Annotated in this window: 44 protein-coding genes and 1 pseudogene (2 of these 45 only partly in view); 20 read left to right on the forward strand and 25 right to left on the reverse strand. The window is 55.1% G+C overall.

The annotated features are described in order from the left end of the window. Window positions 1-684: the 5' portion of a PfkB family carbohydrate kinase gene (locus tag MKleb_RS13390; protein WP_025106328.1), read on the reverse strand. The gene continues 189 nt to the left of window position 1, outside the view; only the first 684 of its 873 coding nucleotides appear in the window; it begins with the start codon at window positions 682-684; the stop codon falls past the left edge of the window. Window positions 685-710: 26 nt separating this feature from the next. On the opposite strand from MKleb_RS13390, the gene MKleb_RS13395 reads away from it, so the two are divergent. The 4 genes from MKleb_RS13395 to lysM all read left to right on the forward strand — a co-directional run bounded on the left by MKleb_RS13395 (window position 711) and on the right by lysM (window position 3,553). After that, window positions 711-1,556 carry a BtpA/SgcQ family protein gene (locus tag MKleb_RS13395; RefSeq protein WP_025106329.1) on the forward strand — a complete coding sequence of 282 codons (846 nt, stop codon included), beginning with the start codon at window positions 711-713 and terminating at the stop codon, window positions 1,554-1,556. After that, window positions 1,556-2,200, forward strand: coding sequence for a TenA family protein (locus MKleb_RS13400; RefSeq protein WP_025106330.1), 645 nt, complete (start codon window positions 1,556-1,558; stop codon window positions 2,198-2,200). Before MKleb_RS13395 ends, MKleb_RS13400 begins: the two co-directional genes overlap by 1 nt. Window positions 2,201-2,297: 97 nt before the next feature. After that, window positions 2,298-2,858 carry a nucleotidyltransferase family protein gene (locus MKleb_RS13405; protein ID WP_025106331.1) on the forward strand — a complete coding sequence of 187 codons (561 nt, stop codon included), beginning with the start codon at window positions 2,298-2,300 and terminating at the stop codon, window positions 2,856-2,858. 245 nt (window positions 2,859-3,103) lie between these two features. Then, complete coding sequence (lysM, locus tag MKleb_RS13410; protein WP_025106332.1) at window positions 3,104-3,553, forward strand: peptidoglycan-binding protein LysM; 450 nt, start codon at window positions 3,104-3,106, stop codon at window positions 3,551-3,553. Window positions 3,554-3,721: 168 nt separating this feature from the next. On the opposite strand, the gene fyuA is transcribed toward lysM, so the two are convergent. The 7 genes from fyuA to ybtA form a co-directional block, all read right to left on the reverse strand. Further along, on the reverse strand, window positions 3,722-5,743 hold the full coding sequence (gene fyuA / locus MKleb_RS13415; protein WP_025106333.1) for a siderophore yersiniabactin receptor FyuA: 2,022 nt from the start codon (window positions 5,741-5,743) through the stop codon (window positions 3,722-3,724). 129 nt (window positions 5,744-5,872) lie between these two features. Continuing rightward, a complete protein-coding gene (gene ybtE, locus MKleb_RS13420) occupies window positions 5,873-7,450 on the reverse strand; it encodes a yersiniabactin biosynthesis salycil-AMP ligase YbtE (protein ID WP_025106334.1) in 1,578 nt (525 codons plus the stop codon). A 3-nt stretch (window positions 7,451-7,453) separates the two neighbouring features. Continuing rightward, the gene (locus MKleb_RS13425) at window positions 7,454-8,257 is read right to left on the reverse strand and encodes a thioesterase II family protein (protein ID WP_025106335.1); all 804 of its coding nucleotides are present in this window, start codon (window positions 8,255-8,257) and stop codon (window positions 7,454-7,456) included. Then, window positions 8,254-9,351: a Gfo/Idh/MocA family oxidoreductase gene (locus MKleb_RS13430; protein ID WP_025106336.1), complete on the reverse strand. Its 1,098-nt coding sequence runs from the start codon at window positions 9,349-9,351 to the stop codon at window positions 8,254-8,256. The genes MKleb_RS13425 and MKleb_RS13430 overlap by 4 nt, the downstream gene beginning before the upstream one ends. Then, window positions 9,348-18,824, reverse strand: a complete 9,477-nt coding sequence (irp1, locus tag MKleb_RS13435; RefSeq protein WP_217076731.1) for a yersiniabactin polyketide synthase HMWP1 — start codon at window positions 18,822-18,824, stop codon at window positions 9,348-9,350. The genes MKleb_RS13430 and irp1 overlap by 4 nt, the downstream gene beginning before the upstream one ends. 85 nt (window positions 18,825-18,909) lie before the next feature. Then, entirely contained in the window at window positions 18,910-25,008 is a 6,099-nt protein-coding gene (locus tag MKleb_RS13440; RefSeq protein WP_217076732.1) for a non-ribosomal peptide synthetase, read from the reverse strand. A 183-nt stretch (window positions 25,009-25,191) separates the two neighbouring features. After that, the gene (gene ybtA, locus MKleb_RS13445; protein ID WP_025106339.1) at window positions 25,192-26,151 is read right to left on the reverse strand and encodes a yersiniabactin transcriptional regulator YbtA; all 960 of its coding nucleotides are present in this window, start codon (window positions 26,149-26,151) and stop codon (window positions 25,192-25,194) included. 256 nt (window positions 26,152-26,407) lie between these two features. Here ybtA and ybtP point away from each other — a divergent pair, with 256 nt between their 5' ends. Genes ybtP through MKleb_RS13465 form a run of 4 tightly spaced genes read left to right on the forward strand, consistent with a single transcriptional unit; the run spans window position 26,408 to window position 32,520 of the window. Beyond that, window positions 26,408-28,120: a yersiniabactin ABC transporter ATP-binding/permease protein YbtP gene (gene ybtP, locus MKleb_RS13450; protein WP_025106340.1), complete on the forward strand. Its 1,713-nt coding sequence runs from the start codon at window positions 26,408-26,410 to the stop codon at window positions 28,118-28,120. Beyond that, window positions 28,107-29,909, forward strand: a complete 1,803-nt coding sequence (ybtQ, locus tag MKleb_RS13455; protein ID WP_025106341.1) for a yersiniabactin ABC transporter ATP-binding/permease protein YbtQ — start codon at window positions 28,107-28,109, stop codon at window positions 29,907-29,909. Before ybtP ends, ybtQ begins: the two co-directional genes overlap by 14 nt. Then, window positions 29,902-31,182, forward strand: a complete 1,281-nt coding sequence (gene ybtX / locus MKleb_RS13460) for an MFS transporter (protein ID WP_217076734.1) — start codon at window positions 29,902-29,904, stop codon at window positions 31,180-31,182. The genes ybtQ and ybtX overlap by 8 nt, the downstream gene beginning before the upstream one ends. A 27-nt stretch (window positions 31,183-31,209) precedes the next feature. Next, entirely contained in the window at window positions 31,210-32,520 is a 1,311-nt protein-coding gene (locus MKleb_RS13465) for a salicylate synthase (protein WP_217076736.1), read from the forward strand. Window positions 32,521-32,649: 129 nt separating this feature from the next. On the opposite strand, the gene MKleb_RS13470 is transcribed toward MKleb_RS13465, so the two are convergent. The 3 genes and pseudogenes from MKleb_RS13470 to MKleb_RS13480 all read right to left on the reverse strand — a co-directional run. Beyond that, entirely contained in the window at window positions 32,650-33,129 is a 480-nt protein-coding gene (locus MKleb_RS13470; protein ID WP_071998075.1) for an Hcp family type VI secretion system effector, read from the reverse strand. 239 nt (window positions 33,130-33,368) lie between these two features. After that, the gene (locus MKleb_RS13475) at window positions 33,369-34,061 is read right to left on the reverse strand and encodes a hypothetical protein (protein WP_025106344.1); all 693 of its coding nucleotides are present in this window, start codon (window positions 34,059-34,061) and stop codon (window positions 33,369-33,371) included. A 44-nt stretch (window positions 34,062-34,105) separates the two neighbouring features. Then, window positions 34,106-34,413, reverse strand: a pseudogene (locus MKleb_RS13480) (helix-turn-helix domain-containing protein); the annotation flags it as partial. A gap of 401 nt (window positions 34,414-34,814) precedes the next feature. On the opposite strand from MKleb_RS13480, the gene MKleb_RS13485 reads away from it, so the two are divergent. Both MKleb_RS13485 and MKleb_RS13490 read left to right on the forward strand, forming a co-directional pair. Continuing rightward, window positions 34,815-36,098, forward strand: coding sequence for an HAAAP family serine/threonine permease (locus MKleb_RS13485; RefSeq protein WP_014229376.1), 1,284 nt, complete (start codon window positions 34,815-34,817; stop codon window positions 36,096-36,098). A gap of 63 nt (window positions 36,099-36,161) precedes the next feature. After that, on the forward strand, window positions 36,162-37,529 hold the full coding sequence (locus tag MKleb_RS13490) for an L-serine ammonia-lyase (RefSeq protein ID WP_014229375.1): 1,368 nt from the start codon (window positions 36,162-36,164) through the stop codon (window positions 37,527-37,529). 73 nt (window positions 37,530-37,602) lie between these two features. Here the strand turns inward: MKleb_RS13490 and MKleb_RS13495 are convergent, their stop codons facing one another. After that, window positions 37,603-38,043 carry a helix-turn-helix domain-containing protein gene (locus MKleb_RS13495; RefSeq protein ID WP_009652280.1) on the reverse strand — a complete coding sequence of 147 codons (441 nt, stop codon included), beginning with the start codon at window positions 38,041-38,043 and terminating at the stop codon, window positions 37,603-37,605. 329 nt (window positions 38,044-38,372) lie between these two features. Between MKleb_RS13495 and MKleb_RS13500 the strand changes: the two genes are divergently transcribed. From MKleb_RS13500 to MKleb_RS13545, 10 genes are all read left to right on the forward strand, one after another. Continuing rightward, the gene (locus tag MKleb_RS13500; RefSeq protein WP_025106346.1) at window positions 38,373-39,230 is read left to right on the forward strand and encodes a MurR/RpiR family transcriptional regulator; all 858 of its coding nucleotides are present in this window, start codon (window positions 38,373-38,375) and stop codon (window positions 39,228-39,230) included. Between the two features lie 132 nt (window positions 39,231-39,362). After that, window positions 39,363-40,706 carry an aspartate aminotransferase family protein gene (locus MKleb_RS13505; RefSeq protein ID WP_014229371.1) on the forward strand — a complete coding sequence of 448 codons (1,344 nt, stop codon included), beginning with the start codon at window positions 39,363-39,365 and terminating at the stop codon, window positions 40,704-40,706. After that, the gene (locus tag MKleb_RS13510; RefSeq protein ID WP_014229370.1) at window positions 40,703-41,254 is read left to right on the forward strand and encodes a carboxymuconolactone decarboxylase family protein; all 552 of its coding nucleotides are present in this window, start codon (window positions 40,703-40,705) and stop codon (window positions 41,252-41,254) included. Before MKleb_RS13505 ends, MKleb_RS13510 begins: the two co-directional genes overlap by 4 nt. 132 nt (window positions 41,255-41,386) lie before the next feature. Continuing rightward, window positions 41,387-42,139 carry a glutamine ABC transporter substrate-binding protein GlnH gene (glnH, locus tag MKleb_RS13515; RefSeq protein ID WP_044112285.1) on the forward strand — a complete coding sequence of 251 codons (753 nt, stop codon included), beginning with the start codon at window positions 41,387-41,389 and terminating at the stop codon, window positions 42,137-42,139. Between the two features lie 52 nt (window positions 42,140-42,191). After that, on the forward strand, window positions 42,192-42,848 hold the full coding sequence (glnP, locus tag MKleb_RS13520; RefSeq protein WP_001008622.1) for a glutamine ABC transporter permease GlnP: 657 nt from the start codon (window positions 42,192-42,194) through the stop codon (window positions 42,846-42,848). 2 nt (window positions 42,849-42,850) lie between these two features. Continuing rightward, the gene (gene glnQ / locus MKleb_RS13525; protein WP_163586260.1) at window positions 42,851-43,573 is read left to right on the forward strand and encodes a glutamine ABC transporter ATP-binding protein GlnQ; all 723 of its coding nucleotides are present in this window, start codon (window positions 42,851-42,853) and stop codon (window positions 43,571-43,573) included. 19 nt (window positions 43,574-43,592) lie between these two features. Beyond that, window positions 43,593-44,615 carry an acyl-CoA--6-aminopenicillanic acid acyl-transferase gene (locus MKleb_RS13530; RefSeq protein WP_049083570.1) on the forward strand — a complete coding sequence of 341 codons (1,023 nt, stop codon included), beginning with the start codon at window positions 43,593-43,595 and terminating at the stop codon, window positions 44,613-44,615. Between the two features lie 736 nt (window positions 44,616-45,351). Beyond that, window positions 45,352-46,049 (forward strand): IS1 family transposase gene (locus MKleb_RS13535; protein ID WP_223274117.1). Its coding sequence is split into 2 segments (ribosomal slippage): window positions 45,352-45,601 and window positions 45,601-46,049, totalling 699 coding nucleotides; the frame shifts between segments, so codons are not numbered across the junction. A 151-nt stretch (window positions 46,050-46,200) separates the two neighbouring features. After that, window positions 46,201-46,989 (forward strand): type II secretion system protein GspD, encoded by a 789-nt coding sequence (locus MKleb_RS13540; RefSeq protein WP_217075922.1) that lies wholly within the window; start codon window positions 46,201-46,203, stop codon window positions 46,987-46,989. 337 nt (window positions 46,990-47,326) lie between these two features. Then, on the forward strand, window positions 47,327-47,557 hold the full coding sequence (locus MKleb_RS13545) for a hypothetical protein (RefSeq protein ID WP_163586227.1): 231 nt from the start codon (window positions 47,327-47,329) through the stop codon (window positions 47,555-47,557). A 366-nt stretch (window positions 47,558-47,923) separates the two neighbouring features. Here MKleb_RS13545 and MKleb_RS13550 read toward each other — a convergent pair whose 3' ends face one another. The 13 genes from MKleb_RS13550 to MKleb_RS13610 form a co-directional block, all read right to left on the reverse strand. Next, on the reverse strand, window positions 47,924-48,628 hold the full coding sequence (locus MKleb_RS13550; RefSeq protein ID WP_088552389.1) for a toll/interleukin-1 receptor domain-containing protein: 705 nt from the start codon (window positions 48,626-48,628) through the stop codon (window positions 47,924-47,926). A 164-nt stretch (window positions 48,629-48,792) separates the two neighbouring features. Further along, window positions 48,793-50,139, reverse strand: coding sequence for an ISNCY family transposase (locus tag MKleb_RS13555; RefSeq protein WP_217075923.1), 1,347 nt, complete (start codon window positions 50,137-50,139; stop codon window positions 48,793-48,795). 333 nt (window positions 50,140-50,472) lie between these two features. After that, window positions 50,473-51,006, reverse strand: coding sequence for a DUF2514 family protein (locus MKleb_RS13560; RefSeq protein WP_064353086.1), 534 nt, complete (start codon window positions 51,004-51,006; stop codon window positions 50,473-50,475). Continuing rightward, window positions 51,003-51,503 carry a lysozyme gene (locus MKleb_RS13565; protein ID WP_064351536.1) on the reverse strand — a complete coding sequence of 167 codons (501 nt, stop codon included), beginning with the start codon at window positions 51,501-51,503 and terminating at the stop codon, window positions 51,003-51,005. The genes MKleb_RS13560 and MKleb_RS13565 overlap by 4 nt, the downstream gene beginning before the upstream one ends. A gap of 19 nt (window positions 51,504-51,522) precedes the next feature. After that, window positions 51,523-51,801, reverse strand: coding sequence for an HP1 family phage holin (locus tag MKleb_RS13570; protein WP_077266277.1), 279 nt, complete (start codon window positions 51,799-51,801; stop codon window positions 51,523-51,525). Next, window positions 51,802-52,140 (reverse strand): phage baseplate plug family protein, encoded by a 339-nt coding sequence (locus MKleb_RS13575; RefSeq protein ID WP_217075924.1) that lies wholly within the window; start codon window positions 52,138-52,140, stop codon window positions 51,802-51,804. Continuing rightward, window positions 52,141-52,737 (reverse strand): phage baseplate protein, encoded by a 597-nt coding sequence (locus MKleb_RS13580; protein WP_217075925.1) that lies wholly within the window; start codon window positions 52,735-52,737, stop codon window positions 52,141-52,143. A gap of 81 nt (window positions 52,738-52,818) precedes the next feature. Then, entirely contained in the window at window positions 52,819-53,085 is a 267-nt protein-coding gene (locus MKleb_RS13585) for a DUF4282 domain-containing protein (RefSeq protein ID WP_016808969.1), read from the reverse strand. Window positions 53,086-53,095: 10 nt separating this feature from the next. Beyond that, window positions 53,096-55,027, reverse strand: a complete 1,932-nt coding sequence (locus MKleb_RS13590; RefSeq protein ID WP_154988341.1) for a tape measure protein — start codon at window positions 55,025-55,027, stop codon at window positions 53,096-53,098. A gap of 127 nt (window positions 55,028-55,154) precedes the next feature. Further along, the gene (locus tag MKleb_RS13595; protein WP_004113073.1) at window positions 55,155-55,640 is read right to left on the reverse strand and encodes a phage tail assembly chaperone; all 486 of its coding nucleotides are present in this window, start codon (window positions 55,638-55,640) and stop codon (window positions 55,155-55,157) included. Beyond that, window positions 55,640-56,062 carry a phage protein gene (locus MKleb_RS13600; protein WP_016808972.1) on the reverse strand — a complete coding sequence of 141 codons (423 nt, stop codon included), beginning with the start codon at window positions 56,060-56,062 and terminating at the stop codon, window positions 55,640-55,642. Before MKleb_RS13600 ends, MKleb_RS13595 begins: the two co-directional genes overlap by 1 nt. Before the next feature lie 2 nt (window positions 56,063-56,064). Beyond that, complete coding sequence (locus MKleb_RS13605; RefSeq protein WP_217075927.1) at window positions 56,065-57,423, reverse strand: DUF3383 family protein; 1,359 nt, start codon at window positions 57,421-57,423, stop codon at window positions 56,065-56,067. After that, on the reverse strand, window positions 57,424-57,671 hold the final stretch of the coding sequence (locus MKleb_RS13610) for a phage neck terminator protein (RefSeq protein WP_064411792.1). Its footprint extends 538 nt past the window's final position; the window shows 248 of its 786 coding nt (coding positions 539-786); its start codon lies off the right edge, out of view; the stop codon is at window positions 57,424-57,426. It lies immediately after the preceding gene.

A 57,671-nucleotide genomic window follows, 5' to 3' on the forward strand; every position in this document is an offset into this window, starting at 1 on the left:
GGTGGTGTCTAGCGCCTCGGCGGGGACGGCGGGGCAAAACTGGCGCTGACCCGCCTGAACCAGCCAGGCGCCTGCCGCGCCCTGGGTTACCACTAAGGTTTTCACGCCGTAAGGCTTAAGCTGCTCGGCCTCGGATTCATTGACCACCGCGATGTCGATGAGCGGCCACAGATGGCAAAAGTCAGGATTGACAGGCGAGGGGTTGAATACCGTTGTCATACCGCGGGCTTTGGCGAACTGGAACAGCGCCCGGGTTTTATCCAGGGAGAAATTGCCCTGCTGTAGCAGAATATCGCCCGCGGCGGCCTCCGCCATATGCGGAATAATATCATCAAGGCTGAACGTATCGGCTGCGGCCGTCGTGGTAATGATGGCATTGTCGCCATCAGCGCTATTTAAAATAATCGAGGTGTCGCTATGTTGATTGAAATGGCCGTCGGGTAGTAGCGTCAGTGGTTCATTTTTTATCTGCTGACGGATCCACTCGCCGTTGCTGTCATTTCCCGTGGCGGCAATTAATCGCGTGTCGATTCCGCAGCGGGATAATATAATCGCCTGATTCGCGCCTTTACCGCCGATATCCTGCGAAACTTTAATGCCGTGAATGGACGCGCCTTTTTTCGGTATATCCGGAATGGACCAGGTTTCATCTACGGTAATATTACCAGTAACGTAAACACGCATAGTGTTCCCTTAACAGGATGGATAAGATGGTTTCTATCTCAGCAGAAAAAACGAATGCAATACAAGCTATTTTTTCACGTAATAAAGTTGTTATTGGTGTTATTCATTGCGATCCTTTTCCCGGCACGCCGAAATATCGAGAGAAATCAGTCTCCGGTATTGTTGAACGTGCGCTTCGCGATGCCGAAAATTATATTTCGGGCGGCGTTCACGGCCTGATTATTGAAAACCATGGTGATATTCCTTTTTCCAAACCTGAGGATATCGGTCATGAAACCTCTGCGCTGATGGCGGTGATTACCGAGAAAGTTCGCGAGCGTTTTGGTGTGCCGCTGGGCATTAATGTCCTGGCGAACGCGGCGATCCCGGCGATGGCGATCGCCCTGGCGGGCGGGGCCGATTTCGTCCGCGTAAACCAGTGGGCCAACGCCTATATCGCCAACGAAGGATTTATTGAAGGAGCGGCCGCTAAGGCGCTGCGCTACCGCAGCATGCTGCGCGCTGAACATATTCGCGTCTTTGCCGATAGCCACGTCAAGCACGGTAGCCACGCCATCGTTGCCGATCGTTCGATTCAGGAGCTCACGCGCGACGTGGATTTCTTCGAGGCCGACGCGGTAATTGCGACCGGCCAGCGCACGGGCGATAGCGCAACGATGGAGGAAATTGACGAGATCCGCGCGGCGACGGAGCTACCGCTGCTGGTGGGCTCCGGGGTGACGCCCGCCAACGTGAGTCAGATCCTCGGGCGGACCCAGGGGGTCATTGTGGCCAGTACGATGAAGGTCGATGGCGTCTGGTGGAACGATGTTGAGCTGGCCCGGGTGAAGCATTTTATGTCGGTCGCTCAGGCCGCGCTGGAGGATGCGTAATGGAAGCGTTTAGCGAACGCCTGCTGCGTGAACATCAACCGGCGTGGCAGGCGATGCAGCAGCACCGTTTTGTGACTGATATCGAACAGGATCGTCTGCCGACAGCCGTCTTTAACCGCTATCTGGTGTTTGAGGGCAACTTTGTCGCGACGGCAATCGCGATTTTTGCTCTCGGGGTTAGCAAGGCGCCGGGTATTCATCAGCAGCGCTGGCTTATTGGCGTCCTGAATGCCCTGGTTGACACGCAGATTGCATGGTTTGAACAGGTGTTATCAGAACGGCGGATAACTCCCGCTGATTATCCGGACGATCTGCCCGGCGTGCAGCGCTTTCGCGACGGCATGCTGCGGACGGCCCGGCAGGGAAGCTATGAGCAGATCGTTACCCTGATGTTCGGTGCGGAGTGGATGTATTATTTCTGGTGCCGACGGGCGAGCGAACATCGCCAGAGCGATGCTGACGTGCGTCGCTGGGTGGAAATGCACGCGGAGGACGAATTTTATCAGCAGGCGCTCTGGCTGAAGAACGAACTCGACCGCTGCGCCATGGCGCTGAGTGAAAGCGAAAAGCAGGCGCTGTCGGCGCTTTACGGTGATGTGCTGCAGTGGGAAATTGATTTCCATCACGCTGCGTACGAGGAGTAGTCGTGCGCTAAACAAAGGGGTCGCCGAAGCGGCGCCCCCTGAACATTGATACTATGATTGGACGCATACTCAGGTTAATCACCGTTTCAGGGAAATCATGAACTATCAGGATGAATTGCAGAGATTATTGTTAAACGACCCGATAAGAATGAACGCGCTTTACGCCGTTCAGGCGCTGGAACTCAGCGATGGCTGGATTGGCGCCGGCTTTGTCAGAGATGCGGTCTGGGATCATCTGCACGGCTACGGGCAAAGGCCAGTTTCGGGTGATGTGGATGTTGTCTGGTTCGACGCGAAAAGCGGCAGCGCCGCCGACGATAGGGCGCTGGAAGAGAGGCTGAGCCAGCAATCATCCGCCTTTAACTGGTCGGTGAAGAATCAGGCCAGAATGCATCAACGTAACGGTAATAAACCTTATCACTCCACGGAGAATGCGTTGCTGTACTGGCCTGAAACGGCGACGGCTATCGCGGTCAGAATGGGACGTTCAGGGCTTATTGAGGTTATCGCGCCCTACGGGCTGGACGATCTGTTTGCACTCCGTCTGCGGCCCACGCCGGTATTTGCGCAGCATAAGCTGGCTATTTTCAGCCAGCGCGTCGCGGAAAAACGCTGGCTGAAGCGCTATCCAGGCCTGCAGCTGATTGTCCCGACCTGAGCCGTTTTCGCCATCACTGCGGGTTAACGCCTGATTTTATGTCATGCCCGCTGGGCAGAGTACCGATTTTCCTGCCGTATCCGGGCAAATATCCTGCACGTTGACGCTTATTGATTATACTTTGATGGCAGGTTGTGCTGCTTCAGGCGGTTGCCGCTCTGGGGTAGCAGAACCGACATCCTGGAAATGGGCTTAACCGGTCTGATGAATATTTGATCGTGAAACAGTAATGGAGGTATGGAACGATGGGATTATTAAATTTTGTCAAAGAAGCGGGCGAGAAAATATGGGACGCCGTCTCCGGCGGCAGCAAGGAAGATAAGGCCGACAAGCTGAAAAAACATATTGATGGTCTTAATCTGCCCGGTGCCGAAAAGGTCAATATTGATGTTGCGGACGACGGCACCGCGACGGTTACCGGCGATGTCGGTTCGCAAGAAGATAAGGAAAAAATTCTGGTGGCGGTAGGTAACGTCACCGGCGTTGGTCAGGTTAATGACAGCGTGAAGGTGACGCAAAGCGGGGCGGAAAGTCGTTATTATACGGTGAAATCCGGCGACACCCTGAGCGCCATCTCTAAAGCGATGTATGGCTCTGCTAATGACTACCAACGTATTTTTGAAGCCAACAAACCGATGCTGACGCACCCCGATAAAATCTATCCGGGTCAGGTGCTGATTATTCCGGCGAAGTAAGCGCTGAATTCCTTCGGCAGCAGCAGGCCGATGGAATTATCTTCAAGGCCGGCCAGTGACAATATAGGTTTTGTTGCTGGCTGGGGTTGTCCCAGGCGTTTTCCTGACGTCAACGAGTTAAATTCGGTGATGACAGGGATGCGATTATTGCATCCCTGTATCGTTGGATCAGAAGAAATCAATTCGCGTATTGATACCGACGGTGCGGCCCATATTAACCTGCGCGACGGCGCTGCTGCCGTTCATATATCCATAGGTACGGTAACGACGGTCGAACAGGTTATCGACATAGACGGAAATATTCATCCGTTCCGTCGCCTGCCAGCCAATGCTGCTGTCCAGGGTGGCGTAGGCGCCTTGCCGCAGCTGGTTGTCGCCATCGAAATAGTGCGGCCCCACCAGATTAACCGCCAGCCGGGGCATCAGTGCGCCATAGCGCGTATCAATCACGCCATTCACGCTGCTTCCCGCGCCGTAACGCGGTACGAACGGCACCCGGTTGCCGTGGTACAGCTCGCTGTCGTTGGTGAATTCGGAACGGATCATGTTGCCATTGATATCCCATGACCAGCCGGGGGCAAACCGCCATTTCGCTTCCAGCTCAACGCCGGTGGCGTCGGCTCTCCCCGCATTGCTTAAGGTCTGCATTCCGACCGGGCCAGAGTAGAGCTGCATATCTTTGGTGTGGGTATAAAAGGTGGCGGCTTGCAGCGTGACATCGGCGGTGTCGTAACGGGTGCCAATTTCATAGTTGATGGATTTTTCCGCGTTGAACGGTTTGGCATCAAGACCTGCGGTAGGCACGATATTATATCCGGAAGGTTTATATCCCTGGGCGACGCGGGTATATACTCGCCAGTCGTCGGTCAGCAGATAGCCTGCGGAGAGCTGTCCGAGCACCCGGTCGTCATTGCTTTTACCCTGGTCGCCAAATGGGTTTCCCAGCATGCTGCCGTGATACTGCGTGCTGGCTTTATCATGCGAGAAACGCACACCGCCGCCGATGTCAAAACGTTCGGTTAAATGCCAGGTCAGATCGCTGTAGGCGGCAAGGGTTTCAGCGGTGGTATAGCCGGTGCTGCTTAAATAGGGCATCGTCGGCATATCGTAGGCGGAATTTAGCTTTTCGCGGGTGTTCTGCCGGTACAACCCAAATACCATATCCACGGTACGCGTATCGCCGAGGGTGGCGGCGCGTAGCTCCTGTACATCCTGGTTCCAGCGCTGGGGCATATTGACGATCAACGAGCCGGAAGGGAAGGTCCGGGAATAATTCTGCTGCTGCCAGGCGCCGATCAGATTGAACACCCAGTCATCGGTAGTGTATTTACCGCTTAGCGTCTGGCTGTCAGTACAGCGCCGTAGGTACGGGTCCGGTGAACCCTCGCCGAGAGATAGCGTACGGCTCTTGAGATCATTCCATGCCACGTAGGCATCCTGTGTAGCGCGAGTGCATTCGCGCGAGGCGGAAAACCCCATTTCCCAGGGCTGGTCGTCCGGCGCCAGACGCAGTTTCACATTCCCGATACTGGCGCGGGTACCGCCTAAATCATCGCTACCGGTCGAGGGGTTAATCATCTCGCCGTCATCAACCTGGCGTAAAAGGGTCACGCTGCCGTATAACAGGCCATCCTGAATCGGGCCGCTCAGGTTGAGTTTGCTTCGATAACTGTCACGACTGCTGACGCCGCCTTCAATATAGCCGCGCGGCGTGCTGTCCGGCTGCTGGGTGACGATGTTAATGATCCCGCCCTGGGCGCTTTTGCCATACAAGGTGCCCTGCGGTCCTCGCAGCAGCTCCACGCTTTGCACATCGGTCAGCGCCTGGATGGTGTTGGTCGAAAGCTGCGGGACGCCATCGACATACAGGGTAACGGCGGGGTTATAAAAGTCCTGGGCCGAAGAGATGCCGCGTAGGGAGATCGTTGAAAAAAGCATGTTGCCGCTATTTTCAATATTCAGCCCAGGCAACACTCTGGGGAGTTTGTCACTGGCGGTAACGCCCGCGTCGCTTAACTCCGTCGCGCTGATAACGGTAGAAGAGACATTATTGGCTGATGCCGAGCGGGAAGACTGTTTGCTGGCGGTGACCACCAACGTGCTTTCGTCTTGCTGTGAGGTTTGGCTATGAACAGCGGCCGGGAGTAAAAATCCCCCCAGAACCAGAGGATAAAACCGTGTCATTTTCATTGTTATGAATCCCTGAAAAACGGCGAGACGCCAAAATACCGATAATGGTGAATTGAAAATGATAACTATTTCTAATTGCACTGCTACCCGAAACGGGTTTATTTCCACCTGTTTCGGGTAGCGGGGCGCTTATTGGGCTGAATGGCGATAACGCTCAATGGCGAGCGCCGTCAGGCGCTTTTTATCTACCTTGCCGACGGCGGTGAGCGGCCAGTGGGTCAGAAACTCAATTTGATCGGGAATCTTCCACGCGCTGATCCCCATTCGGACCAGCTTTTGACGCAGCTGTTGATAGTCAGAGGGAGTGCGTTGCGCGATGATAAACGCGCATATCCGCTCGCCAAGCAGCTTGTCCGGCGCGGCGACCACGGCGCAATCCTTTACGTCTTCCAGACGCATCAGCACCGATTCCACTTCCGCAGCGGCTATTTTCTCTCCGGCGCGGTTGATCTGCTCTTTTATACGCCCCTCAACGTACAGATTTCCCGCCTCATCGAGCCTGACATTGTCGCCCGTACGGTAAAATCCTTGCGCGGTAAAGGCCCGCGCATTGTGCTCGGGAGCGCGATAATAGCCCGTAATAGTATAAGGACCGCGCGTTAATAACTGTCCCGTTTCGCCGGGCGCAACGTCGTTCTCCTCTTCGTCAACGACGTGAATTTCATCCAGGGGAGACATAGGGCGCCCCTGGCTGTGGAGAACGGTGGCCAGAGGATCGTCCAACCGGGTAAAGCAGAGCAGGCCTTCCGCCATACCGAATACCTGTTGCAGGGGACAATCAAACGTCGAGATAACCTGCTCAGCAAGCGTTGGGTCAAGCCGGGCGCCGCCCACCTGAATGACGCGTAGCGAAGAGAGATCGCTGTCTTCCCACTCTCTGGCCTGCACCCAGAGCTGCGCCAGCGCCGGTACCAGGGCGACGTGGGTCACGCCTTGTTCAGCGATTAAAGGCATCACCTCATCGCAGCTGGCGCTGTCGGTCAATACCACCTTTCCGCCGCAGGCAAGGGTTCCCAGAATACCGGGGCAGGCCAGCGGAAAGTTATGCGCCACGGGGAGGACGGCGAGATACACGCTCTGTGGCTTAAGGCCGCACAGTTCGGCGGAGGCGCTGAAGTTATAGCTATAGTCAGCGTGCCGTCGCGGGATAAGCTTTGGCGTCCCGGTGGTGCCGCCTGAGAGCAGCAGCAGCGCGGTGCCGGCAGCATCGGGCTGCGGCCACGCCTGCCGTTCGCCGCGCAGCGAGAAGAGCGGCGTAAAATCGTCGCCTTCGGTCTCACCTGCGACCAGAACTTGCCGCAGGCAGGCGTGTTTGCGCGCCATCTGGCGGGCCAGGTCCGCGTGGCTTTCTCCGTGAATCACATAAGCGGCCGGTTGCGCCAGCGCGATCAGCGCGTCAATATCCAGCGCCCGCTGCGAGGGCATCGCCAGAACAGGGATAACGCCCAGTCTTAACAGCGCGAACAGCAGGATCACAAATGCGTTGCCGTTGGGGAGCTGGATAAGCACATGTTCTCCCGGACGCAAACCCAGCGAGTCTAACCCTGCAGCAAGCTCATCGACCCGAAGATCGAGCGCGCTGTAGGTCAGCGAGCCTTTGGCATCAACGACAGCAGTTCGCGAGGGATAGCGAGCCGCCCAGTGGCGCAGCTGTTCAGCAATGGGGAAGGGATACTGTTTTATTAGAGAATCAAAAGAAGAGTGCATGCGTCACCTTTCTGAAGTGCAGGACCGATTTTGCAAAGCGGTCGTCGCAGAAAATACGTGGGGAAAATGGTGAATAATCTGCGTAAAAAAGGCCCTGGATTGTTGCAGCAGATAAAAATGGTCGCCGTCAATCACCACCTCGCCTGCGATATGGTTCAGCCACGGACGCCAGGCCTCCATCTCCGGCCAGGAGGCTTCACGATCGCGGCTGCCGCACACGAGCAGCGCAGGCGTGCGCAGCGGCGGAAAATCGTCGAGCGAGTCGTAGTGATAGTGCTCAGTAGCGTAAAAATCAGCGCGCAGAAGAGGAAGAAATAGCGACAGTAGCTCCTTGTTTTCCTGTAGTTCAGGCGAACATCCGCCGATATCGATCAGTTCAGCGATAAAGTCGGCATCATCGCGGTCGCTGAGCCTGCGCCGGGAATGCAGATGAGGGGCATGGCAGCCGGAAATAATCAGCCCTTGCGGGGGAAGCCCCCGTTGTTCCAGAAGCCGGCAGGTTTCAAACGCCACCTGCGCGCCCATGCTGTGCCCGGCAAGTAAAAGCGGGGCGTCAGGCGATACGCTCTCTTCCAGTTCGTCCGCCAGCAGCGACGCCAGTTGCGTAATGCTGCTGAGCGGCGCCAGATGGCGCAGGCGATCGCGCCCCGGCCAGGTCACCAGGGAAAGCGCGATCTCCGCCATGGGGTGGTCTCGCCAGCGGCGAAACGCGCTACTGCTGCCGCCCGCGAAGGGGCACATCACCAGATGCGCCGTACTGGCGTTGCGGGCGGGCCATAACGGTATACACATGGTAGATTGCATCACCGGGACTCCTCATCGTGGCGGTAGAAAGCCGTTAACCGGTCGTGACGTGGCGGCTTCAGGTGTCGGATCTCGGCATTGCCGGTCGCGCGTAAAATCTGCTGCCATAGGTACGACACCGCCAGCTGATGAGCGGAGTGGCAGGCCGCCGGCAGATTTCCACCCGCCAGATGGCAGCGCAGCTGCTGTAGCAACCTGCCGACCCCCTCCGGTCCGGCGGTTTCACAGCAATCACGCCAGCTCAGGGGAGCCGCGCTGCGCGTCTGACCCGGCGGGTCGCGCAGGATCTCCGGCCTGCGGTAGAGACTACGAACATTCGCCTGATGTTCTGCGACAAACAGGCTGGATGACCAGACTACGGGGCCGTAGCTTGCCTCCAGCGAAAGATGACCTTCCGGCCAGCCCAGCAGCAAACGGTGCATAATCAGGCTGTGCATATCAGGATCGTCAGGATCGAGATAGCGCTGAAGTAGCAGACAGGCTTCTCCCGCCGGCCAGAAAAGTCTCAGACAGTGAAAGTCGCTAAAGCTACCGACCACTTCGCACGCCACGCTGGCGGCATCAACCTCTAGCGCCAGCAACAACAAATCCAGCGTGGAGTAGAGCAACTGTCGGCTGGTGGTAGCGTGAGCAACCGACGGCGCCTGATCCAGGCTGCGACGTAACCGCTGCGCATCCCCGAGCCAGGCGCGACCCGCACGCGCGTGCGGATAAAACGTGTTGACCCAATAGCAGCGGCCCCGTTCCTGCGCCAGCGCTTGTAAAGAACGGACGTCATCCGGGTGGAGGGGATGCTCCTGAATCACGTGCACGCCGCGGGTCAAAAAGTGCCGGGCAAGCTGGGTTCCGCTCCCGCCGGCGACGGTTGAGCGCACGACGATACAGGCGATATCCGGCATCTCGGCGATCTGTTCCGGCGAGGTATACAGCGGGATTCCAAACGCATAGGCCAGCTCTCTCGATCGCGCGCTTCCCTGGGACAGAAGACCAACCAGTTCCAACCCCTCCTGGGGCTGCATAAAGGCGTTGAGGTACATTTCGCCAAATTTAGCGCCCACAATCAGTACGCGTAGCTTAGGGGCGGCGGACGACATCATAACGTGTTCTCCGGTTGCGTTGAGGTTGCGCCGAGCCAGCGCTTGATATGCTGCGCACAGGTCTGAACGTGGGGGGGCTCCAGCATGATTTGCCAATGGCTGGCTTTAATCGCATAGCTGTCGGCGCGGTCTATCCAGGTTTGCCATTCGGTTTCCGCTGGCGTCCAGCGCGCGGGTCTCATCGCGGCATGCACGATGAGACAGGGGAGCGGAACGGTTTCGTCCGGCGTATGCTCGGTCAGTAAGCGCAGCAGATGCGCGATGTTGTCGATCCACGCTTCCGCCGCCTGTAGCGTCAGGTTTTGCGCCATTATTCCCGCTGTTCTGGCAAGGTCGATAAAATAGGCAAGCTGGCGGTCGGGCGTCAGCCGATCGAAATGTTCCGGCAGCGCCAGCGGCGTATCTCCTTCGGCTAACAGCCGCAGCAGGGCCGTCCGGTTTGCGCAACGAAAATCCTGTCGACACACGGGATCGATTAACGCCAGCCGTACCTGCTCGCCTTTGGCATCCAGGCGCTGCGCGGCGCCCGCCGCAAGAAAAGCGCCATACGACCAACCCGCCAGAACATAAGGGCCGTGCGGCTGCTGGCGGCGGATACTCGCGACATACTCATCGATCATCCGATCAAGCGTGGCAAAACGCTGCGGCGATTTTGCCTGCAGGCCGAAAACGGGCATATTCAGCGCGCTGGCGAGCGGCAGCCAGGCGCTGATATCGCCGTCTGAAGCATGGAAAACAAACAACGTTTCGCCGCCACCGCCCTGGCAAATGGGCACAGGATTCTCCTCTGCCGACGAACAGGCCTGCAGATGGGCGCAGAAGTCGCTGAGCGTTGAATGGGTGAACAGATCCTGAAGGCTGGCGCTGGCAATTCCTCTGCGGTTCAGCTGCGCGACCATCCTTGTCGCCATCAGGCTGTCGCCGCCCAGCGCGAAAAAGTCGTGATGTCTGGACACGGGGCGAGACAGCAGCGTTTGCCAGAGTTCAGCGACCTGTTTTTCCAGCGCCGGATCTCCCCCGGAGCTCGGTGTCGATTCAGCTGGCGCAATCTGTGCGTCAGGCGGGGCCGATAGCGGAGTAAATAACGTTTCTCGCTGCCGGATCTGCAACGCGGGCAGGGTGGCGCCAAAACGCTGCTGCAGATAGCGGCTCACGGCTGCTTTATCCGGGCGATTCACCCCAGGCGAACGTGCGACCAGCAGATGCTGGCGCAGCGGCGACGATTCCTGCGGCGGCCAGGCCAGTTCGTTGGCAAAACCGGCCTGCACAAGCACTTCCTGCCATGCCGAACGGGTGAGCATAGGTTTTTCATCCCGGCGGCGGAAATCGCGGTATCCGCTTAACCCTTCGATAAAGCCGACGCTCGCCAGCTGGAATACGCTGTTTCGTTCCGTCGCTTCAACGATCAGCAGACGTCCGCCGGCTTTCAGCAACCGCTTTAATCGGCGCAACGACTGTACGACATGGCTGGCGTCGTGAAGCACGTTGACGGCAATAATCAGGTCGTAACCCGCCTCGGGGTGGGCGGTAAAATCCAGCGGCTGGTTGATATCGAATAAGGCGTAAGACACCCGCGATTCATCGTGGAAACGGGTTCGGGCGTCGTTGAGGAACTGCGCGGAGACATCCGTGAAGTGGTATGACAGCCGCGTGTTTCGCGTGGCCTTCAGCACCGGTTCCGCGGTGGCTGCGGTTCCGGCGCCCACCTCGAGGATCCGTTCTGCGCCGCAAAGGGCGGCAATCTGCGCGGTATAGCGATTCAGACAAGCGCTGGCGGGGTTTTCGCGATACAGCGCGTCGGTTACGCGCAACGACTCGTTGAACAGCAGTTCCAGCGGCGAACACTGCCCGGAGAAGAGGTCGTCGTGCCGGGCGATGCAGGCGTCAAGATACTGCGCCAGCGCCTGGCTCCAGTGGGTTTGCGGGCAAGCTTCGTGAGGTTCGGGAATTTCGCTGAGCGGAATGCGGCAGCGCCAGCTATCCCCCTCGCGCACTAACCATTCTCTTTCCGCCAGACACTGCAGCCACTGGCGTAGCAGGCGCCGGTGTGACGCTTGCGCGCCCAGCGCCTGTACTATTTTGCCAAATGGGTGGGCAACCTCCGGGGTGGTGAACAGACGGTGGCGATGTAGCGTTGCGGCAATCCCCTGCAGCGCACGCGCCTCCAGCCAGCGCCAGGTCGCTTCCAGCTCGTCAAGTTGCGTCTGTTCAGGCAACGGCAGCGCCAGTGAGGCGAGATCGTGCTCATCATGTAACGGCGCTGAGGGCGGTGGATCCTCGGTCATAACGATATCCAGGGTTAACGCGCCATTTTCGCTTAATTGCGCTCTGGCCTGTTGGATGCCGGGGTATTCCTGCGCCGCTTGCTCAATATCCCGCAGATCGTAGTCTGTCTGCGCGTTCAGCGGCCAGCGGCGGCGGGGAATGTGTTCGGCAATGCCGCTGTCCATGGTCTTCAGGCCTTCAGGGGTGGCAATGGCGGCCTGCAGGATGGCGCAGTAGTCATTAAACATCGCTTCAGCCGCGCCCGGTTCCAGCACGTTATCCATGCAGTACCAGCTAAACGTCAACGCGCCATCGCTCTCCATCAACTGATGATCCAGCCAGACCTGCGGCGTTTGCGTAAAGACATAGCAGGGTTCGCCGAACAGATGACTCATTGCCCGGTCGATAGCCATTCCTTCCAGCGTCATCCCCAGCATGCTGGTGAACACCACCGGCATCAGCGGTTGACGCTGGGATCCGCGCTGGCGCCCCAGCTCGCGGATCGCCTCAACGCCGTTCACTTCGCTGTGCGCCATGTTTTGCCAGAGACGCTGCTGGGTCCGTTGCATCTGCTCCTGCAGCGTTAGCGGCGTTGAGAAGTTAAAATCAACCAGCGTGACGGAGGTAAAATCCCCGATCAACTGATTGATTTGCGGGTGGATCGGCTGGCGATTGAAGAACGTCAGGTTCAGCGTAAATGCCGTGGTACGGCTCCAGCGCTCAAGGGTGGCGGCAAACAGCGTGAGCAGCGCGGCGGAGGGGGTGAGGCCCTGCTGCTGCCAGCGTTGTTTCGCCGCCTGCCACTCTTGTCTATCAAGCGTCGAAGTGAACGTGGTGAAGTGCGGGGTTTCCGGCGGAGTCTCCACCACCGGCAGTTCCGGCGCTGAAGGCAGTTGCGGCAGTTTTTCCTGCCAGTAATCCCAGGCATCGTGCCATGCTGTTGTTTGTCGGCGCGCCTGTTCAGCCATCACGTAATCGCGGAAGGTGATATCGAGCGGCGGCAGCGTTTCTCCGCGCCATACCTGGGCCAAATCGTCCATCATGACTTTAAAGCTCTGCACATCGAACTGCAGAAGATCGAGGTTCATGTGCAGGCGGTAGCGGCAATCGTCGATTTCGCTGACCACCAGCTCAAAGAGCGGCCACTGGTCGGCAGGTAAAACGCGATAGCTCAGTTCATGGCGCCGTTTTTCCAGCGCCTGGCACTGCTCTTGCGGGGAAAGCGCGCGCAGATCGTCGCGCGGGATACGATACGTCGGGGTTGTCGCCAGAACGCGCTGTTGTCCATCTGCATCCACCACCATCCGCAGCATATCGTGGCGGGCAATGAGCTGGTTCCATGCTTTCTCCAGTACGGCGAGATCGAACTCATCGTGGCGTTTATCCCATTCAAACAGCACGTGACAGGCAACGCCGCCATAGCCAATAAGATGGGTTCTGCCCAACCAGTAGGCATGCTGAATCGGCGTCAACGGGAAGGGCGCGTAACGCTCAGCGGCATCGTGCTGCAACGCTTCCGGCGGCGATACGGCAGGCGCCGTCTCTGCCTGAGAACAGATAAGCTGTGTGAGCCCGTGCGGCGAGAGATCCTGCCACGCCCGTTCCGCGTTGATGCGTACACCCAGGTCATGTTGAATATCGCTGCTGAGTTCAAGAAAGAGCAGCGAGTCCATTCCCAGCTGTAACAGATCCTGATCTGCGTTCAGCGAAGCAGGATCGTTCAGTCTTAGCTGCACCGCAATGCGATTTTTCAGCCATGTCATCACCGCCGCTTTATCGCTGATGCTACCGTGAAAAGCATGGTTATCAGCGGGAGTCGCGGCCGGAATCGCGGCGTGTTCTGTTGCTGCGGCGTTAAACAGAGCCTGCTGCAGCGGGGGCATTTTGTCGGTGAAAACGCGCATGGCCAGTCGCCAGGCGGCGCCGCGCATCACCGCTTGTTCAAGGTGCCAGCGCCCCTCGGCATCGCTTAACGCGCCCATGCCACGATCGGCAAGGGTCGTCAGCATCTCTGTCGTAGCCGCCCGGCCGCTTTCTCCCCATGCGCCCCAGGCGATGGAGAGCACTTTCGGCGTATCAAGGGAGGAGAACTGCTGGGCGAGCCCGTCAAGATAACCGCAGGCCAGCGCATGGGCGCTCTGGCCTGGCGCGCCGAGGGCGGCGGCAGCGGACGAATAGAGAATCAGATAACGGGCGTCGTGGTTGCCCAGCGTTTGTAATAGCTGGCTTGCCGCCTGCGCTTTGACCGCGAAAACGGCGGCCAGCTGGTGGTCATCGAGTTCCTGCAAGGGCCCATCAGCCAATACGCCAGCGGTATGAATCGCTCCGGCAATGCCGCCGCTGGTCACCAGTTCATCAAGAACACGGGCCAGCTCTCCGGCATCACCCACATCACAACGGCAGACGCGAATCTCCACGTCCGCTGTGTCGCCTGGCCATGACGCATCCACGCGCGGCGCCAGTAGCGCGATGCGGCGCGCCCCTTTTTCTCTGAGCCAGTTCACGGCAAGGCGGCCCAGTCCGCCAAACGCCCCGGTCACCAGATGCCAGCGGTTATCGCCGGCAAACACCTTCGCCGGTAATTCGGCGGCGCATCCCGCATTGGGCGCCAGCGAAGGGAGCCAGAAGCCGTTATCCCGGGCTGCAAGCCAGCGTTGTGACAATGAAACAGCGCTTAATCCTTGACGCAGCGTTTCCCACGAGGCGTTTTCAGCCATATCGATAGCGGCGATTAACCGTTCCGGCTGTTCGTTGGCCGCGACGCGAAGCATAGCCCACAGCGCGTGATGGGCCGCTGATAGCGCCTCGTTTTCCTCGATTCGCCACGCGCGGCGGGTGACGACAATCAAGCCGCCTGGGCTGGCGGTGAGCGCCTCTTTCACCTGCGTCGCTAACGCCAGCGTCTCCTCGCTCTCGTCGACAATCATCAGGACAGAAGGGGCCTGCGGATCGTGAAGAATGCCGTATTGCGCCAGCGCCTCTTCGTAGGCAAGGGTACCGGCGCTGAGACGGAATACCAGCGGGCGGCTATTACTGTCGATGCAAAGGGGCCTCCAGCGCCAATGATAATGCGTCTGCGGCGCAGGAAGAGGCGCGTCGGGCGCCAGCGGCAGCCACTTGCCGTCTGGATGACGGGCTTCCACGCGCATCTCGCCGCGGGAAAAGGCTGCGTTTCGCCAGCTTAAGCGCACCTCCCCCAGCCATTGCGGGGCGGTAACGAGGGGCGGTTTCACGGGGGAATCGTCGCCGTGCCGCGCGGAGAGGCGCCGCCAGGCCTCCTGCCAGCGGGCGGTAAACCGTTCCGGCTGACCTGCGCAATCGGACCAGTCGGCGAGATAATCAGGGTTATCCGGCAACGTCTGTTCCAGCGCGGATTCTGATGACGTGGACATCTCCTGGCCGGGCAGGGTGGCGAGAATGATATGTTCGCTCATACCGGCGGTCGGGCTGTCGTCCTGCGGTAGCCACGCTATTTTGCAGAATCCGGCGCGGCGGCACTGCTGCTGCCACTGATGGGGGGTGAGGAAGAGCTCGCCTTCGCGGGCGTCGATATCCTGTAGCGGGAGGACCAGCGGGCCGAAAACGAAATCAAACAGACGCATTGGCTGGGTGATTTCGCGCATCAGCAGGCGCCCACCCGGCTTGAGCAAGGGACGCAGATTATCGAGGGTTCGACCGATATGGCGCGTGGCATGGATCACGTTAGCCGCGACGATAAGATCGTAAGACTGCGCCGCAAAGCCCTGAGACTGCGCCTCTTGTTCGAGATCCAGCTCGTCGTAATGCACAAAGTCATAGTCGGCGAATTTCTGCTGCGCGCGGCGGGTGAACAGTGCGGAGATATCGGTGAAGTGGTACTCCAGCGCCGGTACGTCTTTGAGTTCAGGCAGCAGCCATGCGGTGGTGCCGCCGGTTCCGCCGCCGACTTCAAGAATGCGCAGCGGCTGATGGGGCTGACGCGCCTGGACGATACCCCGTAGTACCCCGGCGGCAATCTGGTTGAAATAGCGGCCAAAGCTGAATTCCTGATATAGCACCTCTACGCCGTCGGAAGCGCCTTGCGGGAAGATAATCGCCACCGGCTCTTCCGCGCCGCTCATCATGTCGTATAACCGATCGCCGGCACGGGCGATGGTATCGGGGATAGCCTGATAACCTTCACAATAATCGGCGAGTTCCGTCAGCAGAATTTCCCGCTGCTGATGTTCAATGGGGCGGGCGCGGTAGTAGCGCCCCTCAGCACAGCGGTAGTCGCCGTCGACCACGCAGTTATTTAGCAGGCGCTGAAGCAGCTGCTGGTAGCGGGGCATCAGTCGTCCATGGCGCATAATGGTGATGGCGTCCACGCCGTTATCTATCGCATCGCCCGTACAGCGTTGTACCAGCCGATCGACATAGATGGCGTGCAGTCGCGTGGCGCACTGTTTAAGCGCCTCCAGACGGGGGAGTTCGAGCGCTGTCGCGGCGCTGTTGGCCACCTCTAATCCAGCGGCAAGCACAGCATCGGCAGGCTCGCAGGCGGAGGTGGCGCGTTCTTTCCAGTAACGCTCGGTCGCAAACGGATAGCATGGCGCGGAGATACGTTGCCCATCGCCTGCCAGAAGATCGGCCCACGGTAAGGTGACGCCGGCCGCGTATAGCTGGAGAAGCGCCTGATTCAGGACAGCGCTCGCCTCCTGTTTACGCCGGGCGCTGGCTATCCAGTAAGCGTCATCGCGGTATTCGCGCTGTCCGGAGGCAATCAGCTGGGCGTCGGGCCCCATTTCAACAAAAACGCGGGCACCGAGCTTGCGCGCCGCCTGAATACTCTGAATAAAACGTACCGGCTGGCGCATATGGCGGCGCCAGTAATCCGCCTGGTTGAGCGTCGCCTCGTCAATGACTTCGGCGGTAAGCGTGGAAATCAGCGGTATTTGTCCCGGCTCGGCGAGCAGACCCGCGCAGGCCTCCTGGAAGCGATCGAGTATTGGTTCAAGTAAAGCGGAGTGCGCCGCGCCGGTTACGCTCAGGCGACGATAGTCGATCTCGTGTTGCGAAAGCGCGGCGCAAAACTCCGCGATACGGGCTTCCGGCCCGGAAAAGACCGTATGCCGGGTGCCATTGTTGGCGGCGAGATCCAGCTCGAACTGACGGGCCAACGGCATCAGCGCCTCTTCTTGCGCAAATACCGCCACCATCGCGCCGCTTGCGCACAGCTGCATCAGCGCGCCGCGCCGACATACCAGCGGCATGACCTGCTCAATGGTATAGTGTCCGCAGACAACGGCAGCGGCAAATTCGCCGACGGAGTGACCCATGGCGAAGTCGGCCTTCAGTCCTTCAGCGCGCCAGTGGGCCGCCATCGCGATTTCGAACGCGACAATCGCCGGCTGGGCCCAGGCCATATTGTCAAGCTGCGCTGAATCGGGATTAAACATCGCTTCCCGTAGCGAAGGCGTGAGCATGTCGCGACAGGCGGCAAAACAGCGCTCCAGCGTATCGGCAAACGCCGTTGAGTGCTGGTACAGAGACTGGCCCATAGTGCGCCAGTGCGAACCCTGCCCGGTAAACAGCCACACCTGTTTGCCGCTGGCGCCGTGGCCGCTATAGACCGGCGAAGTCGATTTCGCGCCAGCCCAGGCGCTGAGCGCGGCGGCGGTGTCATGATTTAATGGCGCCGCCAGGCGGAAGGGAAGATCGAGACGGCGCGCGCGTAACGCCGTGAAGGCCAGATTGTTGGCATCCGCGTTTTCCCTCAGCGCCGCGGCATAGTCCGCTGCCAGCTGCCGCAACGCGGTGTCGCTGGCGGCGCTGAGCAACAGCGCGGAACTCTTGCTGCCGTCATCCGCGGCGGGGTAGCTTATGTTGAGTTCGTCGGGCAGCGAAGCGACGATCATATGGCAGTTGGTGCCGCCAATACCGAAGGAGGAGACGCCCGCGTAGCGCACTTCGTCCTGCCACTCCTGCGCCGTCACCGGCACGGTAAAGGGGCTTTCCTCGAGCTTAAGCGCCGGGTTTGGCGTGTGAAAATTCAGCATTGGCGGAATTTTTCCGCGACTGACCGCCAGAACGGTTTTCAGCAGTCCGGCAATGCCCGCCGCGGTATCCAGGTGACCAACGTTGCTCTTCACGGAACCCAGCGCGCAGCGCTGTTGCGGCGGGCGGGGAGCGTAGACGTTGCGCAGGGCTTCTATTTCAATCGCGTCTCCCAGCGGCGTGCCGGTACCGTGGGTTTCAATGTAGCCGATCTGCCTGTCGTCGATGGCCGCCAGCATTAACGCCTCTTCGATGACCGCTTGCTGTCCTGCCACCGACGGCGCGGTATAACCCACTTTTCTGTTTCCGTCGTTGTTGACCGCGCTGGAGAGGATCACCGCGATAATCGGATCGCCTGACAGCAGCGCGTCCTTCAGGCGACGCAGCACCACGCAGCCGAGACCGTTGCCGGCCCAGGTGCCCTCTGCCGAGGCGTCAAAAGGGCGACAGTGGCCGTCGGGAGAGAAAATCATCCCGGGCTGGTAGCGGTAACCCGCCTGTTGGGGGAAGGAAAGCGCCACTCCGCCGGCTACCGCCATATCGGATTCGCCTGCGCGCAGGCTTTCGCAGGCCAGATGGACCGCAACCAGCGAACTGGAGCAGGCGGTCTGTACCGATAACGCCGGGCCGTGCAGATTGAGTTTGTAGGCCGCGCGGGTGGCTATATAGTCCTTGTCATTGCCCATCAGAGACTGCAGGCCTTTGACCTGTGCGACCTCTGTCACGTTCAGGGCTTCGCGGCCGGGATAGGTGCTCATCCGCGAAGAGGCGAAAACGCCGGTCTTATGGGGGACGGCGCCCGGGGCGTAACCTGCATGCTCCAGCGCATGCCAGACCGCCTGTAAAAACAGGCGCTGCTGGGGGTCTATCGACTCCGCTTCCTGCCGCGAATAGCCAAACAGGGTGGCATCGAAGCAGTCAGCGTTGTCTAAAACCGTTCCAATATTGACGTAACAAGGATCGTCAATAATGGCGGTATCCAGCCCGGCGGCCAGAAGCGCTTCGCGCGTAAAGCGTCGGCTGCATTCGCGGCCTTCCAGCAGATTTCGCCAGAAGGTTTCGCCATCCGGCGCTTCAGGAAAATGGCAGGCGTAGCCGATGACTGCGACAGGTTCGCAGTCCGGGTAGCGTTGAGCGATCGATGCATCAATGGAATCTGCTGTTGGCGCAGAAGAGAAGCGCAAGTTATCCATAATCGGTCCCGTTTCCTAAATTGACAAAGTCAGTGGCGCGCCATGCGTTGGCGATGGCGTCCGGGAAAAGTCAGTTTGTTTCGCGTCAAATGCGCCGCTGACGCCGGCGAACCGGCCGCACGAGTTTGGTTTTCTCCTCCAGGGCTACGCCGGCGAGATAATTGGCCAGCGCGACAGGAGAAGGGTGAGTGAACAGGTCAAGTAGCGTCAGGGCGGCGAATTCGTGACGTTGTAACAAGACGTGCAGCTGCACCAGATTCAGCGACGTGGCGCCCGCCTCAAAAAAGTTCTCTGCGGGTGCGACAGGCTCGCCAACCACCTCGCGAAAGGCGTCGCAAATCAGGCTGACGCTGCTCTCGTTCGCCGCGATCCGCGGTTGAGCGCGCTCAGGGCGTAGCCGGCGGGCGCGTTGCTCCGTGATCTTAAGCGGGGGGGCCAGGTCGGCGAGCGGCAGTTGCCAGCTGCAGTCATCCTCCGCCATTCGGTTAAGCAACGCGCTATACTGTGCAAACTGGCGCTCCACCTGCCCGTCAGGAAACAGGGCGGCGACAAAATCCCAGTTAAAGCGCAGTTCCCCTTCGGATTCATAAACCTGGTGATCGAGCCAGACCTGCGGCGTCTGGGATATACCCCACACCGGTTTGAGCAGATTGCGCCGGGCAAGGAAGTTATCCTGCTCAAAGCCCAGCGCGCTGGTAAAGACGACGGGCATTGGGACAGCCGGTACGTTTTGCCGCCGCGCCAGTTGCCGCATCACGCGTATTGCCGACACATCGCGGTGGTTGAGGCTCTCGCTTAGTCGCTGCTGTAATAACCGCGCGCTTTGCAGCCAGCTCTCGCCGGGATGCCAGCTCAGCAGCATCAGCGAAGTAAAGTCGCCCAGGATCTGGTTGATTTGCGGGTGCAGCGGTCGTCTGTCGAAAAGCGTAAGGTTAAGCGTGAAATCGGGCTTTGCGCTCCATGCAGCAAGAACCGTTGACCACACGGATAACAGTACGGCCGACGGGGTGAGATGAGCGTCAGCCGCCCGCTGTTTCAGGCGACGCCAGCGCGCGCTGTCCATTGCCCCATTGAGCCGTGCGAAGCGCGGCGTCTCAACGTCCTGAGGCAAGCAGCGTAGCGGTAACGCAGGCGCCGGAGGAATATCATCAAGCTGCGTTTGCCACCATGCCAGAGAGTCGGGATTGGGCGTCCGCAGCGCGGGTTGCTGCAGATAATCCCTGAAGGTAACAGGAAGCGGCGGCGGCAGCTGCTGCGGATAGCGATAGCCGTGTTCCAGTTCCGACAACAGGATCTGCATGCTCAACCCGTCAAGCAACAGGTTATCCAGACACAGCCACAGGCGGGCGGGCATCCCGTCGACGAACCCGACCTGGAGATCGAATACCGGCCAGACTTCAGGGTTGAGAACCTGATGCGCCAGTCTGTCGCGTACCTGCAGCGCCTCTTCGGGGCTGTGCAGGATGTGCGCGGGTATCACCCACGGGGGAGTCTGTTCGAGAACCCGCTGTTGTCCATCCCGCACCACGGCGCGCAGCATATCGTGGCGGGCGATTAACCGGTTCCAGACCTTCTCCAGCCGGTGAATATCCAGATCGGCAATTTCAAATTCAACAAAGAAGTGTGAGCCTACGCCGCCAAGGGCAAAGCCCGGCTGACGCCCGACCAGGTAAGCCTGCTGCACATCAGTCAGCGCGAAAGGCCGGTAGCGTTCTTCAGGGGAGTGGACAAAGGGTTGTTCAACAGGGAGGTCGGTTTTACGCAGCGTGGCGGCAAAATCAGCCAGCCGGGGGTGATTAAACAGGTCGCTTAATCGTGCTTCATAACCCGCCTGGTGGAGCTGTCCGATCAGCCTGGTGGCTAGCAGGCTATCACCGCCATGCTGGAAGAAGTCGGTTTCTCTGCTGACGGCGCCCATCGACAAGAGCGGCTGCCAGATGACGGCAACCTGCTTCTCAATATCGCCCAGGGGTAAATCCGCTTCAGTCCGGTTTTCAGCTTCCGGGGTATGACAGCGCTTTAGCGTCTGATAGTCAATTTTGCCGTTCGCCGTCAGCGGTAAGGCGTCAAGTAAGAAGATCCGTTTCGGTACCATCCACCCCGGCAGACGTTCGGCGAGAGCGGACTGCAGCTGACGAGGATCGCGGTGTACCTGGCTAACGGGGCATTGTACGAGGAAGCGCTGCAATCCCTCGACTTCATCGCCGTGCTGGCAGTTGAAAGCGGCGGCGGTAAATATCGCCCCCCAGTCAGCGCTATTGTGAAGTAAGGCTTCGGGCTGACCATCGGTTAACAGAAGCGTGCTGAGCAGGGCGGAGGGCGTTAACTGACGAAACTCCAACACATAGAGCAGCGCGCCTGGAACGGCCAGCTGCTGTAATGCCGCGAGGAGCCCGGGCTCTTCCGGCAGCAGACGATGCAGGGCGTTATTCAGCCAGATAATGTCCGCCGAATGAGCATGCGCCGCCAGCGTGTCTGCACTCCAGAGGGCCAGACGGGCGTCAGACCACGGTGCAAGCCGCTGTCGGGCGCTCAGCAGCAGCTCCTGGCTGTGCTCAAGCCCGACATACTCAATCTCGTCAGCGCTGAGCCGGGTTAGCAGGCACTCTGCGGCGCGGGCGGTGCGGACACCCACCTCTAGCAGGCGTACCGGGCGCTGTAAACGCCGGGAAAGCTGTTGACAGATTGTCGCCAGTTCCTCGATATACAGGGCGCTGGCCGGATGGTCGAAAGCCAGACTTTCCGGCGACCACCGCGCATCGTTCAGTAATGACAGTTCGTGGCGAACGCCGCGAAGGATTTGCGTTAAGGTGAGGTCATGCCCGCTGAAAGAAGGAGGGTCATTGTCCGGCGCTTCCCCCGCACAAACCTGATAACCCTCAGCGGCGGGCTGCAGCCGCTGTTGGGTCACGAGAAAGGCTAACCAGCGTTCCACCACGGCCCGCCAGCGAGGCTGGATAGCGAGAGCATTCATCAGGGGAAGAGGATCGGCGCCAGGAGTTTGACCCGGTTTCAGTTTTAACAGGCGATGCTGAAGAAAATCAGCGACCTGGCCTGCGGAGATTTCCGGGGGGCAGACACAGCAGGGCAGCGTTCCGGCAAGCCCGCGCCACTCCTGGGGCAGCGCCGGGTCCCGATGATGGGTAACACAGAAAGCAGAACCCTGAGGCACAACCCAGGCCGCCAGGGTCTTTTCTTTTTCGCCGATCGCCACAACGGTTGACTGTTTCACTCCCGCCAGCTGGCTGAGCGCGCTTTCGATTTCACCCAGCTCGATGCGATATCCCCCGACTTTGACCTGCTTATCGCGACGACCGAGGAACTCTAACGTACCGTCTGGCCAGTAGCACCCGAGATCGCCGGTGCGATACCAGCGCGCGTTCGATTGCGTTACAAACTGCTGCTCGCTGCGTACAGGATCGTTAAAGTAGCCTTCCGCGACCCCGATACCGCCAATCCACAATTCGCCCGGTACCCAGTCCGGGCAGTCCCGGCCCAGTTCATCCACCACCCGGTAACGTTGGTTGGCCAGCGGAAAACCATAAGGGATGGCGCGCCAGTGGTCAGGGACCCGGTTAATTTCACAGGCGTTAGACCAGATAGACGCCTCGGTGGCGCCGCCCATGGCGATAAACTGTCCCTGGGGGTGGAAGGCGTGATAGCGGGCAGGAAGATCGAGGCCGATCCAGTCGCCGGAAAGCATGACCGCCCGCAGTTTCTCCGGCGCGGCGTCGGCGAAACCTTCACACCAGGTCAACAGCATATCGAACAGCGCCGGGACGCTGTTCCAGAGCGTAACCTGATGACGCTGGATCAATTCGCACCATGCGCGGGGATCGCGCCGTTGATTTTCCATAACGATAACCAGCGCGCCGCCTGCGCTCAGAACGCCAAAAATGTCGTAAACCGATAAATCAAAATGCAGGGCGGAGAGGGCCAGCACTCTGTCCCCGGGACCCACCTGGTAACGGGTATTGATATCGCAGCAGGTATTCAGCGCTGCACGGTGAGAAATGACCACGCCTTTCGGCGTGCCGGTCGACCCGGAGGTATAGATAATGTAGGCCGGCTGCGTCGGCGCGCGCGCCGCCTGGTCGGCTAGCGGCTCCGCCTCGATGGCCTGCTGCCAGGTCAGGTGGGAAATATCGTCTGACCAGGCGCTGGCGTCGTGCTGGCAGGTGAGCACCAGCCGGACGTTGGCGTCGGCGTAGATTTTCCCGCGCCGCGCGGCGGGCTGGTCGAGCGAAACCGGAACGTACACCGCCCCGGACAGCAGAACGGCGAGGACCGCAACCAGCTGTCCCGCGCCTTTCGACATTGTAATAGCGACATTGTCGCCGGGCTGAACCCCGCACGCGATTAACCTGCCAGCGCAGCGGCGCGCATTCTCGGTCAGCTCACGATAATTCCACTGATAATGCGCGTCCGTTACCGCCAGCGCCTGCGGTTGCCGGAGGGCGATGCGGAAAATGCCTTCATGCAGCAAGCCCTGAGGAACGGGAGCGTCGGTTGCGTTAACCCGTTGACGTATCTCCCGCTGGCTTTGGGGCATCCTGTCCGCGAACGACTTCTTCCAGGCGCTTTCATCATCGCAGAGTTGGTTAATCAGCTGGCAGTAGGCGTTGAACAACGTCTCGACCAGCGCCGGTGGGAACAACGCGTCATTGCTATCCCATTGTAGCCAGACCTCGCCCCGATGCTCGAACGCCAGATGATCTATCCAGACCTGCGGCGTCTGCGAGATGCCCCATTCCGGTTCGCCCAGCGGCGACTCGGCGCGGCTGCTGTACAGGGAGCGCCCCAGATTGCTGGTAAATACCACCGGGGCGCCGTGGGGATGGCTTTGCTGGCGTTTGAGTTCACGAAGGAGCTCGACGCCGGACCAGTGGCGATGATCCCAGTCCTCAGTAAACGTGAGCTGGTTTTTACGCGCCAGGTTGCTGACGGTATCGCCATCGCAGGCGGTATCCAGCAGAAGAATATTGGTGAAGTCGGCAAGCATTTCGTCAACCGCCGGGTGCAGCGGCTGGCGGTCAAATAACGTGATATTGAGCAGCAGCCGCGTCAGGCCGCCCCAGCGCCCCAGAACGGCAGCAAAACAGGTCGCCAGCGCCATTGTCGGCGTCACGCCATTCTCACCGGCCCGTTGGCTAAAGGCGTTCCAGCGTGTTGTCGGGACAATCATGCGGCGTCGGGTATTACGGACTTCACGCAGCGTGGCGGGTTCGCAGGCTAGCGGTAAAACCGGCGCGGGTGGCAGCATCAATGCTTTCGCCAGCCAGTACGCGCGCGCTTTGTCGAGCAGCGGCTGATTGATCTTCTGCTGATGCAGCAGATAAGCGCGGAAATCATAGCGGGGGTCGCCGGGCGGCAGCGACTCTCCGGCCAGCAGGGCGTTAAGTTCATCGAAAAACAGCGTAAAGCTGGAAGCATCCATAATCAGCAGGTCGATATTGACATGGAGGCGGTGGCGATTGTCCGGCAAGAGCGTCAACTGGAAATCAAAGGTTTCGCCCATTTCCACGCGTAAAAGACGGTGGCTCAGGCGCTGGCGCAATGTTTCCAGATAGGCCTGGCGGCTTGCCTCGTCGGTCTGGCGTAAATCATGAACGGTGACGCCGTTCCAGTATGGCTGCGGTAGCCAGACCTGCTGCCCGTCGGCGCGAAAGGCGATATGCAGCATCGGGTGGCGTTGCAGTAAGATCGTGATGGCCTGCTCCAGCTTTGGCGCCGTCAGATCATGGCCGGCAAACTCCTGATACAGATGGCAACCGACGCCGCCCAGCGTCTGTCCGGGCATTCGGCCCGTCAGATAGGCATGCTGTACCGGCGTCAGCGGGAAGGGGGTACCCTCGCTCATGACTGGCCACGCCGCGTCCGCCGGGGAGCTTGCATCATCCGGTTTTTCACCCGAACGGCTGCGCATCAGCTGGCGCCATGCTGCCAACGTGGGGGCGGCATACAGCTCGCGAAGGGTGAGGCGGTAGCCCTTTTTACGAAACCAGTGTAACCATCTCATTAATCTTATGGAGTCCAGGCCCGCCTGGATCAGATTGCTCTCTTCCTGTAACTGCTGCGGCGCTACATTCAGTTCCTGTATTAACAGTTCGCGTAATTGTTGATAATCGGCCGCTTCGCCGTTGTCCGATAACAGCGGATCCTGAGAGGGGGCGCCAGAAATCATTCTTCCTCCTGATGGCACGTCATACCAAAAGCATTGCTTATATGAGAATAATTATTATTAACAATTGAGCGCTACCCGAATCGGGTTTATTTGTGCCCGTTTCGGTTTACGGTCGGCAAAAAACAAGGCCCGGATGGCGAATCCGGGCCTTGTTAACGGAGGAGTTTCTGGGGTAAGCCCTGGTTAGATCAGACGTTTGAAGGTCGACGGGGTGACGCCAAACTGCTTCTGAAATGCGGCGGAGAAATGGCTGGCGTTGGCATAGCCTAGATCCGCCGCCACCGTCATAACGGAAGTATTGCCATTGGCCAGCCGTCTTCTTGCCTCCTGCATGCGTTCAGCCTGAAAAAGACCATAGACGCTGTTGTTGAACAGAACGCGAAATCCCCGCTTAATTTTAAGCACGCTTAAACCGGACTCTCTGGCGAGTTCGGTGACCCCCGGCGCCTGCGTCAAATCGGCCAGCAGCAGATCCTTTGCCCGCAGCAGTTTCTGGCGTTCCATCGGATTGAAGTGGCAGGAGGAACAGCTGGCGTCCTCGCGATGTTCATCCAGCACCAGGCTGAGCATCACCAGACTTTGTCCCTGTAGCCATAACGTCGACGGTTTTTGTTCATGACTGAAGCCGCCGTGCATCCGCATCAGCGCGTGACGCAGGGCCTGAGCCGTTAGGTGGGTTTCAGCATTACAACGCTGCTGCTGGCAACAGCAGTGGGAGTCGATCTTATTTTTAATGACCGAGCTAATATCCGGCACCCACAGCGCGAGGGCTTCAGGGCTGAAAGAGAGCGTAATGCTCTCGAACCGGCCGCAGTAGGAGGCGCTGCCGCGGCAGTCTGGCGTATGGGTAATGTAATGACGATCGCGCGCGAGTTCCCAGTCGGTGTGGCGGCTGAGCCCCTGGATCGCAAAGCGCGATGTGCCTTCCAGAATGCAAGAGAAGTTAATCCTGCCCAGGTCGTCGTGCAGCTGCAACGTCTCGGGCTGAGCAAAGTGGCCCCGCCAGAGCAAAATATCCATACCTTCCTGCAAAGAGCAGCGCAGCAGCTCACACTGGGCAGGAATAGCGCCATCGTTCGCGGGTTTTCCAACCACTAGCTGGTGAATAGAGATTGCAGATTGCGTTTGTGGTGACTCCGTCATGACCGGGTTATCTCCCTGTGGCTTAGACCAATGCGGGTATAAATAGAACCGAATGGGGTAGATGAGTAATTGATAATGGTTATTATTCACATTAATTCCCGGAACGCCACCTTGAAATAGTGTTTTTGGCGTCCATAAAAATTCATCAGGAAAATCAGCCACTCCCATGTCATCTCACTCATCCAACACTGAATCGCTGTCCCGATTTCCTCTTTGGCAGGTGATTACCCCGGTTCGCCGGAAGGTGCTCCTGGCTATGGCGCTGGCGGGGCTGGCGGCCTTCACCAGCCTGGGGGCGCTGCTTTTTCTGGCATGGTGCCTGCGCGATCTGCGCGGGGCGCCTGACATCATCCCCGTCTGGCCGCTGAGCGGCGTAGTCGGCTGCGTGATAGCGACCTTTATCCTGCGCCTGCAGGCGTTCAATACCTCTCATTATGCGGCTTTCCATCTGGAGAATATTCTGCGCAGCAGATTAGCCCGCAAGACCCTACAGCTTGCGCCGGGCGCGTTACAGCAAATGGGCAGCGGATCGGTGGCGAAAGTAATGCTGGATGATGTGAAGTCGTTACATATTTTTGTTGCTGACAGCACGCCGCTCTATGCCCGCGCCATAATCATGCCGCTGGCGACTGTTGTTCTCGTATTCTGGCTGGACTGGCGACTGGCCATCGCGACGCTGGGGGTACTGGCGTTTGGTTCGGTGGTGCTGGTACTCGCCCGTCAGCGCTCGGAAAACATGGCTCAGCGCTATCATCAGGCGCGTGAACGGGTCAGCGCCGCGGTGATTGAGTTCGTACAGGCCATGCCGGTGGTGAGGACCTTTGATAGCGGCAGTACCAGCTTTTTGCGCTATCAACATGCCCTCGAAGAGTGGGTCGATGTGCTCAAAAGCTGGTATCGGCAGGCCGGATTTTCAGCGCGCTTTTCATTCTCAATTCTGAACCCGCTGCCGACCATATTCGTTCTTATCTGGTGCGGATACGGCCTGCTGCACGCTGGCAGTCTCGATTTTATCGCCTGGGTAGCCGTTTTACTGATAGCCAGCGGAATGGCCGAAGCGGTAATGCCGATGATGATGCTTAATAACCTGGTCGCGCAAACGCGTTTAAGCGTTCAGCGTATCTATCAGGTTCTCGCGATGCCGGAACTCTCGCGCCCGCGAGCCGATCGACAGCCGAAAGAGGCGAGTATCACCTTTGAGCAGGTAAGCTTTCATTATCCGCAAGCGCGGACTGGCGCCGCGTTGCAGGAGGTGAGCTTTCATGTGCCTGTCGGGCAAATTGTGGCGCTGGTAGGGCCAAGCGGCGCCGGGAAAAGCACCGTGGCGCGGCTGCTGCTGCGTTACGCCGATCCCGACAAAGGCCATATTCGTATTGGCGGCGTGGATCTGCGCGATATGCGGATAGAGACCCTGATGAAGCAAATCTCGTTTGTGTTTCAGGACAACTTTCTTTTTGCCGACACGATCGCCAATAACATCCGTCTGGGCGCGCCGGATACGCCGCTGGAATCGGTGATAGCGGCGGCCAGAGTGGCGCAGGCGCATGAGTTTATAAGCGCGTTGCCGGAGGGTTACAGCACGCGGGTCGGGGAACGAGGGGTATTTCTCTCCGGCGGGCAGCGGCAGCGCATCACCATCGCCCGGGCGCTTTTGCAGGATCGTCCCATTCTGGTGCTTGATGAAGCGACGGCGTTTGCCGATCCGGAAGGTGAAGCGGCGCTTATCAAAGCCCTCGCGGCGGCCATGCGCGGCCGGACGGTCATCATGGTCGCGCATCGTCTCTCCATGGTGACTCAGGCCGATGTGATATTGCTGTTTTCCGACGGTCAGCTCCGGGAAAGCGGGAGCCACGGGCAGCTGTTGGCGCAGGGTGGCCTGTATCAACGGCTATGGCAACGCTATCAGCAGGCGCAGCAGTGGGCGCCGGGTGGAACGCAGGAAGAGGCGGTGCAAAATGAAAGACACTAACCCGGCGGATAATCTGGCCTGGCGCGCGATCTGGCGCCAGCTTATCTCCAGCGTGGGCAGTCAGGCGGGAACGCTGCGGCGCAGTCTGGTTGCTCTGCTGCTGGCGGCATTGATGCAGGGGATCGCCTTCGCCTGTCTCTATCCGATCGTTGATGCGCTGCTACGGAATGAAGCATCGCGGCTTCTTCACTGGGCTTTGGCCTTCAGCATTGCGGCGTTGCTGACGCTGGCGCTCCGCTGGTATGGGCTGGGCTTTGAATACCGCGGGCATCTGGCGCAGGCCACCCATGAGCTGCGTCTGCGCCTGGGCGAACAATTACGCCGCGTGCCGCTGGAGAGGCTCCAGCGCGGCAGAGCGGGCGAAACGAACGCCTTGTTGCTGGGCTCCGTGGATGAAAACCTCAATTATGTGATTGCGATAGCCAATATTTTACTGCTGACCATCGTCACGCCGCTGACGGCGTCGCTGGCGACATTGTGGATCGACTGGCGGCTGGGGCTGGTGATGCTGCTGATCTTCCCCTTGCTGGCGCCGTTTTATTACTGGCGCCGCCCGGCGATGCGGCGACAAATGCAGACCCTGGGCGAAGCGCACCAGCGGCTGAGCGGGGATATTGTTGAATTTGCGCAGGGGATGATGGTATTGCGTGCCTGCGGTAGCGATGCCGATAAAAGCCGGGCGCTGCGGGATCATTTTGATGCTCTGGAAAACTTACAGACCCGCACTCACCGCCAGAGCGCGGGCGCGACGATGCTGATCGCCGGCGTTGTGGAGCTGGGACTACAGGTGGTGGTGTTGTGCGGAATTATCTGGGTGGTCACGGGCACATTGAACCTCGCCTTTCTGATTGCCGCCGCCGCGATGATTATGCGTTTTGCTGAACCGATGGCCATGTTTATCAGCTACACCTCGGTGGTGGAACTGATTGCCAGCGCCTTACAGCGTATTGAGCAATTTATGGCGATCGCGCCGCTTCCCGTTGCCGAACGCGGGGAGATGCCGGAATGTTACGATATCCGCTTTGACAATATTCAATACCGCTATGACGACAGCGGCGATCCCGCGCTCAATGACCTCTCTTTGACCTTTCCGGCGGCCAGTATGAGCGCGCTGGTGGGCGCTTCCGGCGCAGGTAAAACCACGGTCAGCAAACTGTTAATGCGCTATGCCGATCCCCAGCAAGGGCGGATTTCTATCGGCGGCGTCGATATTCGTCGCCTGACGGCGGAGCAGCTCAACAGCCTGATTTCCGTCGTTTTCCAGGATGTCTGGCTGTTTGATGACACATTGCTGGCGAACATCCTGATTGCGCGCCCGCAGGCGACCCAGCAGGAAGTGGAAGAGGCCGCCCGCGCGGCGCAGTGTCTTGAATTCATTACCCGCCTTCCTCAAGGCTGGCTGACGCCAATGGGCGAGATGGGCGGACAGCTATCGGGCGGCGAGCGCCAGCGGATTTCCATTGCCAGGGCCTTATTGAAAGATGCGCCAATCGTCATTCTTGATGAGCCGACCGCCGCGCTGGATATCGATAGCGAGCTGGCGGTACAGAAAGCTATCGATAATCTGGTTCACAACCGGACGGTGATTATTATCGCCCATCGCCTGTCTACCATCGTCGGGGCCGGAAACATCCTGGTGATGGAGGAGGGAAAAGTGGTTGAACAGGGCACCCATGGGCAGCTGCTCTCTCTTCATGGGCGTTACCAGGCGCTGTGGCACGCGCAAATGGCCGCCCGCGCCTGGCGCGCCGAAGGGGGTTCCACGTCAGAGGAGGTGGCGCATGAGTGACGTTCCGTCGAATGTGAAACCGCTGACGTTAACCACCGGGCGGGTGATTTTCGCCATTGCCGGCATCTATGTGACACAGAGTCTGGTATCGGCGCTCTCGATGCAGTCCTTGCCCGCGCTGGTGCGCGCTGCTGGGGGATCGCTTGCGCTTGCCGGGGCGACAACGCTGTTTATGCTGCCCTGGGCGCTGAAGTTTATTTGGGCGCCGTGGGTCGAGCGCTGGCGGCTACCTCCTGGCAGCCCGCAGCGCCGTTCCCACATGCTGATCCTGCGCGGGCAGGCTGCGCTCGCGGCGATCCTGGCTATTGCCGCCGCGATTGGCGGGACAGGGCGAGAAGGCGGATTGCCCGAAACGCTAGTCGTCGCGCTATTTGCGCTGTTTATGGTGGCGGGTACAGTCGCCTCCACTATTGATATCGCCAGCGACGGTTTTTGCGTCGATCAGCTGACCCGCGCAGGGTACGGTTGGGGAAACAGCGTGCAGGTCGGCGGCAGCTATCTGGGAATGATGTGCGGCGGCGGGGTGTTTCTGATGTTGTCGGCGACCGTCGGCTGGCCTGCGGCCATGCTGATGATGGCGGCGCTGATCCTGGTCTTATCCGTACCCCTGTGGCGCATTGCCGAACCAACGCGCGCAGCATCTGTTCCGCATGTTCCGGCATTGGGTTATGCGCTTAGAAGGCGACAGGCTCGTCTGGGCTTAATGCTGGTATTGATGCTGAATTCCGGCATGCGGTTTGTGCTGCCTCTTCTGGCGCCGCTGCTGTTGGATCATGGTCTGAGCATGTCAGCGCTCGGCGCGCTGTTCAGCGGCGGTAATATTGCGGCGGGCATAGCCGGAACGCTGGCGGGTGGATTGCTGATGAAATGCCTCTCACCCGGCAGAGCGCTGTTTGCGGCTTATGGCGTGCAGGGCATCGCGCTGCTGGCGGTAGTGATGACGCTGCTGATAGCGCCGGGTCCTCTACTGCTGCCGATTCTCCAGGGGTTGATCGTTGTTCAATCTGTTTCGCTGGCCTGCGCGTTGGTCTGTCTTTACGCCACGCTGATGGCGCTTTCTTCGCCTTTGCAGGCCGGTGTCGATTTTACGCTCTTTCAATGTACTGACGCCGCCATCGCCATTCTGGCCGGCGTAGTCGGCGGCGTTGTCGCGCAGCGCTTTGGCTATGCGGCCTGCTTCCTGTTTGCCGGCGTATTCACGTTGCTGGCGGCGTGGATTGTTTCTATCCGACTGCGTTCGGCAAAAGAACTGATGACAAGCTCAATTGATTGATCCGGGAATAACACAGAGAGGTAAGGGATGAAAATCAGTGAATTTTTACACCTGGCGTTACCAGAGGAGCAATGGCTACCGATGATTTCTGGCGTCTTACGTCAGTTCGGAGATGAAGAGTGCTATGTCTATGAGCGCCAACCTTGCTGGTACATAGGTAAAGGATGCCAGGCGCAACTGCAGATTAATGCCGACGGCACCCAGGCGACATTCATTGATGATGCCGGAGAACAAATGTGGGCGGTAGATTCGATTACCGACTGCGCGCGTCGTTTTATGACGCATCCGCGGGTGAGAGGATGCCGGGTATATGGCCAGGTTGGGTTCAACTTTGCGGCCCATGCGCGGGGTATGGCCTTTGATGCCGGCGAGTGGCCGCTGCTAACGTTAACCGCTCCCCGTGAAGAACTTATTTTTGAGAAGGGAAATGTTACCGTTTACGCGGACTCCGCCGACGGATGCCGCCGTCTGTGCGAGTGGGTAAAAGAGGTCGATACGGAGACACCATGCGGGCCAATGGTTGTGGATACCGCCCTGGACGGTGAAGCGTATAAACAGCAGGTTGCGCGCGCCGTTTCGGCGATCCGCCGCGGCGATTACGTTAAAGTCATCGTCTCACGCGCGATTCCTCTGCCAGCGCGAATTGATATGCCCGCTACGCTGCTATATGGACGACAGGCCAACACGCCCACCCGTACGTTTATGTTTCGCCAGCAAGGACGCGAGGCGCTGGGTTTTAGTCCGGAACTGGTGATGTCGGTGACGGGAAAGAAAGTGGTCACTGAACCGCTGGCGGGCACCCGCGATCGCATGGGCGATACGGCGCATAATCAGGCAAATGAGAGGGAGCTGCTGCACGACGGTAAAGAGGTGCTTGAGCATATCCTCTCGGTCAAAGAAGCCATTGCCGAACTGGAGGCGGTTTGCCAGCCCGGCAGCGTGGTGGTCGAGGATTTGATGTCGGTTCGCCAGCGCGGCAGCGTCCAGCATCTGGGGTCTGGCGTCAGCGGCCAGCTCGCGGAAGATAAGGATGCCTGGGATGCGTTTACCGTGCTGTTTCCGTCAATTACCGCGTCAGGTATCCCTAAAAAAGCGGCCCTCAACGCGATCATGCAAATTGAAAAAACGCCGCGGGAGCTCTATTCAGGCGCAATCCTGCTGCTGGAAGATACGCGCTTCGATGCGGCGTTAGTACTGCGTTCCGTGTTTCAGGATAGCCAGCGCTGCTGGATACAGGCGGGGGCGGGTATCATCGCGCAATCTACGCCGGAACGCGAACTGACGGAAACCCGGGAGAAATTAGCGAGCATTGCGCCCTATTTAAAGGTGCCCGCGTGACGGTTATCGACCCAGTTTAAGGTTAAAAGTGCCAGCAGGCTGGCACTCTCTTTTGCCGGGTTCAGGCGCTTATTGTGCGTCGGCCAGCGCCAGCATCCATGGGCTGCACGGAGGTCAGAAACTTCGTCATTAGGCACAACAACGATCGTTCCATGAATCACGATAAATAATATTACCCTCCGTATACTTCCAGGTAATCGCCTCATAACGCAATTCGAGTGTTTCCAGATGTGTGCTACTCATGCCATTAGGGGCAAGGTATGGGGAAACCGTCGTTATTTTGACGTTTTCCAGGATGATATTGAAATATTCTGACTCAATGCCCGATTCCAGTATTCGGTACATCTTGATTGTTGCTTTTTTCAGTGTTCGGCCTTCACATACGGCGCGATACAGAACAGGTGTCGTTTGGTCAAATTCTTTCACTATCGTGATCGGGCTATGAACGCGCGTTCCAGTAAGTTTGCCCCAACTGGGGTCTACTGGAATGGTTACACCATGCGAAAATGATTTTAATTCGATAGAACCTAAACGCAGGGGCATTAAACAACTGCCAACAATCGGCGATCCGTTTTCATCTTCAAGCCATAAATGAGCGGGAGTAGACATATAATTTCCTTATCAGTGATGATTTAAATAACAGTGATATTCACCCTGTCACCATTTACAATAACGCGTAAAAACAACAATCATAATCATGGCAAATACGCCTATAGGCCAAACAGGGCTCTCAGGAAAAAAATACCCCTGAAGCAGCGCAAAAATAATCGTGAGGATCACAGGTCCGTACAACGATGATAAAAACCTGAGTTGCCACAGTAGAAATTTCTTTAGTGATTGAATCATGATTATCTAATCATCCGGGTGATAATATTTGCTATGCCAGAATCAGACACCCATTGCGCTTCAAAGGCACCTGCGCGCTCGAATAGGGGCTCAATCAAAAAATACATCATATCTAGTTGTTGCATGTAAAGTGCTGAATAATAGGCTGGGTATTGGACGTGTAAACGATGGGCGCTATCCGCCGCTTTCTGAACCAAACCATATGTAGCCAAAACCCCCGCAACCGTACCCGCAGCGCGTCCCGTAAGGGCACTGAGTTGCATACTTAGATTCAATCCAATACGAATGCTGGTAGCGACCGCTAAAGCGTACCCTGCACCTGTAAGGGTGCTGGCAGCGATATGGACATTCACGGCCATAAGCGCTTTTTTAATATGCTCTAATTGAGCATTAGTTTTGTATTTGAATATTTCCTCAAAGTAGACCCGAAGCATTTCAAAGACAACGTCACCATGCTGGATAATGCGTATAACAGCATTCCTGAAGCGCAAATCTTCTGTCTTTTGCTGCTGGCAAACATCGTTGTATTCATCGGTGAAACAGGACGTGTAATACAGCAGGCGGGTTGCCCCCTTCCCTAATGCATCAACCTGGTTTCTGACCTTTTCGCCGACAGCAGAAACAGCATGATCGAGCTTCAGCGCAAGAATCTTGTTGGCTTGTAGATAACTGATGACTTCATTGTTGTTGTACATAATCGCTCCTTGCTGATTTTTATTAAATCCTGTTTTCCATTATTTCCCCGGGAAAGCGTCCGATAGACCGTGGGGCGGGAGACGGAGAATAATTCAGCCAGATCGCTGATAGAGCGTTCACCGCTTCCGTGCATCCTGCAAAGCTCTTTCTGCTGTTTATCTAACAGCGTCGACTGCTTCCCCCGCAGTTTTCCTTGCCCCGGGCAATAGCCATCTCTTCGCGCGTGCGAAGACGTATCAAGTCTCCTTCGAATTCGACAAACGTTGCCAGCACGTTAAAGAACATCTTAACCATCGAATCCGCAGGGTCGTAGAGGCTGTTGCCCAAAGCAAGCTTTACGCCACGGGCCTTTCTTGTCCGTCATTTTATGGCCTGAGTAAAGAGCACTACAAGGGCTTTTAGCGAAAATTGAGGGGGAGGGTGTCTATTTCCTTGCCCCTGATTTTTTGCGTTTTATTAATCGTATGACAAATAGTGGTTGTTATCTCTGCACGTGAATTATATAAATATCCAGCACGTTAAGTACACCCATATAAATAATAACGTATTAAAAATGATACTTTAAAAAATAATAAGATTTCAGTACTAATTTTGATGCGTTAAAAGGTGCCACTATAAATCAGGTTATGTGATCGCTGTTAGTGAATCAGCATAGTTGCATTTTATAAAATAGCCAAACAAACACAGCGTTTTTATTACCTGAATCAGAGTCAAATTAATTTGACCCTACTCTATATTACTGAGGCCATATTATGGAAACCGTTCAAAATACCCTCGTTGCTCGCGAGAGCAGCGGCTGGAGAAAAAGTGATACCGTGTGGATGCTGGGCCTGTACGGTACCGCAATTGGTGCAGGGGTGCTTTTCCTGCCAATTAACGCCGGGGTCGGCGGTTTAATTCCGTTAATCATCATGGCCATTCTTGCCTTCCCGATGACCTTTTTTGCCCACCGTGGTTTAACCCGTTTTGTCCTGTCGGGCAAAAATCCGGGAGAAGATATTACCGAAGTGGTGGAAGAACATTTCGGCACCGGTGCAGGTAAGCTTATCACGCTGCTTTATTTCTTCGCTATTTATCCGATTCTGCTGGTTTATAGCGTTGCTATTACCAACACCGTCGATAGCTTTATTACTCACCAGCTTGGTCTGGTGTCTCCGCCGCGCGCTATTTTGTCGCTGATTTTAATTGTCGGCATGATGGGGATTGTCCGTTTTGGCGAAAAAATGATTGTTAAGGCCATGAGCGTGCTGGTGTTTCCGTTCGTGTTCGCGTTGATGATATTGGCGCTGTATTTGATCCCGCAATGGAACGGCGCGGTACTGGATACGTTGTCGCTGAGCAGCGCTTCGGCAACGGGAAATGGTCTGTGGATGACCCTGTGGCTGGCCATCCCGGTCATGGTCTTCTCCTTCAACCATTCGCCGATTATCTCCTCATTTGCGGTGGCTAAACGTGAAGAATATGGCCAGGACGCCGAGCGCAAATGCTCCCGTATTCTGGGCTTCGCCCACATCATGATGGTGCTGACGGTGATGTTCTTTGTGTTCAGCTGCGTACTGAGCCTCTCCCCGGAAAACCTGGCGGAAGCGAAAGCGCAGAACATCTCCATCCTCTCATATCTGGCGAACCACTTTAACGCGCCGGTGATAGCCTGGATGGCGCCGATCATCGCGATGATTGCGATTACTAAATCCTTCCTCGGCCACTACCTCGGCGCGCGTGAAGGCTTCAACGGCATGGTGATTAAGTCACTGCGCGGAAAAGGGAAATCGATCGAAATCAACAAACTGAACAAGATCACCGCGCTGTTCATGCTGGTGACCACCTGGATTGTTGCCACCCTGAACCCCAGCATCCTGGGGATGATTGAAACGCTGGGCGGCCCGGTCATCGCGATGATTCTGTTCCTGATGCCAATGTATGCCATCAACAAAGTACCGGCCATGCGCAAGTACAGCGGCCACATCAGTAACGCGTTTGTGGTGGTAATGGGACTGATTGCCATCTCCGCTATTTTCTTCTCTCTGTTCAGCTAAGTTTTCAGCGCCGCCTGTCACCGGCGGCGCATCCGTTTTGCTATGTAACCGCGTGGGTGCCATATGATTAGCGTTTTCGATATTTTCAAAATCAGCATCGGGCCGTCCAGCTCACATACCGTTGGGCCGATGAAAGCGGGAAAACAGTTTGTTGATACCCTGCAGGAAAAAGGCCTGCTGCATAAAGTGACTCGGCTGGTGGTGGATGTGTATGGTTCCCTCTCATTGACGGGTAAAGGTCACCATACCGATATCGCCATTATTCTTGGTCTGTCAGGGTATCTACCGGATACCGTTGATATCGACGCCATTCCGGGCATTATTCGCGATGTCAACACCATGCATCGTCTGTTTATTGAAGAAGGCCAGCGCGAGATACAGTTCCCGGTGGCGGAATGCATGCGCTTTCACAATGAGTTTCTGCCGCTGCACGAAAACGGGATGAGCATTACGGCGTTTTGCGATGGCAAAATCGTCCACTTCCAGACTTACTATTCCATCGGCGGCGGTTTTATCGTCACGGAGGAAAACTTTGGTAAGAACCTGGAGGCGGAGGTTGATATTCCGTTCCCGTTCTATTCTGCCCGCAACCTGCTGGCGCACTGCCAGAACAACTGCCTGTCGATTTCCGCCGTGATGATGAAAAACGAGATCGCCCGCCACGGCCGGGAGAACGTTGAGCAAAATATGGCGAAAATCTGGGAGACCATGAGAAACGCCATTAACCGGGGGATGAATACGGAAGGTATTTTACCGGGGCCGCTGAAAGTGCCGCGCCGGGCTTCTGCGCTGCACCGCGTGCTGGCGCCGCAGAGCCAGTCGATTACGCCACTGAGCGCGATGGATTGGGTCAATATGTTCGCCATGGCGGTGGGGGAAGAGAACGCGTCGGGCGGGCGAGTGGTAACCGCGCCGACCAACGGCGCCTGCGGCATTGTTCCGGCGGTACTGGCCTATTACGATCGTTTTATCAAAGAGGTGACGCCGGAAATCTATATGCGCTATTTCCTGACGGCGGGCGCGATAGGCATTCTGTACAAGATGAATGCCTCCATTTCCGGGGCAGAAGTCGGTTGCCAGGGCGAAGTGGGCGTGGCCTGCTCGATGGCGTCTGCCGGACTGGCCGAGCTGCTGGGTGGCAGTCCGGAGAAGGTGTGCATCGCCGCGGAGATCGGCATGGAGCATAACCTCGGCCTGACCTGCGATCCGGTGGCCGGCCAGGTGCAGGTGCCGTGCATCGAGCGTAACGCGATTGCGGCAGTGAAGGCGATAAACTCGGCCAGTATGGCGATGTACCGTACCAGCGATCCAAAAGTCTCCCTGGATAAAGTTATCGAAACGATGTTTGAGACGGGCAAAGATATGAACGCCAAGTACCGTGAAACCGCCCGGGGCGGTCTGGCGATTAAAGTCGCGGTGTGTGAATCCTGAGTCCCCTAAAAACCGCCTGCCTGAGCCGCAGGCGGTTTTCTCTTCCCTGATCTTTAAAATCATCTGAAGCCTGTTAGCTTTTTTTCTCTCCGTCGGACGGCGTAAAAGACCACACCACGCTGTTAGAAGCCGATGAGGTGTACCATTCGTTAATCGTGGCATCAGCCTCGTTGGTCTGGGCAGCGGCGGGCAATTTCTCTTTTGGCTGATGCGTTTTTTTCCGAATACGGATACGGGAAGGGGGTCCGGCATTGAGCTGCGCCTTAAATGTACGCATGTGCGAGTCAAATAAAATCGACTCCAGCTGATGCAGCCGATCGAGACCGCGCAAAATACCAATCAGCGTACTGAGGGTAACGGATTCGCCTAATTCAACGCGTTTAATGGTTGCCGCGCCGACCTGAGCGCGTTCGGCCAGCTCAATCTGTGACAGGCCCAGCTGTATACGCGTTTCTTTAATTCTTCGGCACAGTTCAGAAATAATTTCACTGTCGGGCATGGTACTGAAACGCATCTTAATTCCTCTACTGCGTAATAAAACCTGACCAATTATTTAGCAAGCCAATTTATAAATAAAGCGAATAATTTCTCTTTTGCGATAGCGGCGACAATGTTTTTTGCCAATGCCATCAAAGAGTTGGGTATAGGGTCATTCCTGAAAATCCCGCGGTTTCAGGCGCCGAATAAAGAGGCTTCGGATCATTCGCCTGGGGCGATACTCCGTGGCGCAGGGATGAGCCTCCGTCTCTGCCATAATGCAATTACGGCGAATTATGGTTATATATATCCCTTTCTGCGGCCCGGTTTCGCCGCAGCCACTCTTACGGATGATAACGATACGCCATGAATCTTCGTGAAAATATTGTGAGCCAATTCAGCCTGCTGTCGCCCGAACTCCAGCGCGCGGCGGAATTTTCCCTGCAAAATGCCAACCAACTGGTGGTGCAATCAATGCGCGCTTTCGCCGCGGAAGCCGGCGTTAAGCCTGCCACGCTGCTACGCCTGGCGCAGCGTCTGGGCTATAACGGTTGGCGGGAGCTGAAAAGCGCATTTATCGACGATCTCGGCTTAGGAAATGATACATATGTATCTAAGGCTGAAAAATTGATCGCCAAAGGGACGCAGCCCGCGCTGTACGAAGAGGTGTTCCTCGCGCATCAGGCCAATCTGGCATTCACTCAGGCAGAGAATCAACACGCTATGCAGCAAGCGGTGACGTTGCTGGATGAAGCGAAGCAGGTCTATATTTGCGGCTTCCGCGCCAGCTTTCCTATCGCCTGGTCGTTGTTTTATGTCTATCGATTGTTCAATCGCCAGGTGTCGCTGATTGACGGGCTGGCCAGTAATATCGAAGTCTTCACCCGTGAGATCAACGCGGAAGACTGCCTGCTATTGACCAGCTTTTCTCCCTATTCCCGCGAATCTCTCGACGTTCTCAATGCTGCCAGGCAGGCCGGGGCACGGATTATCGCCATCACCGACTCTCCGGTTTCGCCGCTGGCGCAAGCGGCGGACTGCACGTTGCTTTTCTCCCTCAGCAGCCCCTCTTTTTTCCCTTCGATAGTGTCCGGTATGGGCGTCGCCGAGTGTTTGCTGGCGATGCTGGTTGCCCGCCACGGTAGGGAGGCGGTGAATAAAATTGAGAGCGCAGAACGTTATCTGCAACGCTCCGGGGCGTATGTGATGCCCGATAAGTCCTGATAAATGATTCATTTGCTTTTATCATAAGAAAATTAAATACATTTGAATCATTATTGAATTGACGAGATTCAAATGGATCCTGCAAGATGCTTTCAACTTACGCGAAAGCGATTTCTTAAGCAGGATAAAAGCATGAGTCAAATCATTCACCGCAGCCTCCGTACCACCCCGGCAGTGGCAGTCAGTGCCCAGGGCGCTTACATCACCGATGCCAGTGGTCAACGCTATCTGGACGCCTGCGGCGGGGCGGCGGTTTCTTGTCTGGGTCACGCCCATCCGGATGTGCTGGCGGCGATGCACCGGCAGATCGATCGGTTGGCCTATGCCCACACCAGTTTTTTCACCAGCGATACGGTGGAACAACTGGCAGAGCAGCTTGTCCGCACCGCGCCCGGTTCCCTGAACTATGCCTATTTCGTCTCCGGCGGATCGGAAGCGGTTGAAACGGCGCTGAAGCTGGCGCGCCAGTATTTTGTGGAGATAGGGCAGCCGGATCGCACGCTATTTATTGCCCGTAAACAAAGCTACCACGGCAATACGCTGGGTGCGCTGGCCGTTGGCGGTAACGAGTGGCGCCGCCGCCAGTTCGCGCCGCTGCTGATGGATGTGGTGCGCGTGTCGGCCTGTAATGAGTATCGTGACCGTGAGGCGGGTGAAAGCCAGCAGCAATATACCGAGCGCTTACTTGGCGAACTCGAAGCGGCAATTCTGGACGCCGGGCCGGAAAAAATTATCGGTTTTATCGCCGAAACGGTGGTTGGCGCAACCACTGGCGCAATGCCGCCTACGCCGGGTTATCTGCAAGGCGTTCGTCGGCTGTGTGATAAATACGGCATTCTGTATATCGCCGATGAGGTGATGTGCGGCATGGGCCGTACCGGCACGTTGCACGCCTTTGAACAGGATGGCGTTGTCCCTGACATCGTGACCATCGCAAAAGGTTTAGGCGGGGGTTATCAGCCCATTGGCGCAGTGCTGGCCAGTGAGCAAATCGTCGCCGCGCTGCAAGCCGGTAGCGGAATGTTCCAGCATGGTCACACCTACATCTGCCACCCGACAGCCGCAGCGGCTGCGCTGGCCGTGCAGCAGGTTATCGAGCGAGATCGTTTGCTCGAGCAGGTGCAGCAGCAGGGCGCGTATTTGCAGCAGGCGCTGCATGATGTGCTCGGCGGATTACCGTATGTCGGTGATACGCGCGGTCGCGGTTTGTTCGCCGGCGTGGAGCTGGTATGCGATAAAGAGCGCAAAACGGCATTCGATCCGCTGCTGAAGCTGCATGCGGCTATCAAAGCGCAGTGCATGGCGCACGGGCTGCTGGTCTATCCGATGGGCGGAACCATTGATGGCCAGCGGGGCGATCATATTCTGATTGCGCCGCCGTTTATTGTCAGCCGGTCAGAACTCGATTTCGTGGTGGATACACTGCACAAGGTCATCAGCGAAGAGACGCATAAACTGATGAGACGTCAGCCATGAACCGTTTACCTGCGCTGTCAGAACAGCAGTGGAGCGATGAACAACGCCAGCTTGCGGAGGAGATTATCAACGGGCCGCGCGGCGCGCTGCTGCCGCCGTTTGAACCGTTGTTGCGCAGCCCGGAACTGATGGCCCATGCGCAGCGAATGGGGGAGTATCTGCGCTACCGTAGCGCGCTGGGGCAGCGGTTGTCGGAACTGGCCATCCTGCTGACCGCGCGTCACTGGTCGCAGCCGGTTGAATGGGCTATTCATGCGCCAATAGCCAGGGAAAAAGGGATCCCGGCGCAGGCGGTGCAGGCAATCAATGAACGGCGTCAACCAGAGACGCTGGCGGCTGATGAATGGGTGGTTTACCATTTTTGCCAGCAGCTGCATCAGCATAAAAAAGTCAGCGATGATATCTGGCAACAGGCAATCGATCTCTGGGGGGAAAAGGGCGTTGTCGATCTGATTGGCATCAACGGTTATTACAGCTTTCTTTCAATGATTATGAACGGCGCGCAGACGCCAGTACCCGACACCAGGGATTTTATTCTTCCCGCATAAATAATTCGCACGCCTTCATTTTTATATCGCGTGCGAATGTAGGGATACTGTTTTTATTCTCAACGCCAATATCAGTTTTAGGGTATTGCGTGAAAACTCATGTCTGCTGTCTTAATTACGCTGAGGATTATTATGTCTGCATTATTGAAAAAATTAAAGATTACCCTGGCACTGGTTGCCTGTTCGGCGAGTTTTGCCGTCATGGCACAAGATAAATTATTAGTCGGTGTGGATACTGCCTTCGTTCCCTTTGAATTTAAACAAGGCAATAAATATGTTGGTTTTGATATCGATTTATGGGAAGCCATTGCGAAGAAAATGAATGTCAGCTACGAATTACGCCCTATGGATTTTGGCGGTTTAATTCCTGGGCTGCAATCGCGTAATTTAGATGTGGCAATGGCCGGGATCACCATTACCGATGCCCGCAAACAGGTCGTTGATTTCAGCGAGGGTTACTACGATGCGGATCTCTTAATGGCGGTGAAAAGTGGTGATAATTCCATCACCAAATTCAGCGAGCTTGCCGGTAAAAAAGTGGGGCTGAAGCAGGGCACCGCCGCGGCCAGTTTTATGAAATCCAAATATAAAGCCAACTATGTCGAATTCCCCAATATTGATAACGCCTATCTCGACCTGCAGGCAGGCAATCTGGACGCGGTCGTTCACGACTCCCCGAACGTGCTCTACTACGTGAAAACCGCAGGTGGCGGTAAGGTAAAATCGACCGGGGAAACGGACAGCATTCTGCCGCAGAAATACGGTTTTGCCCTGCAGAAAAACAGCAGCCTGACGCCGAAGGTCGATGCCGCGTTAAAGGCATTACGCGCGGATGGCACCTACGACAAGATTTATTTCAAATGGTTTAACAAGCAACCTAAATAATCCCCGCCGGGCCGGGTAACCCCGGCCAGAACCGAGAGTAATAGACTGCATTATGAATTTCGAAACGAAATATATATGGGAATCCCTGCCGTTATTATTACAGGGGCTGCAGCTGACAATATTGATCTCTATGGTCGGTTTGGCGGGCGGCTTTATCATCGGTCTGCTGGCAGGAATCTGTCGTGCACTGGGAGGCGGTATCGCGAAAACATTATCATTAATTTTTGTCGAGCTGATTCGCGGCACGCCAATTATGGTACAGGTGATGTTTATCTATTTTGCCTTGCCAATGATTCTGCCTGTTCGTATCGACCCTATCACGGCCGCGATGGTCACCATTATTATTAACTCCGGCGCGTATATTGCGGAAATTACGCGCGGCGCAATTTTGTCCATCAATAGAGGATTTAAAGAAGCCAGTCTGGCGATGGGATTATCGCAGCGCGCAACGCTATGGCATGTGATTATGCCGCTGGCCCTGCGCCGCATGATCCCGGCGTTGGGCAACCAGTGGATTATCAGCATTAAAGACACCTCGCTGTTCATTGTTATCGGCGTCGCGGAATTAACGCGCCAGGGGCAGGAGATCATCGCCGGGAACTTCCGTGCCCTTGAGGTCTGGACAGCGGTAGCCCTGATTTATCTTGCCGTCACCCTGTGCCTGAGCTTCCTGCTGAAGCAACTGGAGAAAAGGATCCATATTTTATGAGCATGGTTGAATTTAGCGCGGTCGCTAAACATTTCGGCACCACCCAGGTGCTGCACGATATCAATCTGAAAATTGATGCCGGTGAAGTGGTCGTGATTATCGGTCCTTCAGGTTCAGGTAAATCGACGCTGCTGCGTTGTATCAACAAGCTGGAAGAGATCTCCTCCGGCACTTTGTTGGTTGCCGGAATGCACCTGACCGATCCTCACGTCAACGAGTGCGAAATCCGCCGCGAAGCGGGGATGGTATTCCAGCAGTTTCATCTGTTTCCGCATCTGACGGCGCTGGAAAATGTGATGTTTGGGCCTATCCGCGTACGCAAAATGAGTCAAGCGGCAGCCCGCGAACAGGCGCTGGCGCTGCTGGAACGTGTCGGCCTGGGCGAACGGGCCGAGCACTATCCGTCGGAGCTTTCAGGCGGCCAGCAGCAGCGCGTGGCTATCGCCCGCGCGCTGGCGGTGAAACCGAAAATGATGCTGTTTGATGAGCCAACCTCTGCGCTCGATCCGGAGTTGCGCCATGAAGTATTAAAAGTGATGAGTTCACTGGCGGATGAAGGGATGACCATGATTATAGTGACGCACGAGATTGGCTTTGCACGCGATGTGGCCTCTCGATTGATTTTTATCGATGGTGGAACCATTGCTGAAGATGGCCCACCTGATATCCTGCTGAATGCCAGTAGCAATCCGCGCCTGAAAGAATTTTTACAGCACGTTTCCTGAACATAAGTGAATCCATCACATGAAGAAAATAGACATCAGTGGTTCCCCGTTTGAGATTGGCCTGCGCCTTGGCGAGCTTGGCCGTGAAGCATGGCATCAGAAACTGATGCTCACGTCATTGTGGCAAACGGTGATGACCCTGCAGGCATCCCCTGAGACCCGATTAATGCGCGCTGAGGTGCAGCGGCATTATCCGCACATCTGGCAGGAGCTGGAGGGGTTGGCGCAGGGGCTGGAGGCCAATGTTGATCAGGTCTTTGCCTGGAACTGCCGTGGCGATCTGGTGCGCTCAACGTCGGATGGCTGTACGACGGTGGCCGGGGTAAACGCCGCAGGCGAGCGGATTATCGCGCACAATGAAGACGGTTTTCCTCAGTTACGGGATGAATGCTTGCTGGCTACCATTACCCCGAGTCGCGGTCTGAGCTTTACGAGTTTTGCCTATCCGGGGTCGATTTGCGGCCACACCTTTGCGGTGAATGAAAAAGGTATCGTTAACACGGTGAATAACATCCGTGCAGTGCATCGTCCGCAGGGATTACCGCGTCAGATCCTGGCTCGCGCCTCGCTGAATGCGAACACCCTCGACGAGGCCATCACTATACTTATCGGCCAGCCGCGATCCGGGGCGTTTCACCATACGCTCGGGCAGCTGGGCGATGCGCGGCTGTTCAGCGTTGAGGCCACCGGGCAAGGCTGTTCCGTTCTCCCCCTGACGACGGTAACCGGGCATGCCAACCATCTGGTGCATGCGGCACTGGCTGGCGTTGAGCAGATCGTTACCGACAGTTCAGCGTCGCGGCAGTTACGCCTCGTGCAGTGGCGGGAAACGCAACCTCCGTTTGACGCCGCGGCGGCAAAAGCCATTCTCTCAGATACCCATGATGCCAAACTGCCAATTTACCGGCTGGCTGCCGACGATCCGGATGAGGAGAACACCCTCGCCACGGCAGTTTTCACCCTCGATGCCAACCACGTCAGGTGGCAAATTTTCGACATTAACCGCGACGATGCTAAATTTCAGGGAGAAGTGCGTGGGTGAGATAGCTGGTCGTCAGTCATAAAGGGCAGGGTACCGGCGTTCGATAGTACCGTCCGGATACTGCCCGATATAGGCGTCTTGAGCGATGTCCTGAAGCGCGGTGTCCGGAATTTCAGGTTTGTGTCTCTATACGATTCGGGCCATCGCCGTTTCTCATCTGCCTCGTGCGTGCCGAAGCATACTCTCACGGACATACTACGAAAAACAAAATGTCTTGTTCAGTTAAGTATGGCTTTCAGGACATCGCCTGTTAATTAGCCCTTACACCTTAGTTGATGATTTCAAGGTTACCGCTGTTTCTGCTTTTTTATCCTTTCGTATGTCGCCTGCATCTCACTAAAAAATTTATACAACTTTGTCAGAGTTACACATTTTTACGTATTAACTTTTTTTTGCCGCGCTTAAAAACGCTTGACAAAATCAACGCCAAAGTTAAATTTGAGCGAGTGCTCTAATTTTATGTCATGTATTTAGAATGGTAAAAATGGTTCTTAATGATTTACAAAACACTCTATAACAAGGGGAATAGCGTAATGCCACTTTTTTTCCAGGAAACTCAGTTGAAGAGAGCAAATATGATTACCCTTGCTCTGGCTTTTACTTTCTCTATTTTTTCCGCACCAACCTCAGCAAATGCCTCACCATCAAAAACTTATCGTATCGCTATTTATAGGGGAGATGGGTAATGGTGCCAACTTACTGATTTAGTGTATGATGGTGTTTTTGAGGTGCTCCAGTGGCTTCTGTTTCTATCAGCTGTCCCTCCTGTTCAGCTACTGAAGGCGTGGTGCGTAACGGTAAAAGCACTGCCGGACATCAGCGCTATCTCTGCTCTCACTGCCGTAAAACATGGCAGCTACAGTTCACTTACACCGCCTCTCAGCCCGGTACACACCAGAAAATTATTGATATGGCCATGAATGGCGTCGGATGTCGCGCCAGTGCACGCATTATGGGCGTTGGCCTCAACACGATTTTACGACACTTAAAAAACTCAGGCCGCAGTCGGTAAACTCACGCATACAACCGGGCAGTGACGTCATTGTTTGCGCGGAAATGGACGAACAGTGGGGTTACGTCGGCGCTAAATCACGCCAGCGCTGGTTGTTTTACGCGTATGACAGGATACGGAGGACGGTTGTGGCGCACGTATTCGGTGAACGCACGTTGGCCACGCTGGAGCGTCTTCTTGGCCTGCTGTCGGCCTTTGAGGTCGTGGTATGGATGACGGATGGCTGGCCGCTTTATGAATCACGCCTGAAGGGAGAACTGCACGTTATCAGCAAGCGATATACGCAGCGCATTGAGCGGCATAACCTGAATCTGAGGCAGCATCTGGCAAGGCTGGGCAGGAAGTCACTGTCGTTCTCAAAATCGGTGGAGCTGCATGACAAAGTCATCGGGCATTATCTGAACATAAAACACTATCAGTAAGTTGGAGTCATTACCCGGCGTTAAATCTAAAATAAAAAATGGTGTCGATTTCTACTATGTACCCTCTCAATCAGCAGAAAAAACAGTTTTGCCGAAATTCAGCTACACCTATAAACCCCTGTACCGGTCTGTCGATTATCTGGCATCACAGATGAAATCATTAGCCAGTGATGGTGGTCAGTTCTCTGGGGGGGGTGAGAAAACGGCCGCTGATATGTTAGTTTTTTACGGTACAAGATCTGAGATCAGGCGGGTTTCTGAGGCGTTGCCATTGGTAGATATTCCGGCTGATGAGGTTTTGGTGTCCGGTTATGTGTATGAGGTACAGAGTACGTCGAAAACGGGTTCAGGTCTGCAACTGGCTGTTAATTTATTGAATTCAAAATTGAATTTACAGATTGGTGGCAGTTCAGCGAGAGGGTATGACAATTTTCTGAAAATCGGCACGGGTTCACTTAGTGCGTTGGTTGAGCTGTTTAACACAGATTCGCGGTTTTCTACTGTTTCGGCCCCCACATTGCGGGCGCGTTCAGGTTCGCAAGCGGAATTTTCGGTCGGCAGTTCAACTCCTACGCTGGGAACTGTTAGTTATCAGGGGCAATCGGCTGTTCAGTCTGTGAACTATAAAGATTCCGGGATTATTTTTAAAATTCTACCGCAGGTCAGATCTAGTGTTATCGACCTGAATCTGTCTCAGGAGCTCTCGAATTTCACCACTACTGATAATGGTGTTAATGAGAGTCCGACGCTTATTAAACGGGCAATTTCTACCGATATATCATTGAAAGATGGGGATATTATTCTGATTGGTGGTCTCGCTGATAACAAAAATACTGATACTAAAACGGGATTTTCGTTGTTTCCGTTTCTGACCAGCAAGGGTAGCGATTCAACAAAAACTGATATCGTTATTGTTTTACAGGTACGAAAAATCCGGTGACGCGCTCACCGCAGCGCGGGCGAGGAGGGCGCGTCACCGGATTTGGAGAACCGTATAATAATTCACGGCTCTGTTCATTGCCTGTATGTCTCAACCATTATAATTAGCATTGCAAATATACATACAAAGGCAGCAGGTAATATGGCTTTCTTTCTTAAGTGTTTGTTTTTTATGCTAAACATGGTCATCATTCCTTGCTGATTTTTTTGCTGGTTAAGTGGTTGCTTTCGAATAATATTTTATCTGAAACCCCGGTCGGTGCCAGAATTTATTCTGGTGCTGTCCGGGGTTGGCCGAGCGTAGCGCTGGCAAAACATTTTTATGAGGGTACTATGCCATGCAGCAGTTTTCAAAAGTTGAGGTTTTGTCTCTATCCGCCAAAATCTGCGATCGTTGCGGGCGTCGGGCTGAACTGGCGACCTCGGAATTTCAGGAGTTTTTGTCTGTAGACCGCGTTGCAGGTTATGGATCAGTTTTCGGTGACGGAGAGTGTCTGAGGCTGGATCTGTGTCAGCATTGCACAAAAAAACTTTTGGGGGCGTGGATTCAATCAGGCAAAATTGCCTGATTGGTTGAACGACCCTGAGTTGATCGGGTTCAGGAAAACGCGTTCATTTTGCGGTAGTTAGCCGCAATCAGGTTATGAGCCATCGCGCTACCGCAAAAATTCTCCGTCCTATGGCATCGCAGTAAAAACCGCTCAGCATAAATCGTTCACAAATCCATTATAGAGTCCATCGGTGAGCGGTGAGCATAAAAAGTGTTTTTGTGCGTCGATCATCGTATGTTATTGCAAGCTTAAAATGTCACCTGATTTTCCCAGTTTCAAATGTCACCTGAAGTTACATGGACAGGGGCGGAAGTTTAGTTCTGAAGGGAAAGGGTGATAAGAGATAAAATATCTGGCCTGCGGTAGCAGACCAGATTTATTACTCTACACAGTAATCAATTCTGCAATTTTTGTTGCGACAACTTCCAGCGTGTCTTCTCCCGTGTCCAGACCGCTTCGGGATGCGAGCAAGGGACTGACATTACGGAGAGCTTCATACGTTGTGTTATGAACGATCGGTACGAGTTGGTTCCCGGCCAGTAAAGCTGAAAGCTCTTTATCAGCAACGCCTTCTTTGGGCAGTCGGTTTAACAGCGCTGGAGTCACTAATACCAAACCGATTCGAGAATTTGCTAATCCTTTATCGATGGCGCGCATCATAGGAACGCCAAGAGCAAGATCCTTTTCGCTAAACCATACTTTGACGCCTGCAGCCTCGAGCAAATCGTGTAGCTCTTTGGCTACGCCTTGTCGATCATCCCAAGCGTGGCAAAGGAATACATCACGCAAATCCGGCTTCTCTGCGACAAGTTTCTCTACCGTTTGGCGAATCGGTGTGAGGGATTGTACCTGGGCGGTTGTATAGGAAACGGAAGAACCCGATTTTGACCAGCGGGGCTTTGTACCGCTGCTGGATCCACCGCCACTGCTTCCACGACTTCCGCCAGCGCTGCCTGACGAGGAGTAGGACGGATAACTATCATAACTGTAGCTGCTGCGGCGATAACCACTGCGATTGCGACAGGCTGGACAGGCAGCAGCGGCTGCTGCTGAGCTATGTCCACGTACAGGAGCCGTACATCTGGCCATGTTCTCATTTCCCCTTAATATTCTGGAATATATCCGCTGTGATAGTAAAACCAGATAAGTAATGGGGATTATTGGTTGCAAACTCAACTGCCATGTTTTCAAAAGCTTGTACTTCATCACACTGCCACAGCTGAACTATCCAAAACAACCAAAAGAGCAGGGGGCTAGCGCTTCCGACTGGCCCTGAATTCATCCGGATTTATCAGAACCGGGTTAATCGCCCTGAGTTGTTCCTGAACTCTGGCCTGGGCCCGTCGTTTGGGCATCTTTTTGCTCCGGTCACGCTTGCCATCGCGTTCGAGTTCATCCATTTTGCTTTGCGCCAGTTTTAAAACAGCTCCAAGACGTTTGTTATCAACGATTTGCCCCTGATCAACGCATTCCAGTTTGTCGAACACCTGATATTTGAGTGAACGGTAACCGTATTTGAATGCCAGTGTGCCGTCAGGATAGTCGTAGACTGTTATTTTCTCGCCAGCGATACAAGCGTTTTCTTCTGTTGGGTCAACGAGATATATCATTTTGTCATATCGGAATGTCAGTGTTTTCGATAGCTTGCGCGATTCCTGCCATGCAAAGATATCATCCAGCTCTTCGCCACTTTCTGCCACCGGGCGATGCAAATCTTTGGGATACTTTGCGGGCCTGGCGAAACGACGATTGAAGTCAGCTATGAAAGTAGCCAGCCAGGCGTTCGCTGCTTCAATGCTGCTGATTCCTTCAAGACGCATTTCCTTGATAAGTCGGTCCTGAAGTGTCTGATTTGCTCGCTCCACGCGGCCTTTAGCCTGCGGACTGTTGGCACAAATCAGCTCGATCCCCAGTTCAGAAAGCACACGACCAAACTGTGTGATGCCGGTTGTGGTTGAACCACCATTATTGACTCTGAAAATGCCGTGCTTGTCGCTGTAGAACGCCAAGGGCTTGCCGTGTTGCTCGAGATACTCGCGGGTGGTCATCATGTAATCAAAGGCTGATTCAGTCTCACCAAAGCGGAGGTGCATCAGGCGACCAGTCGCGTCATCAATAAAGACGAGCAGGCAGCATTTCGGCGCACGACCTTCAAACCAGTCGTGCGGAGAACCGTCAATCTGAACAAGTTCTCCGAGGCAGTCACGCCGGTATCTGGGTTGATGAACACGGGGCCTGCGACGTGAATAAGGAATCCAGAGTCCATCAGCTGTCATCCATTTTCTGAGCGTTTCAACAGATACTGTGATGTTGTGACGTTCGCGTAATTTTTCTGCGGCCAGTGTTGGTCCAAAGTCGCTGTAATGATCGTGAAGTAACGACAGAACACGCAGCTTCAGTGACTCAGGAAGCCTGTGATTACCAGGGCGTCCACGCCGTAGGTTTGCCAGACCTGCGGCACCAGACTCACGAAAACGGTTCATTAACCGCTGTGTCTGACGTTCGGTCAGAACAAGCTGATGAGCCGCATCACGACGGCGCATGCGCTTTTCAACAACTGACTGAATGACGTTGATCCGGCTGAGTTCTTTATCTGACATGGTCACAAGCATCCTGATGTCTCCATGGCCTGAGGATTGGATCCTTTATGCCAGAAAAAGTGACATCACTAAATGGGTTAAAAGTGACATCAGAATATTGGAGTTACATCGTAGGTGCGCATAATGTATATTATGTTAAATGACGGGCTGCAACACGTAATCCGCTTGTAATCTACGTTAACTCAGGAAAAGCCTTCCTTTCCATGAGCATAATCGTATATGTAGTCCACTTATAATGCAACTACAAACAAGCGACCAACATCACATCCCCGCCCTTTTCATTCAACCATCCAAATTATCAATCATTTACGGGCATTAATTGATCCGTTTCGATCACTCAACAGATCGCGTTACCGCGTCGTATGTGCGTTCGCAGACGCTCCCGGCACTTGCTGCTGCATCAGCATATTTAGCGATTTCTCCCGCGCGACGGTCTGATTCTTCGTACAGGTCGGCAAGCAAACTTGCGGTTTCGGCGGCTGTCTGCCTTCTGGCGGCATCTGCGGAAATCCTGCCTGTTTCACTGGTTGCGAGTTCACGCCTGATTTTGGCGAGTTGCCCGCGCAACTGGTCAGCAGCATTATCAGCGTCAGCAGCATCAGCCAGTGCCTTTTGTTTTTCCCGTTCTGCATCATTTACAATTTCCTCTGTTTTCTTCTTACGCCGGAGTTCTTCTTCACGCTGCGCTTGCTCTTGTGTCAACTGCGCGTCTTTATCGGCCTTGTCGCGCTCTGACCACCTCAGTTTCCATTCTTTATCGTTATCCTTTTTCCCGGCCTCAAAAGCTGATTCATGGATGACATAACCAGCGCCACCTAATGACGACGCTACAATCAGGCCAATTAATACGGCATATTTTGTTTTCATTTGTCCATGCCCCAGCAAGTTAGCTCTGATTCCTGGTCTCTGCGGATAACCTGACCATAGCAATTATTCTCCCGGATGCGACAATCACGCCCGGCATCCCAGACCCAACGCTTAATTTGCGCACAAGCTCCTTTAAAGTTTCCCGAATTCAGGTCACGATAAAAACCAGATGGAAAACATTTGCCGGGGCCAATATTCCACGGACAAAATGAAGCAATTCCAACTTTTTGCGGCTCCGTTAATTGCACGTGGACATTTCTATCCACCCATGCCAGCGCCTTAGCTTGTTCGGCTTTATCAATTTTATCGCACTGTGCTCGCGTCAATTTCATGCCCTTGATTACCGGCTTACCATCAACGTAAGTCACACCGCCGCAAATAGTCCATATGCCCCGGCTTTTGTCCTGGTAAGCTGTCAGGCTGGTTCCTTCTTTTTCGTGCTGAAACTGCGCCATCAATACCGGAGCGCTTGCCCCGGCAGCAATTAAACCCAGCATAACGGCACTTAATTTGCTCTTATTTCCCACGTACACCCCCACTTAAAGCGATTAGGTATTTTTTGCGCTCGTAATACCAATTAACGAGGCAAGTCACCACAGTGCATAAAATGCCGATAATTACTGCCCATTCATTAAGAGAAAGCACCGCAAGAGCCGCCGTAATAATTCCCACCCTGTATTTAAACCAGTCCCAAAACTTAATCGCTCCCAGCGTGAACCCCACCACCAAAGCCAGTAGCACCCCCAGCTTTTTAGGCGAAAGTGATTCAATAAATCGCTTCCAGAGTTTCCCCACTTAATCACTCTCCAGTTCGTCGTAAAAGAAAAGGCCAAAGCCCCCATCAAAAGCGTTAACGTCTCCAAATTTTTCATTTGGTCTAAGACGAGCAACACCAATCGCTCCCGCGCCAGCATAGCCCGGCAATTTTCCACTAAGGCCGTGCCAGACTCCCGGACGCAAGCAAATTTGTGACAGTGTAACTGTCCTGTCTGCGTTGGACATTTCAAGCCACCACAGCTCTGTGGTTGTTGCGAAGAACAGGCGCATATTCAAAACCACGCCGTTTAGTGATGATGTGAATTCCTGGTCTGGGATAGATGCGATAACACCAATCTCGTAGTAAGAAGGCTCCATTTATGCCCCTCCAAATACACGGCGCATTTTTTCGAGCGCATAAACTTTTTGCGGCTCTTTGCTCGCGTCTACCGTGGTGGCGCTCTTTTTACCTGCGGAGGTTTTCCCCTTCCCTGCCGGCTTAGAAGTTTTTGCTTGCGCTGATTTTGTGCGTGAGCGCTGAAATGTCACCGTATCAACTTTCTGAGCAGTGAGCTTGACGGTATAGCTGTTTTTCTTAGGGGCAGCTTCAATTGAAAGCGATGTGATACGGCATTGAGGCATTGCCATGAAAGATGTATAGACCGATACAAATTCCTTCGTATCGTATGCTGCCTGAATGGCCTGAGCCTGATTCATGGCTGAAATCATATGCAGAGGCGCAAAAGGCAAATCAGTGCCGGTGATGATTCCCTCAAAACTGGCAACCTTTGAATCGTCTACTTCACCATCCGATATTTTATAACCCGTCTCAATCTTCCCCTGAGCAATGGTTCGTTTTGCCGAAACTTCCTCACGTGTTTTGAGCCTAAGTGACACCGTCACTCCTGATTCAAACACCATGACAGCCCGTTTATCGTGTGGCGCACTAATCGCCGCGTCCATACCTTCAGCCATAAAAACCCCAAAAAAAATCCCCTTCGTAGAGGGGATTTTCACATCTTAGCTGTGTGGGTTACATGCCGTTACCGCTGGCGGTTAATCGCTCTTTTTTGCCTCTGCCGCTTCACAAATTCGGCGTAGATACTCGTTATTTTTGAATGAAACCATGATTAATTCAAAAATCACCCTCGTAGCCACTAGAGATACAGCAAAACTGATACTCATACCTTCGCTTTGACGTAACCAGCTTAAAATGCTGCCGAGGATGAGAAGCACTGTAACTAACCAGTAAACAACAGTGATTATTTTTGGTGTTATGAGAGTTTCGAAGGTTGCAAAATCCTTAAACTCATTCTTTGGCATTACCTTATCCTTATCTTGCCCCTGTTGACTCCGCGATATTACCACCAATATCACCAGATAGAGTACCCGGCTCATCAATATTATTTACCGTATCAGCTGCCTCTTTTGGACTATTAACAATAATGGTAGTTGTTTTATTTCCACTATTGCTAATGTTTGGTGTACCTGTAGCCGTTGAAGGAAGGATACCAAGAGCGCTTTCTATGCCCGGTAAGGGATTGAGGTCAAACATATCACTTAACCCACCCAATGACCTGAATGTATTCGGCAGCGGCGTAAGGTTATAAAGCCCCTGAAAAGCCGTCATCCACGGATTTTCAATAGCATCGGATATAATCCCGTTGCTTCCATTTTGCTTAGTTGCGTTGTCTATACCCGAAGCAGCTTTTCCAGCCAAATCAATAATCGTTCTGAGGGCTGCTATAAGATTTGGGTAACGCCGTTCAAATTCGTCAAAACTGCCAAAAACACTATCAAAAATGGTACCTCCCTTGCCATCTAACCATGCTTTCCATTCTACAAACGCTTCATAAACTACCCATACAGCGGCACCAATCGCAAGGAAAGGCCATACAGCTGCAATAACTGGAATAGCCAACGCGGTAAAAGCCGCCCCAACAGCGCCAAGAATACCTATCAGAATCGCCGATTTACTTTCGTCTGCGAGCGTTGACCAGAACGCGGCAACCTCTTTTTCCGCACTTCTAAGAACAGGAATCAAAGTATTGGATGCCCAATCTGTGAATTTTTGCCAATCTCCACCTATCGTTGCTTTGGCAAGAAAGTTTTGCCAGTCATTTCGCATCACCGTTAATGTTTGTCCCCACGTCCATCCTTGCTTTTTAAGAAGGTCAGCATTATTTGCGGCCATTTTTTCAAAGGCCTTTAGCATCGTTTCCGCTGTCAGCTTCCCGGCCTCTGACATTGCCCGCAGCCCTTTTACATCTGTGCCGAAAGCCTTCGCGACTTCCGGGGCCATTGTGCCAATGGCCTCCATGAAGGATCTAAATTCATCCCCGCCGAACCGGTCAGAAGAAAATGCCTGGCCCATCTGGTAAAGCGCTGCGTTTACTGCTTCAGCACTGCCACCACCTAACTGTAATGCGCCCACCAGCCCCTGAGTCGCTCGGATTGTTTCCTCCTGAGACTTCCCAAGTTTCTGCGTGGCGGTCGCCATATTGGTATAGGTTGAGATAAACGCTCCGCTATCGCTTCTTACTGCGCTTGCTGCCTCATTTAAAGCAAAGAATGCATCTTTCGCATCACCTGTTGTTTGTGCAAGTCTTGCAATTTGCGCTTGTTGCTGCTGAATAGAATCTAGGTCATCAGCCAGTGATTTCCCAATAGCAATAATGCCTGCCGTTAGACCGGCTCCCGCCAAGAGATTTTCAGCACCTAAGCCTTTCCCGTCGCCCCCTCCACCAGCAGATTCATCATTTCCTTTTGGGTTGAGTGGGTTTCCTGAAAAACTCCCTGCTGAAAAGTCATACCTAGAAAGCGGATTTATCGTTGAAGGATCAAACAATCCACCACCATTCCCTGAAGGAGAGCTACCCCCGTGGTATGGAATGAAAAGCCTTCCCCCTCCTGAGCCTCCCATCAATGGTAAACCAACACCACTCCCCATGCCTTCTACTGCCGCACGTGCAATTTTTTGTGATTCCCTTTTAACCGTATTAGCCAGCGGCGTATGGACAATCAAATTAGAGCCTGTAGCGGCTACTGTGGCTATTGCTGCTGTAGCGGCGGCTGTCGGCGCTGTTGATGCACTGCTGGGCGCATAGGGGCTTGCAGGCTTCAGGTTGTTGACACGCTTGATAGCGGCGTCAAGCTGATTAACCTTTGCGATAGCCTTATCAATCGCAGCATCAAAGCTGTTGAGCCCGTCAAGGTCGGGAATAACGTCAATTTTCGTTACGAGATCGGCTGACTGGTCTGTCATTTTTTCACCTTACTAAGCGCGTGCTGAACCGCATTATCAAACTGGATAACGGCGGAGGCTCTCATAATGGAATCAAAGGAGGCGCGGCCTGACACTACATCGCTGAAGCTAATCAGGCCGCTTTCTATCACTCGCCAGATGACAAGTTCTGTGCGGACGGTTCGGTCAAGGTTTTCAGCAAGGCGCTGAACAGTTGTCGCATGGCTCCCTGCATCGTTCCCGCTGTGTCCAGACCAATATTTTTTTTTAAACCTGCTGTAACCGGAAGAATGGAGAGCTTCAGGCACTCCAGCGCCACCAGATAAACATCGGCGATGTTGGCAGCGGTGAAATTGGTATTCACTGCGTCCCAGCTATCCAGAAACTCGCCATTATCGACCAGTTGAGCGCGGGATTTTGCCAGCAAGGTAAATAACAGTTCGTCGTGGTCTTCCCGGTTAAGCACCCCGAAAATCTTCGACGACATAGAAAGAATGCTTTCTACCTGGCTGATACCGTGTTTGGCAAGAATCTCCGCCACGCGCAAATTAAAGTGAATGGCATCAAAAGCGCTCATTCGGACTACACAGAATTTACGCCCGTTGATTTCAACGTGTTTGATTGAGTCGTCCATCAGGTAATATTCACTCCATTAATGACCGAATCCACCTCGCCAGTAACGAGTTTCCATTCCAGTGTTTGAGCACCAGCACCATTATTTGCGCCATCAGTAGGCTGACGGGCAAACATCGCGTAACCCATGCGGTGTACCGACAGATTACGCGTATTGGTTAGCGTGACGGGTACTACAGACTTCGTTTTCTGCATCAGAAAAAGAGCCGTGTTAACCGGAGAATTTCGCTGTGTGACGAAGGTTAAAGACCCTTCCTCAGTTGGATTATCAATAAAAGACCAGTCACCGCCGATGCCGGAAGAAACGGTAATCTGGTCATCCGTCATTTCCAGCGTGATATTGCTGTCTTTAGCCAGACCGATTACCGGCACAACGCCTACGGTAATCAGCCAGTCTTTAGAGGACATTACGCCTAAATACATAGTTAAACCCCGTAAGTCATTGCGGTGCCAACAGCATCAACGTGCTTAATGGCGTAGCGGAGATAGAAATAGAATTTAATGGTTATATCGCCTTTGATACGCTGCACGGCGCTGATTTCTGACATCGTCGGACGCACTACAGTAAATCCACGGACATAATCGCCGTTATCGTCCGTAAAATTCTCCATAATGCCGCCAGCAGTCTGGCCCGCCTTCAGCGAGCTTTCCATCTGGTTAGAGACCAGTTCATAGCCCGGCATGTCGTGCCCTACTTTGTTGCGGTTGATATGCAGCGTAGCAAGGTCTTTTTGCATCTTGTCGGCCTGCCAGTAGCAGAAACGAACAACTTCAATCGCTTCTCCGTCGCCACACGTGCCGGGGTAAGTTACCGTGACACCGGAACCATAATCTTCAAAGGTATTACCGTTGAGCGCCTTAATTTTCTGGTAATCGGTTTCGGTGAATCCATCACTTTGAACGGCGTTAAGTGTCTTGAGCGCCCACGTTTCTGAGCCCGGTTGCATGACAAGACAACGCCCGGCGATAGCAGCGTCGAGGAAGTTCTTTTCCAGCTTCGTAGAAATGGCAAACGAACCCGCCATGTTCTTATCGAAAAGGTATTTCGTAATGTTGTCAGTCGCCCAGGTGGAAGACGTGTAGTCGTCGATAAACACCGCCATTTTATCAATCTGCGATTCGATCCAATCAGCAATAGCTTTCTGAATCGACAGATTCCGCGACGGCGTCATGCACATAAAGAACTTGTTGTACTGGTTTTTGATGGAAGCAATCGCAGCACTGACGCCAGCCGCCAGCGCTGTAGATTTAGCATGGACAACTTCAGCACCTTCCAGATAGACAATGCGACCATCAACCAGAAACTGACCTGTAGTCGTTGCATCAGCAACGATATCAGCCGCTGCGCCAGTGCTCCCGGCCCAAGTAGTGCCGTTATAACTGGCGTAGCGATATTCCGTACCTTTCACATAGCCGATGGTGGCCTTTGTAGTTGTAGGTGCGCCGGAAACCGGAACCCCCGTCAGGGCAATCATAGTTTTGCTGTAAGCGGCGGAGAAATCGCCGACAACCAGCGTATCCGGTGACGGACTTTGAGAGAAATACGCCTGAACCGCCAGAAGATTATCGCCGGATACGCCGTCTGAAATGGCATCATCAGCGCTGGTATATACCCGGTAGAGATCGGCAAAATCCGCGACGACAGCGGATTCGTAATCTGTGAATTTTTTCCCGAAAAATGCCGCGCCCGGCGCGAGGATTAACCCGACACCAAACACGCCATATTGAGCGGCGGTAGTTTGACGCCCAATTTTTACACTAAAAAGCCGACTTAAATTCGCCATTTAATAGCCCCTGATAGCGAGAGTGACTTTATCGCACGGTGTGACCGTCGCGCTTTCAATCCAACTCTCTCGTTTGTAATGCTGGTACACAAATGTCAAAGACAGCGTTACCTGTGCCATCTGCTGGTAAACGAGGTTATCAATTAGAGGGGAGCTATTCTCGAAATCGCCCGAGCGGTCAATACAGCAGTTATTTTCGAACTGCCAGAAGTCACCTTCAGTCGAATCGACCTGATTCAAAAAATTTT

The sequence above is a fragment of the Klebsiella sp. PL-2018 genome, assembly GCF_019048985.1.
Classification (GTDB): Bacteria; Pseudomonadota; Gammaproteobacteria; order Enterobacterales; family Enterobacteriaceae; genus Klebsiella; species Klebsiella michiganensis.

Coding starts and splice junctions, on each gene's coding strand:
- ybtP (WP_025106340.1), top strand. CDS start 26,408: ATGGCGCTGGCGGGGCTGGCGGCCTTCACCAGCCTGGGGGCGCTGCTT.
- glnQ (WP_163586260.1), top strand. CDS start 42,851: ATGGTTGAATTTAGCGCGGTCGCTAAACATTTCGGCACCACCCAGGTG.
- MKleb_RS13545 (WP_163586227.1), top strand. CDS start 47,327: ATGCAGCAGTTTTCAAAAGTTGAGGTTTTGTCTCTATCCGCCAAAATC.
- ybtE (WP_025106334.1), bottom strand. CDS start 7,450: ATGCACTCTTCTTTTGATTCTCTAATAAAACAGTATCCCTTCCCCATT.
- MKleb_RS13510 (WP_014229370.1), top strand. CDS start 40,703: ATGAACCGTTTACCTGCGCTGTCAGAACAGCAGTGGAGCGATGAACAA.
- MKleb_RS13605 (WP_217075927.1), bottom strand. CDS start 57,423: ATGGCGAATTTAAGTCGGCTTTTTAGTGTAAAAATTGGGCGTCAAACT.
- MKleb_RS13395 (WP_025106329.1), top strand. CDS start 711: ATGGTTTCTATCTCAGCAGAAAAAACGAATGCAATACAAGCTATTTTT.
- MKleb_RS13595 (WP_004113073.1), bottom strand. CDS start 55,640: ATGGACGACTCAATCAAACACGTTGAAATCAACGGGCGTAAATTCTGT.
- fyuA (WP_025106333.1), bottom strand. CDS start 5,743: ATGAAAATGACACGGTTTTATCCTCTGGTTCTGGGGGGATTTTTACTC.
- MKleb_RS13550 (WP_088552389.1), bottom strand. CDS start 48,628: ATGGCCAGATGTACGGCTCCTGTACGTGGACATAGCTCAGCAGCAGCC.
- MKleb_RS13530 (WP_049083570.1), top strand. CDS start 43,593: ATGAAGAAAATAGACATCAGTGGTTCCCCGTTTGAGATTGGCCTGCGC.
- ybtX (WP_217076734.1), top strand. CDS start 29,902: ATGAGTGACGTTCCGTCGAATGTGAAACCGCTGACGTTAACCACCGGG.
- MKleb_RS13500 (WP_025106346.1), top strand. CDS start 38,373: ATGAATCTTCGTGAAAATATTGTGAGCCAATTCAGCCTGCTGTCGCCC.
- MKleb_RS13575 (WP_217075924.1), bottom strand. CDS start 52,140: ATGGAGCCTTCTTACTACGAGATTGGTGTTATCGCATCTATCCCAGAC.
- MKleb_RS13555 (WP_217075923.1), bottom strand. CDS start 50,139: ATGTCAGATAAAGAACTCAGCCGGATCAACGTCATTCAGTCAGTTGTT.
- MKleb_RS13490 (WP_014229375.1), top strand. CDS start 36,162: ATGATTAGCGTTTTCGATATTTTCAAAATCAGCATCGGGCCGTCCAGC.
- MKleb_RS13400 (WP_025106330.1), top strand. CDS start 1,556: ATGGAAGCGTTTAGCGAACGCCTGCTGCGTGAACATCAACCGGCGTGG.
- ybtQ (WP_025106341.1), top strand. CDS start 28,107: ATGAAAGACACTAACCCGGCGGATAATCTGGCCTGGCGCGCGATCTGG.
- ybtA (WP_025106339.1), bottom strand. CDS start 26,151: ATGACGGAGTCACCACAAACGCAATCTGCAATCTCTATTCACCAGCTA.
- MKleb_RS13430 (WP_025106336.1), bottom strand. CDS start 9,351: ATGATGTCGTCCGCCGCCCCTAAGCTACGCGTACTGATTGTGGGCGCT.
- MKleb_RS13505 (WP_014229371.1), top strand. CDS start 39,363: ATGAGTCAAATCATTCACCGCAGCCTCCGTACCACCCCGGCAGTGGCA.
- MKleb_RS13590 (WP_154988341.1), bottom strand. CDS start 55,027: ATGACAGACCAGTCAGCCGATCTCGTAACGAAAATTGACGTTATTCCC.
- MKleb_RS13565 (WP_064351536.1), bottom strand. CDS start 51,503: ATGCTGGGTTTAATTGCTGCCGGGGCAAGCGCTCCGGTATTGATGGCG.
- MKleb_RS13540 (WP_217075922.1), top strand. CDS start 46,201: ATGAAATCATTAGCCAGTGATGGTGGTCAGTTCTCTGGGGGGGGTGAG.
- MKleb_RS13560 (WP_064353086.1), bottom strand. CDS start 51,006: ATGAAAACAAAATATGCCGTATTAATTGGCCTGATTGTAGCGTCGTCA.
- lysM (WP_025106332.1), top strand. CDS start 3,104: ATGGGATTATTAAATTTTGTCAAAGAAGCGGGCGAGAAAATATGGGAC.
- MKleb_RS13585 (WP_016808969.1), bottom strand. CDS start 53,085: ATGCCAAAGAATGAGTTTAAGGATTTTGCAACCTTCGAAACTCTCATA.
- MKleb_RS13475 (WP_025106344.1), bottom strand. CDS start 34,061: ATGTACAACAACAATGAAGTCATCAGTTATCTACAAGCCAACAAGATT.
- MKleb_RS13600 (WP_016808972.1), bottom strand. CDS start 56,062: ATGTATTTAGGCGTAATGTCCTCTAAAGACTGGCTGATTACCGTAGGC.
- MKleb_RS13580 (WP_217075925.1), bottom strand. CDS start 52,737: ATGGCTGAAGGTATGGACGCGGCGATTAGTGCGCCACACGATAAACGG.
- irp1 (WP_217076731.1), bottom strand. CDS start 18,824: ATGGATAACTTGCGCTTCTCTTCTGCGCCAACAGCAGATTCCATTGAT.
- glnH (WP_044112285.1), top strand. CDS start 41,387: ATGTCTGCATTATTGAAAAAATTAAAGATTACCCTGGCACTGGTTGCC.
- glnP (WP_001008622.1), top strand. CDS start 42,192: ATGAATTTCGAAACGAAATATATATGGGAATCCCTGCCGTTATTATTA.
- MKleb_RS13440 (WP_217076732.1), bottom strand. CDS start 25,008: ATGATTTCTGGCGCCCCCTCTCAGGATCCGCTGTTATCGGACAACGGC.
- MKleb_RS13465 (WP_217076736.1), top strand. CDS start 31,210: ATGAAAATCAGTGAATTTTTACACCTGGCGTTACCAGAGGAGCAATGG.
- MKleb_RS13485 (WP_014229376.1), top strand. CDS start 34,815: ATGGAAACCGTTCAAAATACCCTCGTTGCTCGCGAGAGCAGCGGCTGG.
- MKleb_RS13405 (WP_025106331.1), top strand. CDS start 2,298: ATGAACTATCAGGATGAATTGCAGAGATTATTGTTAAACGACCCGATA.
- MKleb_RS13495 (WP_009652280.1), bottom strand. CDS start 38,043: ATGCGTTTCAGTACCATGCCCGACAGTGAAATTATTTCTGAACTGTGC.
- MKleb_RS13470 (WP_071998075.1), bottom strand. CDS start 33,129: ATGTCTACTCCCGCTCATTTATGGCTTGAAGATGAAAACGGATCGCCG.